The 44068-nt window shown below is 73.9% G+C and carries 40 protein-coding genes; 10 read left to right on the forward strand and 30 right to left on the reverse strand.

Annotated elements, in window-relative coordinates:
• Positions 1-87: 87 nt before the first annotated feature.
• The 3 genes from ACFVS0_RS15945 to ACFVS0_RS15955 all read left to right on the forward strand — a co-directional run bounded on the left by ACFVS0_RS15945 (position 88) and on the right by ACFVS0_RS15955 (position 4228).
• A complete protein-coding gene (locus tag ACFVS0_RS15945; protein WP_430588503.1) occupies positions 88-831 on the forward strand; it encodes a lytic polysaccharide monooxygenase in 744 nt (247 codons plus the stop codon).
• Between the two features lie 104 nt (positions 832-935).
• Entirely contained in the window at positions 936-3671 is a 2736-nt protein-coding gene (locus ACFVS0_RS15950) for a DEAD/DEAH box helicase (protein ID WP_430586322.1), read from the forward strand.
• Positions 3672-3760: 89 nt separating this feature from the next.
• Positions 3761-4228, forward strand: a complete 468-nt coding sequence (locus ACFVS0_RS15955) for a hypothetical protein (protein WP_430564129.1) — start codon at positions 3761-3763, stop codon at positions 4226-4228.
• A 10-nt stretch (positions 4229-4238) separates the two neighbouring features.
• On the opposite strand, the gene ACFVS0_RS15960 is transcribed toward ACFVS0_RS15955, so the two are convergent.
• The gene (locus ACFVS0_RS15960) at positions 4239-4994 is read right to left on the reverse strand and encodes a sulfite exporter TauE/SafE family protein (protein WP_430564128.1); all 756 of its coding nucleotides are present in this window, start codon (positions 4992-4994) and stop codon (positions 4239-4241) included.
• 41 nt (positions 4995-5035) lie between these two features.
• Here ACFVS0_RS15960 and ybaK point away from each other — a divergent pair, with 41 nt between their 5' ends.
• Positions 5036-5536: a Cys-tRNA(Pro) deacylase gene (gene ybaK / locus ACFVS0_RS15965; protein WP_430550327.1), complete on the forward strand. Its 501-nt coding sequence runs from the start codon at positions 5036-5038 to the stop codon at positions 5534-5536.
• A 21-nt stretch (positions 5537-5557) separates the two neighbouring features.
• Here the strand turns inward: ybaK and ACFVS0_RS15970 are convergent, their stop codons facing one another.
• Entirely contained in the window at positions 5558-5956 is a 399-nt protein-coding gene (locus tag ACFVS0_RS15970) for a YccF domain-containing protein (RefSeq protein WP_430550328.1), read from the reverse strand.
• A 92-nt stretch (positions 5957-6048) separates the two neighbouring features.
• On the opposite strand from ACFVS0_RS15970, the gene ACFVS0_RS15975 reads away from it, so the two are divergent.
• Positions 6049-6822 (forward strand): YggS family pyridoxal phosphate-dependent enzyme, encoded by a 774-nt coding sequence (locus ACFVS0_RS15975; RefSeq protein WP_430550329.1) that lies wholly within the window; start codon positions 6049-6051, stop codon positions 6820-6822.
• Between the two features lie 38 nt (positions 6823-6860).
• Here the strand turns inward: ACFVS0_RS15975 and murQ are convergent, their stop codons facing one another.
• From murQ to ACFVS0_RS16010, 7 genes are all read right to left on the reverse strand, one after another.
• Positions 6861-7835, reverse strand: a complete 975-nt coding sequence (gene murQ, locus ACFVS0_RS15980; protein WP_430588504.1) for an N-acetylmuramic acid 6-phosphate etherase — start codon at positions 7833-7835, stop codon at positions 6861-6863.
• Positions 7832-9130, reverse strand: coding sequence for an anhydro-N-acetylmuramic acid kinase (locus tag ACFVS0_RS15985; protein WP_430588505.1), 1299 nt, complete (start codon positions 9128-9130; stop codon positions 7832-7834). The genes murQ and ACFVS0_RS15985 overlap by 4 nt, the downstream gene beginning before the upstream one ends.
• Positions 9127-10716 (reverse strand): glycoside hydrolase family 3 N-terminal domain-containing protein, encoded by a 1590-nt coding sequence (locus ACFVS0_RS15990; protein WP_430588506.1) that lies wholly within the window; start codon positions 10714-10716, stop codon positions 9127-9129. The genes ACFVS0_RS15985 and ACFVS0_RS15990 overlap by 4 nt, the downstream gene beginning before the upstream one ends.
• Entirely contained in the window at positions 10713-11540 is an 828-nt protein-coding gene (locus tag ACFVS0_RS15995) for a carbohydrate ABC transporter permease (protein WP_430550333.1), read from the reverse strand. The genes ACFVS0_RS15990 and ACFVS0_RS15995 overlap by 4 nt, the downstream gene beginning before the upstream one ends.
• Complete coding sequence (locus tag ACFVS0_RS16000) at positions 11537-12508, reverse strand: carbohydrate ABC transporter permease (RefSeq protein WP_430550334.1); 972 nt, start codon at positions 12506-12508, stop codon at positions 11537-11539. Before ACFVS0_RS16000 ends, ACFVS0_RS15995 begins: the two co-directional genes overlap by 4 nt.
• Before the next feature lie 3 nt (positions 12509-12511).
• Positions 12512-13813: a sugar ABC transporter substrate-binding protein gene (locus ACFVS0_RS16005; protein ID WP_430588507.1), complete on the reverse strand. Its 1302-nt coding sequence runs from the start codon at positions 13811-13813 to the stop codon at positions 12512-12514.
• Positions 13814-14196: 383 nt separating this feature from the next.
• Complete coding sequence (locus tag ACFVS0_RS16010; RefSeq protein ID WP_430550336.1) at positions 14197-15273, reverse strand: lipoate--protein ligase family protein; 1077 nt, start codon at positions 15271-15273, stop codon at positions 14197-14199.
• A gap of 138 nt (positions 15274-15411) precedes the next feature.
• Between ACFVS0_RS16010 and ACFVS0_RS16015 the strand changes: the two genes are divergently transcribed.
• Entirely contained in the window at positions 15412-16452 is a 1041-nt protein-coding gene (locus ACFVS0_RS16015) for an N-acetylglucosamine kinase (RefSeq protein ID WP_430588508.1), read from the forward strand.
• The gene (locus ACFVS0_RS16020) at positions 16449-17336 is read left to right on the forward strand and encodes a MurR/RpiR family transcriptional regulator (RefSeq protein WP_430588509.1); all 888 of its coding nucleotides are present in this window, start codon (positions 16449-16451) and stop codon (positions 17334-17336) included. The genes ACFVS0_RS16015 and ACFVS0_RS16020 overlap by 4 nt, the downstream gene beginning before the upstream one ends.
• Before the next feature lie 12 nt (positions 17337-17348).
• On the opposite strand, the gene cimA is transcribed toward ACFVS0_RS16020, so the two are convergent.
• A complete protein-coding gene (cimA, locus tag ACFVS0_RS16025; RefSeq protein WP_430588510.1) occupies positions 17349-18998 on the reverse strand; it encodes a citramalate synthase in 1650 nt (549 codons plus the stop codon).
• Positions 18999-19284: 286 nt separating this feature from the next.
• On the opposite strand from cimA, the gene ACFVS0_RS16030 reads away from it, so the two are divergent.
• Positions 19285-19869: a DUF6069 family protein gene (locus ACFVS0_RS16030; protein ID WP_430564120.1), complete on the forward strand. Its 585-nt coding sequence runs from the start codon at positions 19285-19287 to the stop codon at positions 19867-19869.
• Here ACFVS0_RS16030 and ACFVS0_RS16035 read toward each other — a convergent pair.
• From ACFVS0_RS16035 to ACFVS0_RS16055, 5 genes are all read right to left on the reverse strand, one after another.
• Positions 19817-20995, reverse strand: a complete 1179-nt coding sequence (locus ACFVS0_RS16035) for a winged helix DNA-binding domain-containing protein (RefSeq protein WP_430588511.1) — start codon at positions 20993-20995, stop codon at positions 19817-19819. The two genes, ACFVS0_RS16030 and ACFVS0_RS16035, sit on opposite strands and share 53 nt — an antisense overlap.
• Before the next feature lie 21 nt (positions 20996-21016).
• Complete coding sequence (locus ACFVS0_RS16040) at positions 21017-22204, reverse strand: branched-chain amino acid aminotransferase (RefSeq protein WP_430588529.1); 1188 nt, start codon at positions 22202-22204, stop codon at positions 21017-21019.
• 216 nt (positions 22205-22420) lie between these two features.
• Positions 22421-23464 (reverse strand): 3-isopropylmalate dehydrogenase, encoded by a 1044-nt coding sequence (locus tag ACFVS0_RS16045; RefSeq protein ID WP_430588512.1) that lies wholly within the window; start codon positions 23462-23464, stop codon positions 22421-22423.
• A 92-nt stretch (positions 23465-23556) separates the two neighbouring features.
• The gene (locus ACFVS0_RS16050) at positions 23557-24456 is read right to left on the reverse strand and encodes a macrolide 2'-phosphotransferase (RefSeq protein WP_430588513.1); all 900 of its coding nucleotides are present in this window, start codon (positions 24454-24456) and stop codon (positions 23557-23559) included.
• A gap of 74 nt (positions 24457-24530) precedes the next feature.
• A complete protein-coding gene (locus ACFVS0_RS16055) occupies positions 24531-25058 on the reverse strand; it encodes an ASCH domain-containing protein (RefSeq protein ID WP_430564117.1) in 528 nt (175 codons plus the stop codon).
• A gap of 26 nt (positions 25059-25084) precedes the next feature.
• On the opposite strand from ACFVS0_RS16055, the gene ACFVS0_RS16060 reads away from it, so the two are divergent.
• Positions 25085-25519 (forward strand): NUDIX hydrolase, encoded by a 435-nt coding sequence (locus tag ACFVS0_RS16060; protein ID WP_430550385.1) that lies wholly within the window; start codon positions 25085-25087, stop codon positions 25517-25519.
• Positions 25520-25689: 170 nt separating this feature from the next.
• Here ACFVS0_RS16060 and ilvC read toward each other — a convergent pair whose 3' ends face one another.
• The 14 genes from ilvC to ilvD (ACFVS0_RS16130) form a co-directional block, all read right to left on the reverse strand.
• Entirely contained in the window at positions 25690-26718 is a 1029-nt protein-coding gene (ilvC, locus tag ACFVS0_RS16065; RefSeq protein WP_429763836.1) for a ketol-acid reductoisomerase, read from the reverse strand.
• Between the two features lie 86 nt (positions 26719-26804).
• The gene (gene ilvN / locus ACFVS0_RS16070) at positions 26805-27326 is read right to left on the reverse strand and encodes an acetolactate synthase small subunit (protein ID WP_430550344.1); all 522 of its coding nucleotides are present in this window, start codon (positions 27324-27326) and stop codon (positions 26805-26807) included.
• 29 nt (positions 27327-27355) lie between these two features.
• The gene (locus ACFVS0_RS16075; protein ID WP_430550345.1) at positions 27356-29194 is read right to left on the reverse strand and encodes an acetolactate synthase large subunit; all 1839 of its coding nucleotides are present in this window, start codon (positions 29192-29194) and stop codon (positions 27356-27358) included.
• A gap of 300 nt (positions 29195-29494) precedes the next feature.
• The gene (locus tag ACFVS0_RS16080) at positions 29495-30583 is read right to left on the reverse strand and encodes an ABC transporter permease subunit (RefSeq protein WP_430564116.1); all 1089 of its coding nucleotides are present in this window, start codon (positions 30581-30583) and stop codon (positions 29495-29497) included.
• The gene (locus ACFVS0_RS16085) at positions 30580-31641 is read right to left on the reverse strand and encodes an ABC transporter ATP-binding protein (RefSeq protein WP_430588514.1); all 1062 of its coding nucleotides are present in this window, start codon (positions 31639-31641) and stop codon (positions 30580-30582) included. The genes ACFVS0_RS16080 and ACFVS0_RS16085 overlap by 4 nt, the downstream gene beginning before the upstream one ends.
• A gap of 132 nt (positions 31642-31773) precedes the next feature.
• Positions 31774-33102 (reverse strand): VOC family protein, encoded by a 1329-nt coding sequence (locus tag ACFVS0_RS16090; RefSeq protein WP_430564115.1) that lies wholly within the window; start codon positions 33100-33102, stop codon positions 31774-31776.
• 45 nt (positions 33103-33147) lie between these two features.
• Positions 33148-33462 carry a 4a-hydroxytetrahydrobiopterin dehydratase gene (locus ACFVS0_RS16095; protein WP_430550349.1) on the reverse strand — a complete coding sequence of 105 codons (315 nt, stop codon included), beginning with the start codon at positions 33460-33462 and terminating at the stop codon, positions 33148-33150.
• 39 nt (positions 33463-33501) lie between these two features.
• Entirely contained in the window at positions 33502-34068 is a 567-nt protein-coding gene (locus ACFVS0_RS16100) for a pyridoxamine 5'-phosphate oxidase family protein (RefSeq protein WP_430550350.1), read from the reverse strand.
• Positions 34069-34126: 58 nt separating this feature from the next.
• Positions 34127-35863: a dihydroxy-acid dehydratase gene (gene ilvD, locus ACFVS0_RS16105; RefSeq protein WP_430588515.1), complete on the reverse strand. Its 1737-nt coding sequence runs from the start codon at positions 35861-35863 to the stop codon at positions 34127-34129.
• Positions 35864-35914: 51 nt separating this feature from the next.
• Positions 35915-36358, reverse strand: a complete 444-nt coding sequence (locus tag ACFVS0_RS16110; protein WP_430564112.1) for a hypothetical protein — start codon at positions 36356-36358, stop codon at positions 35915-35917.
• Between the two features lie 43 nt (positions 36359-36401).
• Positions 36402-37664: a kynureninase gene (locus ACFVS0_RS16115; protein ID WP_430588516.1), complete on the reverse strand. Its 1263-nt coding sequence runs from the start codon at positions 37662-37664 to the stop codon at positions 36402-36404.
• Complete coding sequence (locus ACFVS0_RS16120) at positions 37661-38713, reverse strand: amidohydrolase (RefSeq protein WP_430588517.1); 1053 nt, start codon at positions 38711-38713, stop codon at positions 37661-37663. The genes ACFVS0_RS16115 and ACFVS0_RS16120 overlap by 4 nt, the downstream gene beginning before the upstream one ends.
• Positions 38710-39618, reverse strand: a complete 909-nt coding sequence (locus ACFVS0_RS16125; RefSeq protein ID WP_430550355.1) for a tryptophan 2,3-dioxygenase — start codon at positions 39616-39618, stop codon at positions 38710-38712. The genes ACFVS0_RS16120 and ACFVS0_RS16125 overlap by 4 nt, the downstream gene beginning before the upstream one ends.
• Before the next feature lie 84 nt (positions 39619-39702).
• A complete protein-coding gene (ilvD, locus tag ACFVS0_RS16130) occupies positions 39703-41565 on the reverse strand; it encodes a dihydroxy-acid dehydratase (RefSeq protein WP_430545873.1) in 1863 nt (620 codons plus the stop codon).
• A 258-nt stretch (positions 41566-41823) separates the two neighbouring features.
• Between ilvD (ACFVS0_RS16130) and ACFVS0_RS16135 the strand changes: the two genes are divergently transcribed.
• A complete protein-coding gene (locus ACFVS0_RS16135) occupies positions 41824-42399 on the forward strand; it encodes a DoxX family protein (RefSeq protein WP_430588518.1) in 576 nt (191 codons plus the stop codon).
• 46 nt (positions 42400-42445) lie between these two features.
• Here ACFVS0_RS16135 and ACFVS0_RS16140 read toward each other — a convergent pair whose 3' ends face one another.
• The gene (locus tag ACFVS0_RS16140; protein ID WP_430550358.1) at positions 42446-43966 is read right to left on the reverse strand and encodes a peptide MFS transporter; all 1521 of its coding nucleotides are present in this window, start codon (positions 43964-43966) and stop codon (positions 42446-42448) included.
• Positions 43967-44068: the final 102 nt, after the last annotated feature.

A 44068-nucleotide genomic window follows, 5' to 3' on the forward strand; every position in this document is an offset into this window, starting at 1 on the left:
CGTCCACCGCGCCCGCCACCGCCAGACCCGCACCACCCACGGAGCAACACCTGAGCACCTCCGAGCACCAACGAGGGAGACGAGTCGATGAAGACCACGCGTCGCAAGACCACGCTTCGCTCCGCCCTGCTCGCCGCAGCGGTCGGGATCCTGACCGTCGCGGCGCCGCTCGCCGTCGCGCCCAGCGCGTCGGCACACGGCTGGATCACCAGCCCGCCGAGCCGCCAGGACCACTGCGCCACGCGCACCGTGTCCTTCGACTGCGGCGGCGTCCAGTACGAGCCCCAGAGCGTCGAGGCCCCGAAGGGCTCGATGCAGTGCTCCGGCGGCAGCGGCTTCGCCGTCCTCGACGACAGCTCCAAGCCGTGGCCGCGCACCACGATCGGCAGCAGCGTGTCGATGCAGTGGAAGCTCACCGCCCGCCACGCCACCTCGACGTGGGAGTACTTCGTCGACGGCACGCTGGTCAAGACCGTCGACGACGGCGGCCGGCAGCCCGGGGCGACCGTCACGCACACGCTCGAGAACCTGCCGCAGGGCAACCACACGATCTTCGCCCGCTGGAACATCGCGGACACCGCCAACGCGTTCTACGCGTGCGTCGACGTGAACGTGGGCGGCGCCGGGGGGCCCGGCCCGGACCCCACGGACCCGCCCACCGAGCCCGGCGACTGCGAGGCCCCCGCCTGGAACCCGTCGTCCGCGTACACGGGCGGCACCCAGGTCTCCCACGACGGCCGCACCTACCAGGCCAAGTGGTGGACCCAGGGCGACACCCCGTCCTCCTCGGCCGGCCAGTGGGCGGTCTGGACCGACCTCGGCGCCTGCTGACCCACCCGACGCCTCGAGCGTGCCGGGATGCCCTCGTCCGGTTCGGACGGGGAGCGTCCCGGCACGCTCGTTGCGCACGGCACGGCCTGGAAGAATGGTCGGCGATGACCTCCCCGACCTCGAACGACCCCGCCCCCCGCCCCGCCGGCACGCTGCTGCCGTACCTGCCCGCCCCGACGGGTGGCGCGCCGGACCCCGACGTCCTCTTCGAGGGGTTCGGCGAGTGGGCCGCCGGCACCGGCCGGCCGCTGTACCCGCACCAGGAGGAGGCGCTGCTCGAGCTCATGACGGGCTCGCACGTGGTGCTGGCCACCCCGACCGGCTCCGGCAAGTCGATGGTGGCGATGGGGGCGCAGTTCGCGGCGCTCGCGAACCGTCGGTCGGGCCGCGGCGGGCGCACCTTCTACACGGCGCCGCTCAAGGCGCTCGTGAGCGAGAAGTTCTTCGACCTCGTCGCCGCGTTCGGGTCGCGCAACGTGGGCATGATGACCGGCGACTCCGCCGTCAACGCCGACGCCCCGATCATCTGCTGCACGGCGGAGATCCTCGCGAACCTGGCGCTGCGGCGCGGGGCCGACGACGACGGTGTCGGCGCGGACGGCACGTCCGGCGACGACGCCATCGCCCAGGTCGTCATGGACGAGTTCCACTTCTACGGCGACCGGCAGCGCGGCTGGGCGTGGCAGGTGCCGCTGCTGGAGCTGCCACGCACGCAGTTCCTGCTGATGTCGGCCACCCTCGGCGACACGGCCCGGCTCCGGGAGGACCTCGCCGAGCGCAGCGGCCGCCCCGTCGCGGAGGTCGCGGGCGCCGAACGACCGGTGCCGCTGACGTTCTCCTACGTCGTCGAGCCGCTGACGGACGTCATCGCCGAGCTCGTCACGACGCACCGCGCCCCCGTCTACGTCGTGCACTTCACGCAGAAGGACGCCGTCGAGCGCGCGCAGGCGCTGCTGTCCACGAACCTCGCGTCCAAGGACGAGAAGGCCGCGATCGCGGCCGAGATCGGCGCGTTCCGGTTCGGCACCGGCTTCGGCAAGACGCTGAGCAAGTTCCTGCGCGCCGGCGTCGGCGTGCACCACGCGGGCATGCTGCCGAAGTACCGCCGCCTCGTGGAGCGGCTCACGCAGCGCGGCCTGCTCAAGGTGGTGTGCGGCACCGACACGCTCGGCGTCGGCATCAACGTGCCCATCCGCACGGTCCTCATGACGTCGCTGGTGAAGTACGACGGCGAACGCATGCGCCACCTCACCGCGCGCGAGTTCCACCAGATCGCCGGCCGGGCCGGGCGCGCGGGCTTCGACACCGTGGGCGAGGTGCTCGTCATGGCGCCCGAGCACGTCATCGAGAACCGCAAGCTGCTCGCCAAGGCGGGCGACGACCCGAAGAAGCTCAAGAAGGTGGTGCGCAAGAAGGCCCCCACCGGCGCCGTGAACTGGACGGACTCCACGTTCGAGCGGCTGCGCGACGCCGACCCCGAGCCCCTGACGAGCCAGTTCCACGTCAACCACGCGATGGTGCTCAACGTGCTGGCACGGGACTCCTCGGGCTCGGACGGCGACCCCGTCGAGGCCATGCGCCACCTGCTGGTCGCCAACCACGACACCGAGGCGCAGCAGGCCAAGCACGTGCGCCAGACGTTCCGCATCTACCGGTCCCTGCGCGTCGCGGGCGTCGTGGAGAAGGTCCGCGTGCCCGACCCATCGCGGCCGGCCGGGTACCGGCCCAGCGTGCGGCTCGTCGTCGACCTGCCGCGCGACTTCGCGCTCAACGCGCCGCTGTCGCCGTTCGCCCTCGCGGCGATGGACCTGCTCGACGTCGAGAGCCCCACCCACGTGCTCGACGTCGTCTCGGTCATCGAGGCGACCCTCGACGACCCGCGCCAGATCCTGTACGCCCAGCAGAGCAAGGCGAAGGGCGAGGCCGTCGCGGCGATGAAGGCCGAGGGCATGGAGTACGAGGAGCGCATGGAGGCGCTCGAGGACGTCACGTGGCCGCGGCCGCTCGCCGACCTGCTCGAGCCCGCGTTCGCCACCTACAAGCGGTCGAACCCGTGGGTGGCCGACGCCGAGCTCGCCCCCAAGTCCGTGGTACGCGACATGCTCGAGCAGGCCATGACCTTCGCCGAGCTGGTCAGCGTGTACGGGCTGGAGCGCACCGAGGGCGTCGTGCTGCGCTACCTCGCCGACGCCTACCGCGCGCTGCGCCAGGTGGTGCCCGAGGAGCACCGCACCGAGGAGGTGCAGGAGGTCGTCGAGTGGCTCGGCGAGCTGGTGCGCGGCGTCGACTCGTCGCTGCTGGACGAGTGGGAGCGGCTGCAGAACCCGGTCGACGACGACGCCGACACCGTCGTCGAGGGCGAGCTCGCCGAGGCGGGCGCGGAGGCGCCCGCGCGCCCTGTGACCGGCAACCCGCGCGCCTTCCGCCGCCTGGTGCGCAACGCGACCTTCCGCCGCGTCGAGCTCGCCGCCCGCGAGGACTACGACGCGCTCGGGGCGCTCGACGCCGGGCACGGCTGGGACGGCGACGCGTGGGCGACCGCCCTCGACCCGCTGTTCGACGCGCAGGGCGACGACGCGGTCGGCATCGGCCCCGCCGCCCGCGCGGCGGGCCTGCTGACGATCCTCGAACCGGGCGCCGAGCTGCCCGGCGGCGCGACGACGACCACGCGCGACGGCGTCGAGGTCGCCGAGGTGCCCGCGGGCACGTGGTGGGTGCGGCAGGTGCTCGACGACGCCGACGGCGACCACGACTGGGCGATCACCGCCGTCGTCGACCTGGCCGCCAGCGACGAGGCCGGGGCCGTGTCGCTCACCGTGGTGGACGTCGGGCGGATCTGAGCCGACCGCGTCGGTTGCAAGCAACCGGGGTCGGCCGTGTGATCGACGCAGGGGGCCGACCCCGGCTCCCCCGACGTCAGGAGCCCGCCGTGGACACCACGACCATCGTCTGGATCGTCGTCGCCGTCGTCGTCGTGCTGCTGCTCGTGCTCGTCGCCGTGGCCCTCGCCCGCCGGTCGCGGGCCGCCGAGGCGCGCCGGCGCGAGGAACGGCGCGACGAGGCTGCCGAGCTGCGCCGACAGGCGGAGCACGACCGGATCGCGGTGCAGGAGCGCGAGGCGGCGTCCGCGAAGCTCGACGCCGAGGCCAGGATGTCCCAGGCCGAGGCCGACCAGAAGGCCGCCGAGGCGGCGCGCCTGCAGGAGGAGGCCCGGCGCCGCGACGCGAGCCTCGACGAGCGCCGGGCCGACGTCGACGACCGCCTGCGCCGCGCGGACGAGCTGGACCCCGACCGAGGCGGGGACGACCCCGGTACGCCCGGGCGGCACGCGCCCGAGCACCGCGCGGACGGCCCCGCGGACGCCCCGCACCGGGACGAGGGCGACCGGCCTCTCTGAACCCGCCGCCTCAGCCCAGGTCCGCGAGCCCCTGGGCCAGGGTCGCGGCACCGCCGACGTACGCGAGCACGATCAGCCCGCGCCGGACGGTGGCCGCGGGGAGGCGCGGCGTGAGCCAGTCGCCGACGACGAGCCCCGCCACGATCGCCGCCAGGACGACGAGCCACTGCCACGCCGCGAAGGGCGGGAAGGACGCGTCGGTGAGCGTGAGCTTCGCGATGAGCGCGGCGAGCGCGTTGGTCGCGAAGAAGGGCTGCGCCGTGGCGGCGAACCCGCGCGGGTCCCAGCCGCTGAGCACGGAGTAGATCGCCACCGGTGGACCACCGATGCCGGCGGCCACGCTCCCCACTCCGCTCGCGACGCCGGTGACGACCAGCGGCGTGCGGGACTCGGGCCGCACCGGGTGGCGGCCGCCGCGCCGCAGCCGGGTCGTGACGACGGCCAGCGTCATCGCGACGATCACGAGGGCCCCGACGGCGACCTCGAGCGCCGCGCGGCTCGCGTCGCGCAGCAGCAGGGCCGCGGGCACCATGACGACGACCGACGTGACGGCCAGCCAGGCGTAGCGCCGCCAGTCCACGTCCCGCGCGACGCGCCCCAGGATGAGCGCGGACGCGATCGAGCCGGCCAGGTTGACGAACAGCACGCCCTCGAGCGGGCCCACCAGGAGCACGATGAACGGGCCCGCGACGAGGCCGAAGCCCATCCCCGTGACCCGTTGGAGAGCCCCTCCCACCAGGATCGCGAGGACGAGGAGGAGGAGCACCGCTCCACCGTACCGGGGCTCCTCAGGGCACAATCGGCAGCGTGCCGAAGAAGAAGACCCACGCCTCGCACGGGACGCCCGCCGTCGTCGCGCTCGACCGCGCCGGCGTCGCCTACGGGCTGCACACCTACGACCACGACCCGGCGTCCGACCTGAGCTACGGTCTGGAGGCCGCCGAGGCGCTCGGCGCCGACCCGGCGCAGGTCTTCAAGACGCTCCTGGCGGACGTCGACGGCCGCCTGGTCGTCGGCATCGTGCCGGTGGACGGCAGCCTCGACCTCAAGGCGCTCGCCCGCGCGGTCGGCGGCAAGCGGGCCGCGATGGCGGACCCGGCCGCGGCGCAGCGCGCCACGGGCTACGTGGTGGGCGGCATCTCGCCGATCGGGCAGAAGCAGCGGCACCCGACCGTGCTCGACGGGTCCGCGGCGGGCTTCGACGTCGTCTACGTCTCCGGCGGGCGGCGCGGGCTGGACGTCTCCCTCGCCCCCGACGACCTGCTGCGCCTCACGGGCGGGACGGCGGCGCCGATCGCGCGCCCGTGAGGCCCGTGCCCGTCGGCTCGGTCAGTGCTGGTAGGTCGGGTACCGGGCGTCGCTGGGCACGATGTCCTTGCCGAGCGGCAGCAGCGAGATCGGGATCATCTTGAGGTTGGCGATCGCCAGCGGGATGCCGATGATCGTGATCGCCTGGGCGACCGCCGTCGTGATGTGCCCGATGGTGAGCCAGATGCCGGCGAAGACGATCCAGATGATGTTGCCCAGCACCGACCAGCCGCCGGCGCCCGGCTTGTCGACGACCGTGCGGCCGAACGGCCACAGCGCGTAGCCCGCGATCCGGAACGAGGCGATGCCCCACGGGATCGCGACGACCGTGATGCAGCACAGGATGCCCGCCGCGGCGTAGCCGAGCGCGAGCCAGAAGCCGCCGAAGACGAGCCAGATGATGTTGAGCAGGGCTTTCACCCGTCCATCCTCGCCTGTCGCGCGAGCGCGGCACCACCCGGGAACCCCCTGACGCGACCCTGGTCCGGTGCGACGTTCGTAGACTGGCCACCATGCCCACCGACTGTCCCGGGATCCCCGCACGCCTGGCCGCCGTCCACGACCGCGTCGCGGCCGCCGCCCGCGCGGCGGGGCGCGACCCGCGGGAGGTCCGCGTCCTGCTGGCCACCAAGACCCAGGACGCCGAGACCGTGCTCGCGGGGGTGCGGGCCGCGCTCGACCTCGCCGACGCGGCGGGCGACGACCGGCCGGTGCTGGTCGGCGAGAACCGCGTCCAGGAGCTCGTCGCGAAGGCCCCCGCGCTGGCGGACCTCGTCGCCGCGGGGCGCGTCGAGGCGCACCTCATCGGCCACCTGCAGAAGAACAAGGTCAACCAGGTGCTCGGCGTCGCCACCGCCGTCGACTCGGTGGACTCCCCCGCCCTGGCCCGCGCCCTGTCGACGCGGTGCGCGCGCGACGGCCGCACGCTCGACGTCCTGGTGCAGGTCAACGTCTCCGGCGAGGAGAGCAAGTCCGGCGTCGCGCCGGACGACGCGGCGGCGCTCGCCGTCGACGTCGCCGCGCTGCCGGGACTGCGACTGACGGGGTTCATGACGATCGGCGCGCGCCTGGGCGAGCATCGCGACGAGGCGCTCGTGCGGGCCGGCTTCGCCCGGCTGCGCGCGGTCCGCGACGCCGTCCTCGCGAGCGGCGCGCCGGGGACCGCCGAGGCCCGCGAGCTCTCCATGGGCATGACCGGCGACCTCGAGCTCGCCGTCGCCGAGGGCGCGACCGTGGTGCGCGTCGGGACCGCCGTCTTCGGCGCCCGCCCCACCCCCACGAGGTAGCACCTCGGCCCGTCCCGTCCTCCTCCCGGGCTTCGGTGCTACCTCGGCGGTACGGCCCCGAGACGGGCGAGCGCGCCGCGGACGCCGTCGCCGCCGTCCAGGGCGGCACGGGCGGGCTCGGCGTCGACCCCGGCCAGCAGCATGACCAGGGCGACCTGGACCTCCCCGCCGGCGTCGGCGAGCACCGGCGCACAGACCTCCGGCGCGAGGCCGGTCGCCTGGGTCAGCAGGCGCACGAGCCGGGCGCGGAGCTTGGCGTTGGACGCGCGGACGTCGACCATGAGGTTCGAGTACGTCTTGCCGAGCCGGATCATCGTGGCGGTCGAGAACGTGTTGAGCACGATCTTCTGCGCGGTGGCGGCCTTCATGCGAGTCGAGCCGGTGACGGCCTCGGGTCCCGTGTCGAGCAGGATCGCGACGTCCGCCCGGTCGGCCAGGGGCGCGGCCGGGTTGGCGCTGACGAGCGCGGTGCGCGCCCCGCGCTCGCGGGCCAGGTCGAGCGCACCGCCGACGTAGGGCGTGCGGCCGCTGGCGGCGAGCCCGACGACGAGGTCGTGCGGGCCGACGTGGTCCAGGTCGCGCCGGCCGGCCTCGGCGTCGTCCTCCGCGCCCTCCACCGAGACGGTCATCGCGTCGGGCCCGCCGGCGAGGTGCGCGTCGAACCACTCGGGGCCGACGCCGTACGTCGGCAGCAGCTCCACGGCGTCCAGCACGCCGAGACGTCCCGACGTCCCCGCGCCCGCGTAGTGCACGCGCCCACCCGCCCGGATCGCCTCGACCGCCAGCTCCACGGCCTGCGTGACGCGGAACCGCTCGGCGCGCACGACGCTGGCGACGCCGGCGTCCTCGTCCATGATGAGGCGCACGACGTCGGCGGGCGGGAGCAGGTCGATGTCGGTGGTCCGCGGGTTGCGCTCCTCCGTCGGCGAGACGAGGCGCGCGACGTCGAGCACGTCGTCCGGGGGGCCCGCGTCCGGAGGCGCGGCGGGGTCGGGCACGGTCGCTCCGCTCATCGGGTGCTTCCTCTCGTCAGGTCGCGCGCAGTGGTCGGGACGCCCGGCGCCGGGTCGCGGGGCGCGGCCCCGCTCGGTGCCGTGGTGAGCGCGAGGCGCCGCACCGGGCCGCGGACGACCTCCACGGGCAGCGGGGTCGGCGGGGTGAGCGACCCCAGCACCACCGGTCGGCGGGCGCCGGTGGCCTGCCGCCGGTGCGGGCCGGGTGCGGTGCCCGGCACCCCGTGCACGCCGAGGAAGCCGAGCAGCGCGAAGAGGTACGCCTCCTTGCCGTCCGCCGGCAGCCCGAGGTCGTCCGCCGTCACGAGGCTGGTCCCGGCCGGGAGCAGCGCGCGCAGGCGGTCGCGGAGCACCGGGTTGCGGGCCCCGCCGCCGGAGATCACGACGCGCTCGACTCCCCCGCCCGGTGCGTGGTCGGCGAGGGACCGCGCCACGGTGGCCGCGGTGAGCTCGGTGAGCGTGGCGACCAGGTCGGGGATGCTCAGCCGGTCGGCCCGCACCCCCGCGGCGGCGAGGCGCGTCGCCACGTACTCCCCGTCGTAGAGCTCGCGGCCGGTGGACCGCGGCACGGGCAGGGCGTAGTACGGCTCGTCGAGCAGCGCGTCGAGCGCCTCGGGGTCGACGACGCCCTGGGCGGCGAGCTCCCCGTCGCGGTCGAACGGCTGCCCGGTGAGCCGCTGCACCGCGGCGTCGAGCAGGCAGTTGCCGGGCCCGGTGTCCCAGCCGAGCACGGGCTCGTCGTGCGCGCCGACGACGGTCACGTTGGCGATGCCGCCCACGTTGAGCGCCGCGGTGTACCGCGTGCCGGAGGGCCCGTCGTGCCCGAGCCAGAGCGCGTCGAGCACGCTCACCAGCGGCGCACCCTGCCCGCCGGCGGCGACGTCCGCGACCCGGAAGTCGTTGACCACGGGACGTCGGGTCCGCTCCGCGATCCAGGCCGGGTTGCCGAGCTGCAGCGTGCCGCGCGCGCGGCCCGCCACCACCCAGTGGTGCAGGGTCTGCCCGTGCGACGCCACGAGGTCGGCGTCGCCCCCCGCGAGGTCGTCGACGGCGCGCCGGGCGGCGGCGCCGAGCTCCTGCCCGACGAGCGTGTCGAGCTGGCACACCTCGCCCAGGTCCGCGGTGGCGGGCGGCAGCGCCGCGAGGATGCGCCGGCGCAGGTGGTCGGGCCAGGCGTACTCGGCGTGGCCGAGCGGGCGCAGCGACAGCGTGCCGTCGGGGCGCAGGTCGAGGTCCGCGGCCGCCGCGTCGATCGCGTCGACGCTGGTGCCGGACGAGATGCCGATGACGATCATCGCGCCACCTCCGTGGGTTCGGGCGCGAGCTCTCCGGCGAGGAGAGCCACGGCGGCCTCGGCGTTGGCCCGGCCGGTGCCGCAGGCCAGGACGGTCGCGGGCAGCCCGCCCGGGAGCGCGGCGAGCCACCGCTCCCCCGCGGCCGGCACGCCCGTGTGCACGACGACGAGATCCGGGCGCGCCCGCTGCAGCCGCGCCAGGTGCGCGTGCTCGGCCCCGCCGGGGACCGGTTCGCGGGTCACGACGACGAGCGGCCGGGCGCCGCCCGGCAGCCCGCGCAGCAGCGCGGCGAACCCGTCGCCGTCCAGGGCGGGGTGCACGACGGCGTGGGGCCAGCGGGCGGCGACGGCGCGCTGCACGTGCTGCGCGGTGCGCCCGGCCGCGTGGTCGAGGCGCAGCCGCAGGTCGACGACGTCGGGTGCGCTCCCGAGCGCGGGGTGCGGGCCGACCGCGCGCACCGCGCGCCGGGCTGCCTCGGCGCCCACCTCCGCGAGCGCCTCCTGCGCCCGTGCCGCCTCCGCGGCGCCGACGACGGCACCCGCGGAGGCCTGCCGGGCGCGCAGCCGGCGCACCAGGGCGTCCGTGCGTCGTCCGGAGGCCGCGAGCCGGTCCAGGGTCACCCGGCCGGCGCCGACCGCGGCCACGAGGGCGTCGACCGCGGAGCGAAACAGCGCCTCATCGTCCCGCCCCGTCGTCGTGCCCAGGCACAGCAGGTCCGCGCCGCCCTCGACCGCGCGGACAGCGGTCTCTCCGACCTCCGCGCCGTCGGAGACGGCGCGCATGTCGAGGGCGTCGGTGACGATCGGTCCGGGGTGGCCGAGCTCCCGGGCCAGCGCCGCGACGGCCGGCTCGAGGGAGGCCGGCGCGGGCCCGAGCGCGGGCACCACGACGTGCGCCGTCATGAGCGCGTCGGCAGCGTGCCCGTCGTCGGTGCCACCGTCGGCGAGGGCCGCAGCGAACGGCACGAGGTCGCGCCCGCGCAGGGTGTCGAGGTCGGCCTCGACGACGGGCAGCGCGAGGTGGGAGTCGACGGTCGTGGACCCGTGGCCGGGGAAGTGCTTGGCACAGGTGCCGACGCCGCCGCGCTGCAGGCCGCGGGCGAACGCGACACCGTGCCGCGCGACCGCCTCCGGGTCGGTGCCGAACGCCCGCACCCCGATGACCGGGTTGCCGGGGGTGTCGACGTCGAGCACCGGCGCGAGGTCGAGGTCGACGCCCACGGCCGCGAGCAGGCGGCCCAGCGCCTCGCCCGCGTCCCCGGTGAGCCGCACGTCGTCCACCACGCCGAGCCCCGCGGCGCCGGGCAGCGACGAGCCGGTCGCGGCCTCGAGCCGCGACACGTCGCCGCCCTCCTCGTCCGTCGCGACGACCAGGTCGGGCGCGGCGTCGTGCAGGCGCGCCGTGAGCGCGGCCGTCGTGGCCAGGTCCGGCGTGTTGTGCGCGAACAGCACCACCCCGGCGAGCCCGTCGCGCGCCGCGTCGAAGAGCCAGGCGGGCGGCGTCGTGCCGGTGAAGCCGGGCAGCAGCACGCCGTGCACGGCCCGCCGGACCGCGCCGGCGCCGGCCGCAGCGCCGTGCCCGGTCACCCCTTCACCGCCCCGGAGGTCAGCCCCGACGCGAGCCGGCGCTGGACGAGGATGAAGAAGACCATCACGGGCACGGTGATGATGGTCGAGGCCGCCATGATGGCGCCCCAGTCGTTGGAGTGCTGCCCGAAGAACGAGCGCAGCCCGATGGCCACCGTGTAGTTCTGCGTCTCGCCGCCGAGCAGCGTCATCGCGAAGACGAACTCGTTCCACGCCGTGATGAAGCTGAAGATGCTCGTGGCCACCAGGCCGGGCGCGACCAGCGGCAGCAGGATGGACCGGAACATCCGGCCCCAGGTGGCGCCGTCGAGGTAGGCGGCCTCCTCCAGCTCCACCGGCACGGCGGCGACGAAGCCGCGCAGCATCCAGATGCCGAAGGGCAGCGCGAGGGCGACGTACACCACGACCAGGCCGGTCAGCGTGCCGAGCAGGTCGAGGTTGCGCACCTGCACGAACAACGGGATGACGAGCGCCTCGAGCGGCACCATCTGCACGATCAGCACGAGCATGAGCACCTGGGTGCGGAGCTTGAAGCGGAAGCGCGCCACGGCCACCGACGCCAGCAGGGCAAGCAGCGACGAGATCAGCACCGTCCCGAGCGCCACGAGCAGGGAGTTGCGCAGGAAGACGTCGAAGCCGCCGTCGGTGAGCACGAACTCGAAGTGCTCGAGCGTCGGGTCGGCGGGCACGAAGGACGACCCGCGCCCCGCCTTCCCGTCGAACGCGCTGACGAGCATCCAGTAGGCCGGGAAGAGGGTGAACGCCAGGAGCAGCGCGACGGCCACCCCCTTGCCCACCCGCGTCGCGGTCGTCGGCCGGCTCACAGCTCCTCCTCCTTCAGGATCGTGCGGACGTACACGACGGTGATGGCGAGCAGCAGCAGGGTCAGCAGCACCGCGATCGCGGAGCCGAAGCCGTACCGGTTCTGGCCGAACGACTCGGTGTACGACCACACGCCGAGGTTGAGCACCTCGCGGTTGCTGCCGGCGCCGCCGGGCATGAGGTAGACCTGCGCGAAGACCTTGAAGTCCCAGATGGTCGACAGGATGATCACGACCGCGAAGATCTGCTTGAGCTGCGGCACGATCACCGAGAAGAACCGCCGCCAGGCGCCGGCGCCGTCGATCTCCGCGGCCTCCAGCAGCTCCTTCGGCACGCCGAGCAGGCCCGCGAGCACGGTGATGGCGACGAAGGGGAAGCCGTGGTGCACCACGTTGAGCAGCACGATCGCGTAGAACGACCAGCGGTCGGTGAACCAGTTGACGGGCGCGTCCTGCAGCCCGAGGGACTGCAGCACGTGGTTGAACACGCCGCGGTCGGCGTCGAAGATCCAGACCCACACGTACGTGCCGGTGACGGCGGGCATCGCCCAGGCCGCCATGATCGCGCTGGACACGATGGTCCGCCAGACGCGGCCGAGCGAGGCGAGCAGCACGGCCACGGCGGTTCCGAAGACCACCGTGAACGCCACCGACAGCACGGCGAAGACCACCGTGTTCGGCAGCACCACGGCCCACAGCTGCTCGGAGGTGAACACCTCGACGTAGTTGCCGAGACCGATCCAGTTGGGCTCGCCGGAGACGATCTCGCGCAGCCCGTAGTCCTGCAGGGAGAACAGCCCGACCCGCACCAGCGGCCACAGGAGCAGCACCGCCAGCACGAGCAGCGCGGGCGTCAGCAGCATCCACGGCCGCACCCGCGCGAGGAGCGACTTGCCGAGCGGGCGGCGCCCGCCGGGCCCGGGCTGCTGCCCGGGCCCGGCGGGGACCGCGACGGGGAGGGTGCTCGTCATGCGTCAGCTGCCACCGTTGAGCAGCGACGTCATCTCCTCGGCCGCCTTCTTGCTGGCGGTCGGGACGTCCTCGCTCCCGGAGAGGATCGACTGCATCATCGTGCTCGTCGTGAGCTTGGCCTGCACGGCCCCGAAGTTCGGCGACACCGGCACGGACGCGCCGCCCTCGACGAACTGCTGCGCGAACGGGGCCACGAGCGGGTCGGTGCTCTTCAGCGTCTCGTCCAGGAGCGACTTCTGCCCCGGGAAGTAGCCGGCCTGCTCGCCCCACTTCGTGGCGAACTCACCCGTCGTCATGAGCTCCACGAACGCGAACGCCAGGTCCTTGTCCTCGGCCGTCTCGAACACGGACAGGTGCGAGCCGCCGAGCACCGACGGCGACATCCCGCCGTCCTTGCCGGGGATCGGGACGGCGGCGAACTTGCCGTCCATGTCCTTGTTCGCCTCGACGATGGCGCCGGGCGTCCAGGAGCCCATGATCGCCATGCCGACGTCGCCCTGGGCGAAGGCGTCGAGCACGTCGGTCTCGCGCCAGGTGGTGGCGCCCGCCGACGAGTAGCCGTCCGCGGCGAGCCCGGTCCAGAAGCTCAGGCCCTCCTGCGACTCGGGGCTGTCGAGCCCCGACGTCCAGGTGTCGCCGTCGAGCGTCGCGACGTCGCCGCCGGCGCCCCACACCCACGGGTACACCGTGAACTCGGCGTCGCCCGGCACCGCGATCGCGGTCTTCTTCGGGAACTTCTCCTTGATGGCCTTGGCCGCCGACTCGATCTCCGCCCAGGTCGTGGGCGGCTCGACGCCGGCCTCCTCGAAGATCTCCGTGTTGTACACCAGCGAGCGGACGCCGGCGTACCAGGGCATGCCGTACAGCTGCCCGTCGTACGTGCCCGCCTCGACGAGGCCGTCCACCAGGTCGTCGCCCAGGCCGGCCTCCGCCACGTAGTCGTCCAGCGGCGCGAGCGCGCCGGCGTCGGCGAACTCCGGCGTCCAGGTGGTGCCGGTCTCCGCCACGTCGGGCGTGGTGGCGCCCGCGATCGAGGTGACGAAGCGGTCGTGGGCGTCCGCCCACTCGACGAACTCGACGTTCAGCTCCGCGCCCGTCTCCTCCTTGAACGCGGTGCCGACCTCGTCGAAGAAGGCGTCGGCGCTGGGGTTCGTGCCCTGCATGATCCAGACGTCGAGGGTCTTGCCCTCGCCGTCGACCGTCCCGTCCCCGCCCCCGTCGCCGGAGCCGCCGCCGCACGCGGCGACGCCGAGCGCCACCAGCGCCGCGGTGGCCACGGCCCCCACGTTCCTGCGGGTCCACATGTCTCGACGCATCGTCGTCCTCCCCCGGCGGCCGCTGGGCCGCCCTCCGTGGTGCGCGGCGCCGCCGTTGTCGCGGTCGCGCGCCGTTCTCGCGGTCATGTCCTGCCGACGTCCTCGTCGTCCGGCGTGACGTCGTCGTCTCGCTGCCTTGCTGATCGCTGTGCTGATCCTGAGGTGATCCTGAGGTGATCGCTGAGGTGATCGCTGTCGTGCGGGCGACACCCCGACCCTGAAAGGAAGTTCCCGAGCATCGCGCTGTGAGGGAGATTACTGACCGAACGCGGATAACGAAAGCCCCCGCACCAATTCGTGACGGGACGGTGACCTTGTCGGCGCGTCGCGGTCGGTGCGGGGGCGGTGCGCGGGGGTGCCCGCGGGGTCGCTCAGGGCACTCGGTTGATCCAGGCCGGGTCGGCGAACTTCGTCCGGACCAGCTCCTCGGCCCGCGCCAGCTCGTCGGGTCGCAGCTCGGAGCCCACCGTCCGGTGGTGGGCCCGGAAGTGCGCCTCGAACGCGTCGACGATCTCGTCGCGCGACATCCCGGTCTGCGAGCGCAGGGGGTCCACCCGCTTGTTGGCGCTGGTGGTGCCCTTGTCGGAGAGCTTCTCGCGGCCGATGCGCAGCACCTCGAGCATCTTCGCGTTGTCGATGTCGTACGCCATCGTCATGTGGTGCAGCACCGCGCCGCCCGCCAGCCGCTTCTGCGCCGAGCCCGCGAGCTTGCCCCCGGGCGACGCGACGTCGTTCATGCCGGAGAAGTAGGCCTCGACGCCGACGTCGTGCAGCGCGCCCAGCACCCACGAGTCGAGGAACGCGTACGACTGCTCGAACGACAGGCCGTCGACGAGCGACGCCGGCACGACCAGCGAGAACGTCACGCAGTTGCCGGCCTCCATGAACATGGCGCCGCCGCCGGAGATACGACGCACCACCGTGACGTCGTGCTCGCGCACGCCCGCCGGGTCCACCTCGTTGCGCAGCGACTGGAACGAGCCGATGAAGACGGCGCGCTCGTTCCAGTCCCAGAACCGCAGCGTGGGACCGCGACGCCCCTCGGCCAGCTCCTCGGTGAGCACCTGGTCCAGGGCGGCGAGGGTCGCCGGGGGCAGCGGGCCGGGGCGCAGCACCTCGAACGTGTGGTCGTCCCAGGTGGTGGCCAGGCCGAGCGCGCGGCGGACCGCGACCGCGACCGCCCACGCGTCGAAGCCGATCATCGTCACGGTGCCCGCCACACGGCCGTCCTGCTCGGCGATGCGCAGCCCGTCGTCGACGGCCCGCGCGAGCTCGCTCGTGGACGTCTCGCGCGGCAGCCCGGTGAGGGTGGCGTCGATGACCTCGAGGGCGTCGTCGGGCTCGAGGAAGAAGTCGCCGCTGAGCCTGACGTCGGCGAGCAACCCGTCGCGCACGTCGAGGTCGACCGTCACGAGCTTGCCACCGGGAACCTTGTACTCACCATGCACGTCTCCACGGTAGCCGCGCAGCGGCCGTCGCGGAGGCGGCGTCGGTCACACCCGGGCGCGCAGGGTCCGCCGACGGCTCGGGCGAGATTCTTTTTGTGAGGTGCCCAACCAGAGAAAATCGCTGCCACACTGGGTCCCGTGACCGGCCCCGACGTCCCCCTCGCGCCCGAGCACGTCGTCGCCGTGGACGTCGGCGGCAGCGGCGCCCGCCTCGTCGCCACGCCCGTGCACGGCCCCGGCGGCGCCCGGGGCACCGCGATCACCCTCAGCGGGCGCCCGGTCCGCATCACCACCGCCGGGAGCGACGCCGCCGACGTCGTGGCCGAGCTGGTGGACACCCTCGCCGGTCGCCGGCCCGGGCTGCGCGTCGCCGCGGCCGCCGTGTCGGTCACCGGCCTCCCCTCTCTCGTCCCCGACCCCGGCGCGCTGCACGACGTGCTGCACGCCGCGGGCGCCTCCGTCACGGCGGTCGCCGCGGACGCGCTCGCCGCCCACCTCGGCGCCCTCGGCGGTCGCCCCGGTGCCGTCGCCGCCGTCGGCACGGGCGCCATCGTCCTCGCCACCGACCTGCGGCGCCGGTGGCACCGCGCGGACGGCTGGGGGCACCTGCTCGGCGACCTCGGCTCCGGCTCGTGGATTGGAGCCCACGGCCTGCGGGCCGCCGTCGCCACCCACGACGGGCGCCCCGGGCCGGCCTCCCCCACGCTGCTCGCCGCCGCGCTCGAGCGCTTCGGCCCCGTCGAGGGCTGGCCCGCCGCCCTGTACGGGCGCCCCGACCGCGCGCACGTCCTCGCCTCCTTCACCCCGGCCGTCGCCGACGCCGCCGCGGCGGGCGACCTCGTCGCGAACGGCATCCTGCACGACGCCGGGACCCACCTCGCGGAGAGCGTCGCCGCCGCGCTGCGCCCCGGGATCCCACCGCTCGCGGCCGTCACCGGCGGCGTCCTGCAGATCGGCGCGCCCGTGACCACGCCCCTCAAGGCCCGGCTGTCCGCCCTGCGCCCCGACGTGCGGCTCGTCCCCGCCGACGGGAGCCCGATCGACGGCGCGCTGCGCCTCGCCCGTTCCCTCGTCGACCCTCGCGACGGCGAGCTCGTGAAACCCCACGACACCTGGCTCACGGTCCGAGCCACCACCCACCCGTCTCCGGCGCCTGCCGGGAAGGAGATCCGCGCATGAACGGTGACGTCCTCGTCCGGCTCCGCCAGGCGCTGCCCACGCTGCGCCCCGCGGAGGCGCGGATCGCCGCGGTCGTGCTCGACGACCCGCCCGGCGTCGTCCGCGCCACCATCACCGAGCTCGCCGCCCGCGCCGGGACGTCGCAGGCGACGGTCGTCCGGTTCTGCCGGGCCGTCGGCTACGCCGGGTACCCCGAGTTCCGCATCGACCTCGCGCAGGCCACGAGCCGGCGCGCCGTCGAGCTGGAGCGCTCCGGCATCGCCGAGGGCGAGATCAACCGGACCGACACCGCCACCGACGTCGTGTCGAAGATCGCGTTCCACGAGGCGCGGACGATCGAGGAGACGGCGCGCATGCTCGACCTCGACGCGCTGGAGCACGCCGTCGACGCCGTGGCGTCCGCCCCGCGCGTCGACGTCTACGGCGTGGGGTCCAGCGGCCTCACGGCGCAGGACCTCGGGCAGAAGCTCACCCGCATCGGCATCGCCTGCTTCGCCCCCGTGGACCTGCACGGCCAGCTCCAGTCGGCGGCCCTGCTGGGCGAGGGCTGCGTCGCCGTCGCCGTCTCGCACACGGGCACCACCGTGGAGACCGTGCAGGCGCTCACGCTGGCCCGCGACGCGGGCGCCACCACCGTGGCCGTCACGAACTTCCCGGCGTCCCCCCTGGCGGAGCTCGCCGACGTCGTGCTGGCGACGACGGCGCGCGAGACCCAGTTCCGCTCGGGGGCGATGTCGAGCCGCATCGCCCAGCTCGCCGTCGTCGACTTCCTCTTCGTCCGCGTGGCGCAGCGTCGCTACGACCGCACCACCGCCGCCCTCAAGGCGACGTACGAGGCGGTCCGGCCGCACCGCCTGACCAACGGCAGCCGCGGCGCGCGCTGACGGTGCGGCGCCTCAGCGCGGCTCGACGCCCGCGTGCAGGAGGCCGTAGACGTACGCGTCGATGAGCGACTCCCACGCCGCCTCGATGACGTTCGGGCCCACGCCCACCGTGGACCACGAGTGCTGCCCGTCCGTGGTCTCGACCAGCACCCGCGTGGTGGCGTCGGTGCCCTGCTGGGCATCGAGGATGCGCACCTTGAAGTCGATGAGCTCGAACTTCTCGATCTGCGGGTACACGCGGGTGAGTGCGCTGCGCAGCGCCTGGTCGAGGGCGTTCACGGGCCCGTTGCCCTCGCCCGTCGCGACGACGCGCTCCCCGCCGGCGTGCAGCTTCACCGTCGCCTCCGCGACGGCGTCGGCCTCGCGGCTCGACGCGTCGTGGCCGGGACCGCCGGCGACCGTCTCGACGATGGTCCGCCAGCTCTCGACCCGGAAGTACGTCTGCCGGGTCCCGGTGAGCTCCTCGCGCAGCAACAGCTCGAAGGAGGCGTCGGCGGCGTCGAAGGTGTAGCCCTGCGCCTCGGCGTCCTTGACCCGCGTCGTGACGCGGGTGAGCAGCTCGCCCTGACCGCTGAGGTCGTAGCCCAGCTCGCGGCCCTTGAGCTCGATGGACGCGCGCCCGGCCATGTCCGACACGAGCATGCGCATGTCGTTGCCGACCGCGGTGGGGTCGATGTGCTGGTAGAGGTCCGGGTCCACCTTGATCGCGCTCGCGTGCAGGCCCGCCTTGTGGGCGAACGCGCTGGCCCCGACGTACGGCTGGCGCGCGTACGGGGAGATGTTGGTGATCTCGGCGACGGCGTGCGCGATGCGCGTCGCGTCCTCGAGGCCGCCTCCGACGAGGGTGCGCAGGCCGTGCTTGAGCTCGAGGTTCGCGACGACGGTGACGAGGTCGACGTTGCCGGTGCGCTCGCCGTAGCCGTTCACGGTGCCCTGCACGTGCCAGGCGCCGGCGGCCACGGCGGCGAGCGTGTTCGCGACCGCGCAGCCCGAGTCGTTGTGGGCGTGCATGCCGAGCAGCCGGTCCCCCGCGACGGCGTCGTGCCCGTGCGGCAGCCCCAGGGACTCGCGCACCTCGCTCACGACGTCGGTCACCCAGTGCGGCAGCATGCCGCCGTTGGTGTCGCACAGCGTGACCACCTCGGCGCCCGCCTCGAACGCCGCCTGCGCCGCGGCCAGGGAGTACGCCGGGTCGAACCGGTAGCCGTCGAAGAAGTGCTCGGCGTCCACCACGACGCGGCGCCCCTCGCCCACCAGGAACGCCACGGTGTCGGCGATCATCGCCAGGCCCTCGTCGGGCGTGGTGCGCAGCGCGCGCTCCACGTGCCGCACGTCCGACTTGGCGACCAGCGTGACGACCGGTGCCTCGGAGTCGAGCAGGGCGCGCACCTGCGGGTCGTCCCACGCGCGGGTGCCCGCCTTGCGGGTGGCCCCGAACGCCGCGAGCACCGCGTTCCTCAGGTCGAGCTCCTTGGCCGCGCGCCGGAAGAACTCCGTGTCCTTGGGCACCGCCCCCGGCCAGCCGCCCTCGATGAAGCCGACGCCCAGCTCGTCCAGCAGCGGCGCGATGGCCAGCTTGTCCGCCACGGAGAGGTTCATGCCCTCCTGCTGCGCGCCGTCGCGCAGGGTGGTGTCGTACACGTGGAACGGGGTGGCGGTCATGCGGGACTCCCACATCGAGAAGCATCGAGAAGCTCTGGGCGTTCTGGTCAACAAAAAAGACCCCCCGGGGTACGGAAGGTCTGCGCGTCCGGCGGGTGTGCCGGACGCGCTACCGAATGATGAGCGAGCGACGCAGGTGCGCGAGGCGTGTCATGGGCCACATGGTGCCACACCCGCCCCCCGGCCGGACAGGGCGTCCACGGCTGGCACCGGACGGCCCGCCCGTGCGACCTGACCCGGGGTGTGGTCGGCTGGCACTCGTCACCGAGGTCAGGAGGCAGTACCGATGACCGACACGCGCCCACCAGGCGGCCCGACCGGCCCGACGCCCGGGGTGACTCCGGGCGATGTGAGTCCAGGCGGCATCACCCCGCCCCCGTCCGTGGTGCCGACGGCGGAGCCCGCGGACGCCTGGGACGCCCCGGCCCCGGCGTCGCGCGGGCTGCTGGAGCTGGACCGGGGCCGCTTCTGGTCCGGCGCCGCCGTGACCGTGGTGGTCTGCGCCGTCCTGGGGCTCGCGGCGTCCGTCGTCTTCGACAGCGCGTTCGACGTCGGGCTGCTCGGCCCCTCCCGCCTCGTCCCGGACGCCCCCGGGCTCGCGTGGGCGCTGACCGGCGCCCTGTTCGCCCTGCTCGCGGCCGTGGTGCTCCAGCTGCTCGTGCGGGTCGTGCCGCGACCGCGGATGTTCTTCGGCTGGCTGGTCGCGCTGGTCACCGTGATCCTCGCCGCCCTCGCGTTCACCGGTTCGGGCGACGGCGCCTCGGCGGTCGTGACCGCCCTCGTGTGGATCGTCGTCGGAATCGCCGTCTCGGCGATGCTCAACGGCGTGCTCGGCCGGACTCTCGTGCGGCCGGCTCGGCCGACCAGGTGACCTCGCGCTCGGGCGCGTCGGGTGCGGCGAGGTCGAGCAGCGAGGCGGCCTCTTCCTCCAGCTCGGACCGGTGGTGCGCCCAGGCGTCGCCGGTGAAGGGCTCGAGGTGCACGGTGGCGCGGCGTGCGTCCACGTCCAGGGTCCACGTCCCGGCGACGCGGCCGTCCACCCAGAGGGTGGGGAGCACGTCGGCGTTGCGCCGGTAGACGAGCCCCGCGTGCTCGGGGTCGACGATCCGGGAGCGCTCGTCGAGCGCCACCAGCAGCTGGTCCCAGCGCGGCAGCAGCCGCACCGGCGCCGGCGCGTCCGCCGGGACGAGGTCCGCGTCGGCCAGGTCGACGAGCTCGCGACCGTCGGGTGCGGCGTACGGCCGCAGCTCCAGGAGCGCGAGCGCACGCTTCAGCGCCCCGACGCCGCGGACGCCGACGCCCCGTGCGACGTCCCGCGGCGACGCCGGGCCGAAGGCCCGCAGGTACTTCTCGACGGCGCGGGCCCGCGCCTCGTCCGGAGGGAGCGTGGGCAGCGGGTGCGGCACGCGGTCGGCGAGCCACCGCGACCCGTCCTGGTAGCGCGCCGCGACGTGGGACCCCCACAGGCCGCTCGGCGGCACGTGCACGAGGCCGCCGCCCGCGCTCGCGAGCCGCCACCACGCACGGCTCACACCCCCGGGGATCGCCGCGACGGCGTCGACGCCCGGGTACTGCTCGCCGGCGAACTCCTCCACCTCGTCGAGCGTGCGTGGCTCGGCGCAGAACCCGCGCACGGCGGCGTTGAGGCCCACGAGGTCGACGCCCGCCCGCCGGGCGCTCGCGCGCCACGCCGCCAGCCGCTGCTCCGCGGAGACGGCGTCGAGCAGCGGCCAGTCGACGCTCGGCACCACGTGCAGGGTGGACCGCATGACGGTCGCCTTGACGACCTCGCCGCCGGTGAGGGCCTCCTCGAGAGCGCCGACGGTCTGCCCGGCCCGCCGCGCCCACAGCGCGACGTACGGCATGTCGGCGTGCTGCGCCTGCAGGCCGCCCACCCGCCCGACGACGGCGGGGACGTCGTCGTCGGAGCGGGTGAGCAGCTGCTGGCGCGCGAGCGTGGTCCGGTTGAGCTCGTCGGCCGTGATCGGGGTGACCATCTGGCGACGGGCCTCCCTCCGTCAGGCGAGCCGGCGCATCCAGCCGTGCCGGTCCACGGCCCGGCCGTACTGGATGTCGGTGAGCTCGTCGCGGATCGCCATGGTGAGCTCGCCCGGCTCCCCGCCGGAGACCTGCACGTCGAACTCGTCGCCCGCGAGGCGACCGACGGGCGTGATGACGGCCGCCGTGCCGCAGGCGAAGATCTCGCGCACGGTACCGTCCCGGAGCCCGGCGACGACCTCGGCGAGCGGGAGACGACGCTCGACCGCCTGGTGCCCGCGGTCCGCGGCGAGCTGCAGGATGGAGGAGCGCGTCACGCCCTCGAGGAACGAGCCGGTGAGCTCCGGCGTGTGCACCGAGCCGTCCGCCATGACCACGAAGACGTTCATGCCGCCGAGCTCCTCGAGCGCGGTGTTGGTCGTCGCGTCGAGGTAGCAGACCTGGTCGAAGCCCTTCTCGGCCGCGAGCTGCTGCGGCAGCAGGCTCGCCGCGTAGTTGCCGCCGTACTTCGCGTCGCCCGTCCCCCCGGGCCCGGAGCGGTGATAGTGCTCGTCGATCCAGATCGACACCGGCTTCACGCCGCCCGCGAAGTACGGGCCGACGGGCGAGGCGATGACGAGGTACTCGGCCTCGTTCGTGGGACGCACCCCGAGGAACGCCTCCGACGCGAACGTGAAGGGCCGCAGGTAGAGGCTGAAGTCCTCGCCGGAGGGCACCCAGTCGATGTCGGTGCGCACGAGCGCCGCGATGGAGCCGATGAAGTCGTCCACCGGCAGAGCGGGCAGCGCCAGGCGGTGCGCCGAGCGCGCGAACCGCGCCGCGTTGGCGTCCGGGCGGAAGGTCCAGACGGAGCCGTCCGCGTGCCGGTACGCCTTCATCCCCTCGAAGATCTCCTGCGCGTAGTGCAGGACGGCGGTCGCCGGGTCGAGCTGCAACGGGCCGTACTTCTCGACGCGCCGGTCGAGCCAGCCGTCGCCCCGGCGCCAGCTGATGCGCGCCATGTGGTCGGTGAACACGGTGCCGAACTTCGGGGACCGCAGCGCGGCCTCACGGTCGGCGTCCGGGGTGCGGCTGTCCGTGGCGCGCACGTCGAACAGGGCGACGAGGTCCTCGAGCTCGGCCGGGAGGATGCCCGGCGTGCCGGTGGTCGAGGCGGTGCTCGACGCAGCGCCGGCGGCGGACGGAGAGGTGCTGGATGTGGTCATGATCGGGGGCCTTTCACCGGGTGACCCCTGTAGTTTTCCACGACCGTGCACCTCGTGGGCACCGGCGTCGCTCCGACCACAGCGGCCACCCGGACGGAATGGGACGTCGGGTGATCGACAGGGGGGATGACGGCCGGGGCGGGCGGTGGCTCGGACGACACGTCCGACGGCGCGGCGCGGGTGGCGCCGCGCCGTCCGGCGACGACGGTGAGGCTGTCGTCAGCCGTTGACGCGTGCGGCAAGGTCGCGCCCGACCTCGGCCGTCGTGCGTACTCGGTCGCCGCGCTCGACGAGGTCGGCCGCGACGGCAGCCTCCACCCGCTTGCTCTCCTCGGCGAGTCCGAGGTGGTCGAGCAGCAGGGACACCGACAGCACGGTGGCGGTCGGGTCGGCCTTGCCCTGGCCCGCGAGGTCCGGCGCGGAGCCGTGCACCGGCTCGAACATGGACGGCGCGGTGCGGTCGGGGTTGATGTTCGCCGACGCGGCCAGGCCGATGCCGCCGGTGATGGCGGCGGCCTGGTCCGTGAGGATGTCGCCGAACAGGTTGTCGGTGACGATCACGTCGAACCGCGACGGGTTCGTCGTGAGGAAGATCGTGGCGGCGTCCACGTGCAGGTAGTCCGTGGTGACGTCGGGGAACTCCGCGTTGACCGCCTCGACGGTGCGGCGCCACAGGTGCCCGGCGTGGACCAGCACGTTGTGCTTGTGCACCAGCGTGAGGTGCTTGCGCGGGCGGGCCTGGGCCCGGGCGAAGGCGTCGCGCACGACACGCTCCACGCCGAAGGCCGTGTTGACGGACACCTCGGTCGCGATCTCGTGCGGGGTGCCGACGCGCAGCGCGCCGCCGTTGCCCACGTACGGTCCCTCGGTGCCCTCGCGCACGACGACGAAGTCGACGTCGCCGGGGTTCGCCAGGGGGCTCGTCACGCCGGGGTACAGCTTGCCCGGGCGCAGGTTCACGTAGTGGTCCAGCGAGAAGCGGAGCTTGAGCAGGAGGCCGCGCTCGAGGACGCCCGACGGCACGCTCGGGTCGCCGATGGCGCCGAGCAGGATCGCGTCGTGCTGCTTGATGGCCTCGAGGTCGGCATCGGTGAGCGTCTCGCCCGTCGCGTGCCAGCGGCGCGCGCCCAGGTCGAACTCGGTGGTGGAGATCTTCACGTCCGAGCCGGCCACGGCCGCCTCGAGGACCGCCAGGCCCTGCTCCACGACTTCCGTGCCGATGCCGTCGCCGGCCACCACTGCCAGGTCGATGCTCCGCGTCATGGGCCGAGCCTAAGCCCCCTCGATCATGATGCGGACGGAGATCTCATATGTCAGACACCGTCCGTAGCCACCACCTGGGGCGACGGCATCGGTCAGGCCTCCGGGTTCAGCATCGCGACCGCCGCCGCCCGGTCGCTCTCGGCCCCGGTGGTCAGGGCGTAGAGCGCGTACCCGATCGGCGAGGCGTCCCACAAGTGCTTCGCCTGAGCGGCCAGACCCGGGTGCAGCGGCCCGCCCGCGGCCGCGTAGGCGTCCAGGGCGGCGTGCAGCAGCTCCTCGCCCGCGGCGCCGAACTGCGCCGCCAGGTCCCGGGCCGGGTCGTCCACGCGCGCGGTCGTCCAGTCCAGCACGCCCGTGATCGCGCCGTCGTCGGCGAGCAGGACGTGGGCGGGATAGATCTCCCCGTGCGTCATCACCGTCCGCTCCGGCCAGCAGGAGTCGTCGGCCAGCCACTCGCGCCAGGCCTCGGCGAGCTCAGGGGCGACCGGGAACGCCTCGAGGACCCTCGCGACGTCGTCGGCCCACGCCTGCCGGACCTGCGCCGGCGTGCGGACCTCGACCCCCGCCTCCCCGGCCTGCTCGGGGGCGATGGAGTGCAGGCGCGCCAGGAGGCGGCCCAGCCGGGCCGCGTAGTCGGCGTCCGCGGGGTCCATGTGCCACACCGGCTCGCCGGCGTCCGTCAGGGTCAGGCCCGGAGCCCCCGGAAGCGCCCGGTAGGCGACGAGGTCGGCCGAACGGACCTGCCAGTCGGGGACCGCGACGCCCTCGGCGGCCAGCACCGGGCCGACCAGGTCCAGGATGCGCACCTCCGCGTCCATCCCGTCCGAGACGTCCGCCCGGCGCGGCGCACGCGCCACCCAGCGGCGCCCGTCCGCGTCGTCGGCCATGACGACCCGGTAGTCCAGGCCCGCCTCGGTCACGGTGGCCCCCGCCGGTGACAGGTGCAGCCCGTGTGCGGCGGCCAGGGCGAAGACGTCGTCGATCGTGCTCATCGGGCCACGCTCTCATCTTCGCGCCACCCGGACCCAGCGCTGTCTGGCGGCGCACGGCATCCGCCGGGCGCGGGTCAGGCGCGGTAGAGCACCTTGAACCGCTCGCAGACGACCGGCATCGACGGGTCGAACTCGCGCCCGATCTGCGGCAGCGTGCGGCGCCAGTAGCGCTCGTGGCCCTCGCGCCAGTCGGCCAGCGACCGGTCACCCTCGCCCTCGGCCGCCGCGTGCTCGGCCGTGACCTCGTCGAACGGGACCGTCTCCACCTGCGTGGTCCTGATGAGCAGCCGCGGCGCGCCCTCGCCGTCGAGCACGATCGACAGGTCGCCCTTGCGCGGCAGCGGCTCGTCGGCGGCCTCGTACTCCCAGACCGCGGCGGCGGTGCCGGTCTTCACGCCGTCGAGGACGAGGCCCAGCAGCTCGTCCGCCAGCTCGGACGAGTCCCCGAACGCCCAGGCCGGCGGCGGCACCACGTTCTCGGACCGCTCCCCCACGGCACCGCCGTGGCTGGTGCGGCCGGCGCTCGGGCGCGCGACGTCCCAGAACTGCGTGATGCTGTCGGCCTGCTCGGGATCCAGCCCGGGGTTCGCGTCGTCGCTCATGGGTCCATCCTGCCAGGATGACCAGCATGGACACCCGCGTCGCCGCCTACGCCCTGGTCGTCGAGGGCGACCGCATCCTCCTCCCCCACTGGTCGAGCGACGTCGGGTCGGGCTGGACCATGCCCGGGGGCGGCATCGACCCCGGCGAGCACCCGGAGGACGCAGCCGTCCGCGAGCTGCGGGAGGAGACCGGGTACGACGTCGCGCTCGACGGCCTGCTCGGCGTCGACAGCATCGTGATCCCGCCCGAGGGCCGCGTCGTCGTGGACGGCACCGACCACGCGGTGGCGCTGCAGGGCATCCGCATCGTCTACCGCGCGCACGTCGTCGGCGGCGAGCTCACCAGGGAGTCCGACGGCACCACCGACGACGTCGCGTGGCACCGGTTGTCCGACGTGGACGCGCTCGACCGCGTCGAGCTCGTCGACGTCGTCCGGGGGTGGGCGGGCCTGCTCGGCTGACGGACGGAACACCTCGCCGTTCCTCGTACTACCTCGGCACGACCCGCACTACCTCGGCACGACGGGTGCTACCTCGACGCGACCCGGGCTCGCGGGCGTCCGGACGCACGTGCGGCCGCCGCCCCCGGGTGGGGGACGACGGCCGCGCGCGTCGCTGCTGACGGTGTGGGTCAGCGAGCGGCGCTGCCCTCCGTGTAGTCGGAGTCAGCGGGCTTGATCCACGAGAACATCTTCCGGAGCTCGCGGCCGGTGGTCTCGATCGGGTGCGCCTCGCCCTTCTCGCGCAGCGCGGTGAACTCGGGGGCGCCCGCGTCCTGGTCCGCGATGAAGCGCTCGGCGAAGGCGCCGTTCTGGATGTCCGCGAGGACGGCCTTCATGTTCTCCTTGACGCGCGGGTCGATGACGCGCGGTCCGGAGACGTAGTCGCCGTACTCGGCCGTGTCGGAGACGGACCAGCGCTGCTTGGCGATGCCGCCCTCGACCATGAGGTCGACGATCAGCTTCAGCTCGTGCAGCACCTCGAAGTACGCGACCTCGGGCTGGTAGCCCGCCTCGGTCAGCGTCTCGAAGCCGTACTGGACCAGCTGCGAGGCACCGCCGCACAGCACGGCCTGCTCGCCGAACAGGTCGGTCTCGGTCTCCTCGGTGAAGGTGGTCTTGATGCCGCCGGCACGCAGGCCGCCGATGCCCTTCGCGTAGGACAGGGCCAGCTCCCAGGCGGAGCCCGACGCGTCCTGCTCGACGGCGACGATCACCGGCACGCCGCGGCCGTCGACGTACTCGCGGCGCACGAGGTGGCCCGGGCCCTTGGGGGCGACCATGAGCACGTCGTGGCCGGCCTCGGGCTTGATGTAGCCGAAGCGGATGTTGAAGCCGTGCCCGAAGACGAGCGCCGCGCCCTCGTTGAGGTTCGGGGCGATCTCGTCGCGGTACACGTGCCGCTGCACCTGGTCCGGCGCGAGGATGACGACGACGTCCGCCTCCTTGACGGCGTCGGCGACGGTCAGCACGCGCAGGCCCTCGTCCTCGGCCTTCTTCGCGGAGCCGGAGCCCTCGCGCAGGCCGACGCGGACGTCGACGCCCGAGTCGCGCAGGTTCAGCGCGTGCGCGTGGCCCTGGCTGCCGTAGCCGATGACCGCGACCTTGCGCTGCTGGATGATGGACAGGTCGGCGTCGTCGTCGTAGAACAGCTCAGCCACGGTGATGCTCCTCGGTTCTCGGTACTGCGTTCGTCACTACAGGTCGGTATGTGGTCACCCGCGGGGATGACGGTACGCGAACGGCGTCAGGCCGTGCGCACGCGCTCCAGCGCTCGGTCGGTGATGGACCGCGAGCCGCGGCCCACGGCGAGCGTGCCGGACTTCACGATCTCGCGGACGCCGTACGGCTCAAGCGCCGCGAGCAGCGCGGACAGCTTGGCGGCCGTGCCGGTCGCCTCGATGACGACCGTGTCGGGGACGACGTCCACGACGTGGGCGCGGAAGAGGTCGACGACCTCGAGCACCCCCGCGCGGGTGGCCTGGTCGGCCCGCACCTTGACGAGCAGGAGCTCGCGCTGCACGGACGACTCGGGGTCGAGCTCGACGATCTTGATGACGTTGATCAGCTTGTTCAGCTGCTTCGTCACGTGCTCGAGCGGGTGCTCCTCGACGTCGACCACCACGGTGATGCGCGAGATCTCCTCGTGCTCCGTGGGCCCGACGGCCAGGGAGTGGATGTTGAACGCCCGGCGGGCGAACAGCGCGGTGACGCGGGTGAGGACGCCGGGCTTGTTCTCGACCAGCACGGACAGGGTGTGACGCGACATGGGTGGCTCCGTCTCTGCTCGTCGGCCGGTCAGTCTTCGCGGTCCCACGCGGGCGAGATGCCGCGCGCGTACTGGATGTCGTCGTTCGGCACCCCGGCGGCGACCATCGGCCACACCATGGCGTCGCGCGAGACCTGGAAGTCGATGACCACGGGGCGGTCGTCGATCTCCTGCGCCCGCTTGATCGCGGCGTCGACCTCGTCCTCGCGCTCCACGCGGATGCCCTCGCAGCCGTACGCGTCCGCGAGCTTCACGAAGTCCGGAATACGCCGGGTCCCGTGCCCGGTGTGCAGGTCGGTGTTGGAGTAGCGCTCGTCGTAGAAGAGCGTCTGCCACTGCCGCACCATGCCGAGCGAGCTGTTGTTGATCAGCGCCACCTTGATGGGGATGTCGTTGATCGCGCAGGTCGCGAGCTCCTGGTTGGTCATCTGGAAGCAGCCGTCGCCGTCGATGGCCCACACCTCGCGGTCGGGCTCGCCGACCTTGGCGCCCATCGCGGCGGGGACCGCGAAGCCCATGGTGCCCAGGCCCGCGGAGTTCAGCCAGGTGCGCGGGCGCTCGTAGCGGATGAACTGCGCCGCCCACATCTGGTGCTGCCCCACGCCCGCGGCGTAGATCGCGTCCGGGCCGGCCAGCTCGCCCAGGCGGGAGATCACGTGCTGCGGGGACAGGTGGCCGTCGTCGGTGGGCGAGTAGCCCAGCGGGTACGTCTCGCGCCACGTGTCGAGCTGGTGCCACCAGGCCGCCAGGTCGGGCTTGCCCACCTTGGCGTGCTCGGCCTCGAGGGCGGGCACCAGGTCCGCGATGACCTCGCGCAGGTCGCCGACGATCGGCACGTCCACCGGGCGGTTCTTGCCGATCTCCGCGGGGTCGATGTCGGCGTGCACGACGGCGGCGTGCGGGGCGAAGCTCGACAGGCGGCCGGTCACGCGGTCGTCGAAGCGGGCGCCGAGGGCCACCACGAGGTCGGCCTTCTGCAGCGCGGCGACGGCCGGGACGGTGCCGTGCATGCCCGGCATGCCCAGGTGCTGCGGGTGGCTGTCCGGCACCGCGCCGCGGGCGGTGAGCGTCGTGACGACGGCCGCGCCCGAGGTGTCGACCAGCCGGCGCAGCGCCTCCGACGCGCCGGACCGGACGACGCCGCCGCCCACGTACAGCACCGGGCGGCGGGCGGTGGCGAGGAGCTTGGCGGCCTCGCGGATCTGCTTGGCGTGCGGCTTGGTCACCGGGTGGTAGCCGGGCAGCGACAGCTCCTGCGGCCAGGAGAACTCGGTGGTGGCCTGCATGGCGGACTTCGCGATGTCGACCAGCACCGGGCCGGGCCGGCCCGTCGACGCGATGTGGAACGCCTCCGCGATCGTGCGCGGGATCTCCGCCGGGTCGGTGACCAGGTAGGAGTGCTTGGTGATCGGCATCGTGATGCCGACGATGTCCGCCTCCTGGAACCCGTCGGTACCGATGAGGGACTGCGCCACCTGGCCGGTGATCGCGACCAGCGGGACGGAGTCCATGTGCGCGTCGGCGATGGGCGTCACGAGGTTGGTCGCGCCGGGGCCCGAGGTCGCCATCGTCACGCCGACCTTGCCGGTCGCGTGGGCGTAGCCCTGGGCCGCGTGCCCGCCGCCCTGCTCGTGCCGCACCAGGACGTGGCGGATCTGCTTCGAGTCCATGAGCGGGTCGTAGAGCGGGAGGATCGCGCCACCCGGGATGCCGAAGACGTTCTCGACGCCGACCGACTCGAGCGAGCGGACGATCGACTCGGCGCCGGTGACCTCCTCACCGGACACGGTTCGGCCGGCGGCACCGTCGGCACTGCGCGACGCGGTGCGGGCGGCCACCTGGGCGGGGGTCGGGTTCGGCTGGACCATCGGTCTCTCCTGCCGGTCGGTCTTGCGGGCGAAGGGTCTGGCGAGGGGTGTCGCTGCAATGAAAAACCCCCCGGTCCCGGGATGACGGGACTGACGAGGGGTGAGCGCGCTGACGAAGCCTGGTGCGTGGGCCTAGTCGGCGCGCCCGGGAAGAAGTACTACGAGGATCGTCTGCACGGATCGAACGTTACGCCCGCGGTTCACCGATGTCACGTCGTGAGCCCGGTGTCCCATCATGCGGACAACATGGGGGTCACCGGGCTCACGACCTGCGCCGCGACGGCGACGGTCAGCTCACGGTCAGCTCACGTCGCGACGCCGGAACACGAGCAGCGCGAGCAGAGTGACGACGACGGCGAGCGCCGCGACGGTCAGCCCGCCCTGCGCGGTGGTCACGACGTGGTCCACCGGGACGCACGAAAAGACGCCGTCGGCGTCCGGGGTGCACCGCTCCGTCGTGTACACGTACCCGCCCTGCAACCAGGCCGAGAGCGCCGTCGTCGGCAGCCAGCGCTGCACCTCGCCGAACGAGTAGGCGAAGGCCACGCAGGCCCAGGCGACCACGCCGACCAGACCGACGGCGGCGGCGGCGTGCTTGAACAGCGTGCCGAGCGCCACGCCGAGCGCGGCGAGCACGGCCCCGGCCGCGACGAGGCGCCCGGTGAACGCGGCGACCTCCAGCCAGACGGCGCCCGTGAGGTCGCCAAGGGTGCCGAACGAGGCGTACACCGCGTACGAGGCGCCGACCAGGAGCGCGAACCCGACCAGCACCAGCGGGACCGTGCCGAGCGCGGCAGCCACCGCCTTCGACCAGTACACGCGCTGCCGGCGCGGCTCGAACGTGAGCCACATCCCCAGCGACCCGCTGTTGATCTCGGCGGTCACGAAGCTCACCCCGACCACCAGCGCGACGAGGAGCAGCAGCACCGCGAGGTCGTCGAGCGACGCGAGACCCGACCACCCGTTCCACACCGAGGCCTGGATCTCCGTCACGGCGGCCCGGGTCGCGCCGTCCTGCGCGTTGACCTCGGGCTCCCCGTAGAGCATCTCGACCTGGGCCTCGTCGGGGACGAAGGTCTGCGTGGGCGGCAGGTACCAGTCCAGGCGGGGGGCCAGCTGGTCGCAGCCCCACTCCTGCGGGGTGAGGCCTTCGGCCTCGGCCGCGGCCTCGCAGTCGGCGACCTGCTGCTCCCCGTCCTTCTCCCACTCCTCCTGGTCGGACGCGAACATCTCCTGCGCGTTCGCGACCTCCTGGGCGCTCGGCGGGGGCGCCGACAGGAACGTCGCCGCGCCGCTCAGGGCGACCAGCGCGAGAACTCCGACGCACGCCCAACGCGTGATCTGGCGCGCCCACAACCGGCGCAGCTCGACGCGCAGCAGGCGGCTCATGCGTCCGCCTCCGGGGCCGCCGGGGTGGCCGGCGTCGTCGCGGAGTGCGCCGGCTCGGGCGGCGGGCCACCACGACGCGTGCGGTCGCCCTGGTGCGTGTGACCGCCGGGCGTCTCGTGCGCCGTGAGGCCCAGGAACACCGACTCGAGGTCGGCCTGGAGCGGGGTGAGCTCGCGCACCCACACGCCACGCTCGCCGAGGGCGCGGTTCACGGCCGCGGGGTCGGCGGCGCCGTCGACGAGCAGCGCGTCGTGCTCGCGCCGCACGAGCAGCCCGCTGGTCTCGAGCATGCTGGTCGCGATGGTCAGGTCCGTCGGCGCGACGCGCAGCCGGACCGACCCGGTCGCGGAGCCGGCACCGATGAGGTCGGCCACCCGGCCCGAGGCGACGAGCCGCCCGCGGGCCACGATCGAGACCGTGTCGGCGATCTGCTCGACCTCGGCCAGGATGTGGCTGGACACCAGCACGGTCTTGCCCTGGTCGGCGAGGCCTCGCATGGTCTGCCGGATCTCCCGGATGCCCGCGGGGTCGAGGCCGTTGGTGGGCTCGTCGAAGATGAGCAGGTCGGGGTCCTTGAGCAGGGTCGCCGCGATCGCGAGCCGCTGCTTCATGCCGAGCGAGTAGCCCTTGTACTTGTCGCGTGCCCGCCCGGTGAGCCCGACCTCGTCGATGACGGCGTCCACCCGGCCGGCGGGGGCGTCGATCGCGTCGGCGAGCAGGCGCAGGTTGCGGCGGGCGCTGAACGCGGGGAAGAACTTGGGGCTCTCGACGATGGCGCCGACCCGTCCCACCACCTCGGGCAGCCGCTTCGGCACCTCGTGCCCGAAGATCGTCGCGGTCCCGCGGTCGGGCCGGACCAGGCCCAGGAGCATGCGGATCGTCGTCGTCTTCCCTGACCCGTTGGGGCCGAGGAACCCGTGCACGCCGCCCACGGGCACCTGCAGGTCGAGGCCCTCGACCCCGACCGACCTCCCTCGCACGCTCCGGTACGTCTTGCGGAGCCCTCGCGTCTCGATCGCGAGCTCTCCACCACCCCGGGCACCGTCGAGCACGGCCACCGCCACCTCCTCGTGGCCGCGGCGCGGCCTGTCGGTCGCGCCTGTCGGACGACGGCGCTGCCAGGGAGGATAGAGCAGCCTTGACGTGGGCGAAAGGTCCCCGCTACCCGAGGTTGACCCTGCTGCGACGGTTCACCCGGCCGGCTCGCCCGCCCACGCCTCGGCACGCCCCGGGATCACGGCGATGTCCACCTCGTTGCCCTCGGGGTCCGCGACCGTGCGCCAGAACGGCGCCTCCGCGTCCCGCACGACCGTGCCGCCGGCCGCGACGGCGGCGGCCACGCGTGCGTCGGCGACGTCGGCGGGGACCATGACGTCCACGTGGACCCGGTTGCGCTGCTCGCGCGGTTCGGCCATCGGCTGCAGGAACACCGAGGGACCGCGCAGCAGGGGGTCGTACAGGTCCGTCGTCCCGCGCTCGGTGTAGCCGAGCGCCGCCGCCCAGAACCGGCGCACCGCGTCGACGTCGAGGGCGTCGAACGTGAGCTGGACGTCGCGCAGGACGGCGGGCTCGGCGCGCAGCCCGAGGTCGCGGGCGGCGGCCTGCGCCCGCTGCGCCACCCCGAGCCGGGCGGGGCCGATCCAGCCGTCCTCGGGCGGTCCGACGCGCAGGGTGACGCCGGAGTACCGCAGGTCGGCGAACAGCGGCACGCCGGCCTCCTCGGCCGCGCGGGCCGCCCGGGCGACCAGCTCGACGCCCGCGTCGAAGCCGCCCGTCGCGTAGTACGCGCTGGCCCCCAGGAGCACCCGCCAGTCCTCCACGCCGCCCGCCGCCCGGAACTCCGCGGGCGTGAGCAGGCCGTCGGCCAGGTCCTCCTCGAACCCCTCCCAGGCGATGACGTCCGCCTCGTTCCCCTCCGCGTCCGCCAGCGTCCACCAGTGCGGCACGAACTCCTCGGTCGTGACCCGCCCCCCGGCCGCGAGCGCCGCGTCGACGCGCGCCTGCCGCACGTCGTGGGGCACGAAGACGTCGAGGTGCAGCCGGTTGCGCAAGGGCCGCGGTTCGTCCATGGCCTGGAACCAGACGCCGGGCCACCGCCCGTGCGGGTCGAGGAGGTCCGCCCCGGAGCGGGTGTGCCCGAGGACCACTCCCCAGAAGGGCATGACCTGCTCGCGGTCGGCGGCGTCGACGGTCAGCTCCACGTCCTGCACGGCCGAAGGGTCGGCGTCGAGCCCGAGATCCGCCGCCGCGGCGGAGACCTCCCGGGCCAGCGCGACGTCGCGCTCGCTCAGGCCGCCGACGTCGTGGGACAGCACACGCACGACGACGCCGCCCGCCCGCAGGTCGACGTCCGGGTGGTGGTTCGCGGCGTCCGCGAGCACGCGGACGCGCTCGAGGAGGACGGCGCCCTCGCCGGGCGCACGGGTGCGGAAGAGGGCGCTCGCGCCGCGGGCGAGGGCACGCCAGTCCTCGGTGCCCCCGGCGGCCTCGAACCCGGCCGCGGTGATCTCGTCGGGCATGGCCTCCCCCGTCCGTCGGCGTCCTGGCTGCGGTGACCGACGGCGTCAGTGCCGCGACGTCTCGACCGGCAGCTCCAGCTCGGCCGCGGCGTCGCTGATCCGCCGGGCCAGGTCCACGTCGCGCGTCGTCAGGCCGCCGGCGTCGTGCGACGAGGTGCGGACCAGGACGGTGCCGTAGCGCAGGTCCACGTCGGGGTGGTGGTTCACGGCGTCCGCGATCTCGGCGATCGCGTCCACGAACCGCGCCCCGGCGGCGAAGGACCCGCTGCGGAACACGGCCCACGCGGAGCCCTCGTCCGCGTGCCAGTCGCCGACGCCGTCGGAGTGGGCGAACTGTCGCGGGGTGATCGAGTCGGTCATGCGCCCAGCATGGCCCGACCGAGCACCGTTCGCGCGGTGTCAGCCGGCGGGCAGGGGGTCGTCGTCGAACGCCGGGAGGCCGTCGATGCTCGTGCGGTTCTTCTGCCGGCGGTAGTCGGCCTGCCCGTCGGCGCCCTTGCGGTCCATGAACGGCGGCAGCAGGTCGCGCTCGCCCGCGTAGTCGAGCAGGGGCACGCCGTACCCGCAGGAGTCGGAGACCCGCTCGACGTCGACCACGATCACGGCCCGCGCCCCGCGCCGCTCGGTGAACCGCGGCTCCCACGACGCGTACTCGTCGTCGTACAGCGTCACGACGCGCCCCCGGCCGTGCAGGCGGACGATGTTCGGGGGCCCGTCGAAGGCGCAGAACATGAGGGTGATCCGGCCGTTCTCGCGCAGGTGCGCGATCGTCTCCGCGCCCGACGCCGTGAGGTCGAGGTAGGCCACGGTGTGCTCGTCGACCACGACGAACGACCCGTCGACCCCCTTGGGCGAGACGTTCACGCGCCCGTCCCCGGCGAGCGGGGCGGTGGCGACGAAGAACACGTGCTGCGACTCGACGAAGCCCCGCAACCGGCCGTCGATACGTTCGTGCACCTTTCCCATGGGCGCCATCCTGCCGCGCGGGCCGCGGCCGGTCGACGGCCGACCGGGTGGTGGGCGCTCAGCCCAGCACGGCACCCTTGGACGCGGACTGCACCAGCTTCGTGTACTTGGCGAGCACCCCGCGGGTGTAGCCGTGCGGCACGGGGGTCCAGTCCGCCGTCCGGCGGGCGGCGAGCTCGGCGTCGTCGACCAGCAGGTCGAGCGTCTTGCTCGCGACGTCGAGCCGGATCCGGTCGCCGTCGCGCACGAACGCGATCGGCCCTGCGTCGACGGCCTCGGGCGCGATGTGCCCGACGCACAGCCCGGTGGTGCCGCCGGAGAACCGCCCGTCGGTGATGAGCAGCACGTCCTTGCCGAGGCCGGCGCCCTTGATCGCGCCGGTGATGGCGAGCATCTCGCGCATCCCCGGGCCGCCCTTGGGGCCCTCGTAGCGGATGACGACGACGTCGCCGGCGGTGATGGTGCCGTCCTCCAGCGCGTCCAGGGCGCTCCGCTCGCGCTCGAAGACGCGGGCGGTGCCCTCGAAGACGTCGGAGTCGAACCCCGCCGACTTCACGACCGCGCCCTCGGGGGCCAGCGACCCGTGCAGGATCGTGATGCCGCCCGTGGGGTGGATCGGCCGGTCGAGGGCACGCAGGATCTTGCCGTCCGGGTCGGGCGGGTCGATGTCCGCGAGGTTCTCCGCGACCGTGCGGCCCGTGACCGTGAGGCAGTCGCCGTGCAGCAGCCCGGCGTCGAGCAGCGCCTTCATCACCACGGGCACGCCCCCGATGCGGTCGACGTCGTTCATGACGTACCGGCCGAACGGCTTGAGGTCGCCGAGGTGCGGCACGCGGTCGGCGACGCGGGAGAAGTCGTCGAGGGTGAGCTCCACCTCGGCCTCGTGCGCGATGGCGAGCAGGTGCAGCACCGCGTTCGTCGAGCCGCCGAACGCCATCACCACGGCGATGGCGTTCTCGAAGGCCTCCTTGGTGAGGATCTGCCGCGCGGTGATGCCGCGCCGCAGCAGCTCCACGACCGCCTCGCCGGACGCCTGCGCGAACGCGTCGCGGCGGCGGTCGGCGGACGGCGGCGCGGCCGACCCGGGCAGCGACATGCCGAGCGCCTCGGCGGCCGACGCCATCGTGTTCGCCGTGTACATGCCGCCGCACGCACCCTCGCCGGGACAGATCGCGCGCTCGATCCGGCCGACGTCCTCCTCGCTCATCAGCCCGCGCGCGCAGGCCCCCACGGCCTCGAACGCGTCGATGATCGTCACGTCCTTCTCGGTGCCGTCGGACAGCTTCACCCAGCCGGGCATGATCGAGCCGGCGTAGAGGAACACGCTCGCGAGGTCGAGGCGCGCGGCCGCCATGAGCATCCCCGGGAGCGACTTGTCGCAGCCTGCGAGGAGGACCGAGCCGTCCAGCCGCTCCGCCTGCATCACCGTCTCCACGGAGTCGGCGATGATGTCGCGCGACACGAGCGAGAAGTGCATGCCCTCGTGCCCCATGGAGATGCCGTCGGAGACGGAGATGGTGCCGAACTCGAGCGGGTAGCCGCCGCCGGCGTGCACGCCGTGCTTCACCGCCTGCGACAGCCGGTCGAGCGACAGGTTGCACGGCGTGATCTCGTTCCACGAGCTCGCGACGCCGATCTGCGGCTTCGCGAAGTCGGCGTCCCCGAGGCCGACGGCGCGCAGCATGCCGCGCGCGGCGGTGGCCTCCAGGCCGTCGGTGACCTGGCGGGAGCGGGGCTTGAGATCCGGTGCGCGATCGGTCGTGAGGTCCGGGGTGGCTGGGGCGTCGGCGCTCATGGACTCACTGTAGGAGCGGCGCCGCCCGTGGTCGCGGCGGGCGACGATCCCTCAGCCGGCGGCGCCGTCCGGGCGCTCGCCCACGCGGGCCCACTCCTGCAGGCGGGCGATCACGAGGCCCGGCGCGAGGTCGTACCGCGGCAGCCGCGTCTCGCCCCCGGCGTGCTCGACGATGACCTGGTCGGACCAGGTGGGCCGGTCCCGGAGGTTGCCGCGCACCGCGCGGACGTCGGCGCGGGGGATCGCCAGAGGGCGACGACGCCGCTCCACCCGGAGCTCGTCGTCGGTCAGGACGAGCTGCCCGCTCCTGGACGCCACGAGCTGCGCCAGCGCGGCCACCATCCCGAGCGCGGCCACGACGGCCAGGACGACGGTCGACCGGTCCGCGCCGCCGGCCAGCCGCGCGGTGTTCACCGCGAGCACGCAGGTCCAGGTGACCAGCAGCCCCCAGAACAGCCGGGTCTGACGAGGCGTCCGGGCGACGACCTCGTGCATGCGTGCGCTCCCTCGGTCCGGGCGGCGCGGCGCCGCCTCGCCCTCATGCTGGTCGGGAGGGCTCCTGCTCGCGCGCCCTGGTGACCTCGACCAGCGCGTCGCGTACCGCCTCGACGCCGACGCGCAGCTCGTCGAACGACGTCGACAGCGGCGAGAGTCCGAGGCGCAGCCCGTTCGGCCGGCGGAAGTCGGGGATGACGCCCCGCTCCCACAGCAGCGGCAGGGTGTCGGCGAACGCGTCGTGGTCGACGGTCACGTGGCTCCCCCGCCGGTCGTCGTCGCGCGGCGACGCGACCCGGACGCCGAGCGGAACGAGCAGGTCGTCCACCAGCTCCAGGGCGAACCGGGTGAGCGCCACCGACTTCGCGCGGACGGCGTCCAGCCCGGCGTCGGCGAGGAGGTCGAGCATGTCCTGCATCGCGAGCATCCCGACGATCGCGGGGGTGCCCGACAGGAATCGTCGCACCCCGGCGTGCGGCGCGTAGGCGGGGCCCATCTCGAACGGCTGGTCGCTGCCCATCCAGCCCTGGATCGGCTGGGTGAGCTCCTCCTGGAGGTCGGCGCGGACGTAGCCGAACGCGGGCGACCCGGGCCCGCCGTTGAGGTACTTGTACGTGCACCCGGCGGCGAGGTCGGCACCCCACGCGTCCAGCGCGACGGGCACCGCGCCGGCGGAGTGGCACAGGTCCCACAGCACGAGCGCCCCGGCGCCGTGCGCACGCCGCGTGATCTCCGCGGCGTCGCTCACGTACCCGGAGCGGTAGGCGACGTGGCTGAGCACCACGAGCGCCGTCCGGTCGGACAGGACGGCGGACACCTGCTCGGGCGTGACGCCGCCGTCGTGGTCCGGGGCGATCCAGCGCAGCGTGGCGCCGTGCTCGCGCGCGACACCCTCCAGGACGAAGCGGTCGGTCGGGAAGTTGCCGGAGTCGAGCACGATCTCGTCGCGCCCGGCGACGCGCGGGGACGCCAGCGCGGCCCGCACCAGCTTGTAGAGGATCACCGTCGTCGAGTCGCCGACGAACGTCTGGCCCCGCGCCGCGCCGAGCGCGACCGTGCCGATGCGGTCACCGACGCGCAGGGGCAGGTCGTACCACTCCTCGTCCCAGCCGCGGATGAGGCGCGCGCCCCACCCGTCGGGCGCGAAGCGGGCGAGCCGCTCGGCCGACGCCTTCGTGGGGCGGCCGAGCGAGTTGCCGTCGAGGTAGGCGGTCACCTCCGTGGAGTCGACGAACGCGGCCTTGAACCGCGCCAGCGGGTCGGCGGCGTCCAGCGTGGCGGCGCGGGCGGTGGCGTTCTCGGTCATGCGGCTCCTCCGTCGGCGGGCGGGTGGGTGTCGGCAGGCGGGACGAAGTCCGGGTCCCGCAGGTCGGCGACGTCGAGGACGGTCGCGCGGGCGAACCAGGCGGCGTGGACGGCGCCCGGGTCGGCCGGGGCGGGCGCCGGGCCGGGCACGAACGACACCAGGCCGGCGGGCGGCTCGTCGCCGACCAGCGCGACGAGCAGCGACCGCCGGCCGAGTCCGGCCGCCGCGAGCGCGGCGAGCTCGCGGGCGTTCAGCCCCACGGGCAGCGGACCGTTGCCGAGGTCGGTGCCGTACCGGACCCGTCCGCCGGCCGCGACGAAGCGGCGCACGTTGTCCAGCGCCACCTCGTGCTCGCGCGTCGGGTCGCCCCAGCCGTGGATGTCGAGCGTGCTGAGCCAGGTCATCGACCGTCGCCCTGTCGGCCCACCCGTCGCCCTGCCGGCGGCCATCGCGACGAGCAGCTCGTCGGGCAGGCGCTCGCTGAAGGGCGCGTGCGCGAGCCGGTCGACGCCCGCCTCGAACGCTCGCACCGCCTGGCCCGGCCCCTCGGCGTGCGCGACGACGTCGGTCCCGCGCTCGTGCGCCCGTCCGACGACGGCGGCCAGGGTGGCGTCGTCGGCCACCGGGCCGGCGTCGCCGTGCAGGGCGACCTTGACGAACGACGCGCCCGCCGCGACCTGCCGGTCCACGGCCGCGACGGCGGCGGCCGGGTCGGCGACCTCCTCGACCGCTCCCGGGGGCGCCCACGACCGGTCGCTCGGATACCCGCCCGGCGCGGTGAGGAACGCGCCCGCGTACGCGACGCGCGGCAGCGCCGGGTCGGCGGCCAGGGCCGCGACGTCGTCGGGGATCCAGCCCAGGTCGTGCACCGCGGCGACGCCGCGGGAACGCAGCGGCGCCGGGTCCACCAGCCCCAGGTGCACGTGCGCGTCCGTGAACGGCGGCAGCAGCGTGCCGCCCTCCCCCAGCCGGCGCCGCACCTCGGGCGGGACGTCGGCAGGGAGGCCGACCGGGGCGACACCCGGGGGCACGACCAGCGCTCCGGTCACGACCGGGCGCCCGGTCCGGCCGTCGGGCCGAGCTCGGTGCGCACGGCGAAGAGCTCGGGGAAGAAGGTGAGGTCGAGCGCCCGCTGGAGGAAGCCGACGCCGCTGGAGCCCCCGGTGCCCCGCTTGGTGCCGATGATGCGCAGCACGGTCTTCATGTGGCGGAAGCGCCAGAGCTGGAAGTTGTCCTCGAGGTCGACGAGCTCCTCGCACGTCTCGTACGCCGACCAGTCCGACTCGGGGTCGGCGTAGATCCGGCGGAACACCTCGACCAGGTCGTCGTCGAGCGTGTGCGCTGTCGTGACGTCGCGCTCGAGCACGCGTCGCGGCACGTCGTGGCCGTGGCGGGAGAGGTAGCGCAGGAACTCGTCGTACACGCTGGGCTCGCCGAGCAGCCGCGCGAGCTCTGCCTGCGCCTCGGGCTCGGCGTCGAACACCGCGAGCATGCGGGCGTTCTTGTTGCCCAGCAGGAACTCGACGGCCCGGTACTGCCACGACTGGAAGCCGGACGCGTTCCCGAGGAAGCCACGGAACTGGGCGTACTCGCTGGGCGTGAGCGTCGCGAGCACCGACCACTGCTCGGTGAGCGTGCGCTGCACGTGCTTGACGCGGGCGATGCGCTTGAGCGCCGCGCCGAGCTCGTCCGCGGCGAGCAGGTCGCGCGCGGAGACCAGCTCGTGCAGCACGAGCTTGAGCCACAGCTCCGTGGTCTGGTGCTGCACGATGAACAGCATCTCGTCGTGGTGCGCGGGGCTACTGATCGGCTCCTGCGCGGCCAGGAGCGTGTCCAGGTGCAGGTACGAGCCGTAGGTCATGCGCTCGCGCAGGTCCGTGACGATCCCCGGTTCCAGCTCGCGCTCGTTGGACGGGGCAGGGGGCGCGGCGGGGGGCTCGGGCTGGTCGACCATGCCCCGGAGCCTAAGGCAGCGCGCGCGGCGCCCGCCCACACCCGGGCGCGGGGTCGGGGCGGGCGCCGTCGAGGGTCCGCGGTGTCAGCGGCGCGCGATGAGGGACACGTCGCGCACCGCGCCGCGGTCGGCCGACGTCGCCATCGCGGCGTACGCCTGCAGCGCCGGGGAGACGTAGCGGTCGCGGTTCAGCGGCTGCCACGGGTTCTCGCGGGCCTCCATCTTGGCGCGACGCTCGGCGAGCACCTCGTCCGGCACGTTGACGCGGATCAGTCGGGTGTCGACGTCGATCTCGATCTCGTCCCCGTCCTCGATCAGCCCGATCGTGCCGCCGGCCGCCGCCTCGGGCGACACGTGCCCCACGGAGATGCCGCTCGACCCGCCGGAGAACCGACCATCGGTGATAAGGGCGCAGACCTTGCCCAGGCCGCGGCCCTTGATGAACGACGTCGGGTAGAGCATCTCCTGCATGCCGGGGCCGCCGGCGGGGCCCTCGTAGCGCACGACGACGACGTGGCCCGGCTGGACCTGCTTGGTGAGGATCTTCTCGACCGCGTCGTCCTGCGACTCGCAGACGAGGGCCTTCCCCACGAAGTGGAAGACGTCGGGGTCGACGCCCGCGGTCTTGAAGACCGCGCCGTCCTCGGCGAGGTTGCCGCGCAGCACGGCCAGGCCGCCCTCCACGGTGTACGCGTGCTCGAGGTCGCGGATGCAGCCGTTCGCGGCGTCGGTGTCGAGGCTCTCCCAGACGTTGGACGTCGAGAAGGCCTGGGTGGTGCGGACCCCGCCGGGGGCGGCGTGGAAGAGCTCCTGCGCCCGCTCGGTGGCCTTGCCGCCCCGCACGTCCCAGTCGTCGAGCCACGCGCGCAGCGTGGGCGTGTGCACGGAGGTGACGTCGTGGTCGAGCAGGCCCGCACGGTCCAGCTCCCCCAGCAGCGCGGGGATGCCGCCGGCGCGGTGCACGTCCTCCATGTGGAAGTCCGGGTGGTTCGGCGCCACCTTGCTCAGGCACGGCACGCGGCGGCTGATCGCCTCGATGTCCGTGAGGTCGAAGTCGACCTCGCCCTCCTGGGCCGCGGCCAGGATGTGCAGCACCGTGTTGGTGGAGCCGCCCATCGCGACGTCGAGCGCCATGGCGTTCGAGAACGCCGCCTTCGTGGCGATCGAGCGCGGGGCGGCGGAGTCGTCCTCGTCCTCGTAGTAGCGCTTCGCGAGGTCGACGATGGTGCGACCCGCCTCGAGGAAGAGCTCCTTGCGGGCGGCGTGCGTGGCCAGCGTGGAGCCGTTGCCCGGCAGCGACAGCCCGAGCGCCTCCGTGAGGCAGTTCATCGAGTTCGCCGTGAACATGCCGGAGCACGAGCCGCACGTCGGGCAGGCGTTCTCCTCGACCTGGGCCAGCGCGGCGTCGGACACGTTGTCGTCGGCCGAGTAGTTGATCGCGTTGATGAGGTTCAGGGGCGTCTTCGCGACGCCGTCGGCGACGACGGCCTTGCCGGCCTCCATCGGCCCGCCCGACACGAAGATCACCGGGATGTTGAGCCGCAGCGCCGCGTTGAGCATGCCCGGCGTGATCTTGTCGCAGTTGGAGATGCACACGAGGGCGTCGGCGCAGTGCGCGTTGACCATGTACTCGACCGAGTCCGCGATGAGGTCGCGGCTGGGCAGCGAGTAGAGCATCCCGGCGTGGCCCATCGCGATGCCGTCGTCCACGGCGATGGTGTTGAACTCCTTGGACACGCCGCCCGCCTCGCGGATCGCCGAGGCGACCAGGTCGCCCATGTCCTTGAGGTGGACGTGACCGGGGACGAACTGCGTGTACGAGTTCGCGATCGCGACGATCGGCTTGCCGAAGTCCTCCGAGCCCATGCCGGTGGCGCGCCAGAGCGCGCGGGCACCGGACATGTTGCGGCCGTGGGTGGACGTCCGAGAGCGCAGGGGACGGCTCATGTCAGCTCCTTCGACGAGTTCTGCCGCGCCGTCGCGGACGACGCGCACGAGCACGCTACGCCCGCTGTCCCGCATCGCGGGCATCCGTCCGCCCAGTGGTCGGTTCACCTGCTGAAACGATCCGAAGGTCACGAAATGGTTGCGACGCGCCGGAGACCTTGGCAAGTTGTCCCAGGTTCATCAGTAATCCATCCAAATCGGACGCACACGTCCATCTCGCAGGCACCACGCAGCGCACCACGATCAGGGAGCTCACTCATGACCGCGACCGCCGCAGGCAGCACGACCGGCACGACCGTCACCGACCACGCCCGCAACGGGGAGGACGCCGACCGCGTCGTCACCCGGCCCGGCGCGCGACGCGCCCTCGCGCTGTGTCGCATCCTCCTGGCCGTGGTGTTCCTGTGGCCCGTGGCCGACAAGACCTTCGGCCTCGGGTACGCCACGCCGGACGAGCGGGCCTGGGTGGCGGGCAGCTCGCCGACCGAGGGCTACCTGAGCTCGATCGAGAGCCCGCTGGCCGCCGGTTTCGCCGCGCTGAGCGGCCCCGCCGTCGACTGGCTGTTCATGCTCGGGATGCTCGGCACGGGGATCGCGCTCCTGCTCGGCATCGGGCTGCGCGTGGGCGCCGTGGCGGGCGGGCTGCTCATGCTCACGCTGTGGCTCTCGACGTGGCCCTTCGCCGCCGGCTCGCAGAACCCGCTGGTCGACCAGCACCTCGTCTTCACGGCGCTGCTGGCCGCTCTCGCGCTCACCCGCGCCGGCGACACCTGGGGCCTCGGCCGCGCGTGGGCCGCCTCGCCGGTGCCCGGCAGCGCGAGCTGGCTGCGCTGACGCGGAGCCGCCCGAGGCACCCGGCGCCCCCACGGCGCCGGCGCGGTCAGGACGCGCCGGCGCTGTGGGTGTGCTCCAGCTCGTCCGCGTGGCGGATGTGCCGCGTCACCCACGGGGCCAGCAGCAGGAGGACCCCCGCGAACGCCAGCGCCACCACGCCGATGCCGCCGAAGTAGGCGGTGTCGGAGACCCCCTCGGTCGCCTCGATGGTCTGCGCGGTGATCGCCTGGCCGGCGGCCGACGACAGGAACCACAGGGCCATCGCCTGGCCGCGGAACGCTCGCGGCGCCAGCAGCGTCGTCGCCGCGATCCCTACCGGCGACAGGCACAGCTCGCCGAGCGTCTGGATCACGTAGACCCCGATGAGCACCCACGGCGGGGCGAGCTCGTCGGCGAAGACGGCCGACATCCCCGCGAGGAACAGGAACGACAGGGCCGCCAGCGTCAGGCCGATGACGAACTTGTACGCCGTGGGCGGCCGGTCCCCCGTCTTCGTCCAGATCCACGCGAACACCGGCGCCAGGATGATGATCGACGCCGGGTTGACCGACTGGAAGAAGGCGGGCGACAGGCTGATGCCGAACAGCTCGAGCTGGGTGCGGTCGGCGGCGAACGCCGCGAGCGTCGTCGCCGCCTGCTCGAAGATCATCCAGAACAGCATCGCGGCGACGAAGAGCGGCACGTACGCGACGACGCGCGGACGCTCGGCCGCCGTCACGCGCTTCGAGCGGTACATCACGACGAGCAGCACGACCGGCGTCACGAGGGCGAGGTACGACACGGCGTCGATGAACGTCTCGACGGCCCAGCCCCCGGCGACGACCGCGGCCAGGGCGGCGGCCACGACGATGGCGCCGACCACGTAGAGCCCGAGCCGCACCACGGCGGGGCGGTCCTCGGGCGTGATCGGGTTCGGCACGTCCGTCCCCGCGGCACCGAGGTACCGGTAGCCGCCGACGAAGAAGACGAGCGCGAACGCCATCCCGATCGCCGCCACCGCGAAGCCCGCGTGGTAGCCCCACGCCTGCTCGACGACGCCCACGATCAGCGGGGAGAAGAACGACCCGATGTTGATCCCCATGTAGAAGATCGAGAACGCCGGGTCGCGACGCTCGTCGTCGCGCGAGTACAGCTCGCCCACCATCGACGACACGTTGGGCTTGAGCAGGCCGGTGCCGAACGCGACCAGGCCGATCCCCAGCATGGAGAAGCCGTACGTGGGCAGGGTGAGCGACACGTGGCCGGCGGCGATGACGATCCCGCCGTACAGCACCGCGCGCCGGGCCCCGATCATCCGGTCGGCGAGCCAGCCGCCGACCACCGACAGCAGGTACACCGACGTGCCGTAGATCGAGACGAACGCGGCGCCGGTGGTGGCGTCCATCCCGAGGCCGCCGTTGGCCACCGTGTCGGTCAGGTAGTACAGGAGGATGGCGCGCATCCCGTAGTAGCTGAACCGCTCCCACAGCTCCGTGCCGGCCAGGGTCATGAGGCCGCGCGGGTGCCCGAAGAACGCGCGGTCGCCCTCGTGCTCCGGGTGCGACGGCGCCGCTGCCTGATCGGTCATGAAAAAACTCTCGCACCGGCGGGAGACGACGGCGACCGGGCGCCCCGGCCGGGGAGCCCGGGTGGCCCGTCGGCGGGGGGTTCCACAGTCCACGGCTGTCAG

Source organism: Isoptericola sp. NPDC058082 (genome assembly GCF_042885055.1).
In the GTDB taxonomy this organism is placed as follows: Bacteria; Actinomycetota; Actinomycetes; order Actinomycetales; family Cellulomonadaceae; genus Isoptericola.

Coding starts and splice junctions, on each gene's coding strand:
- ACFVS0_RS16090 (WP_430564115.1), bottom strand. CDS start 33,102: ATGCCCGACGAGATCACCGCGGCCGGGTTCGAGGCCGCCGGGGGCACC.
- ACFVS0_RS16115 (WP_430588516.1), bottom strand. CDS start 37,664: ATGACCGAGAACGCCACCGCCCGCGCCGCCACGCTGGACGCCGCCGAC.
- ACFVS0_RS16030 (WP_430564120.1), top strand. CDS start 19,285: ATGACCGACACGCGCCCACCAGGCGGCCCGACCGGCCCGACGCCCGGG.
- murQ (WP_430588504.1), bottom strand. CDS start 7,835: ATGAGCGGAGCGACCGTGCCCGACCCCGCCGCGCCTCCGGACGCGGGC.
- cimA (WP_430588510.1), bottom strand. CDS start 18,998: ATGACCGCCACCCCGTTCCACGTGTACGACACCACCCTGCGCGACGGC.
- ACFVS0_RS16000 (WP_430550334.1), bottom strand. CDS start 12,508: ATGACGAGCACCCTCCCCGTCGCGGTCCCCGCCGGGCCCGGGCAGCAG.
- ilvD (WP_430545873.1), bottom strand. CDS start 41,565: ATGAGCCGTCCCCTGCGCTCTCGGACGTCCACCCACGGCCGCAACATG.
- ACFVS0_RS15945 (WP_430588503.1), top strand. CDS start 88: ATGAAGACCACGCGTCGCAAGACCACGCTTCGCTCCGCCCTGCTCGCC.
- ACFVS0_RS16140 (WP_430550358.1), bottom strand. CDS start 43,966: ATGACCGATCAGGCAGCGGCGCCGTCGCACCCGGAGCACGAGGGCGAC.
- ACFVS0_RS16125 (WP_430550355.1), bottom strand. CDS start 39,618: ATGGTCGACCAGCCCGAGCCCCCCGCCGCGCCCCCTGCCCCGTCCAAC.
- ACFVS0_RS16100 (WP_430550350.1), bottom strand. CDS start 34,068: ATGGGAAAGGTGCACGAACGTATCGACGGCCGGTTGCGGGGCTTCGTC.
- ACFVS0_RS16080 (WP_430564116.1), bottom strand. CDS start 30,583: ATGAGCCGCCTGCTGCGCGTCGAGCTGCGCCGGTTGTGGGCGCGCCAG.
- ACFVS0_RS16135 (WP_430588518.1), top strand. CDS start 41,824: ATGACCGCGACCGCCGCAGGCAGCACGACCGGCACGACCGTCACCGAC.
- ACFVS0_RS16020 (WP_430588509.1), top strand. CDS start 16,449: ATGAACGGTGACGTCCTCGTCCGGCTCCGCCAGGCGCTGCCCACGCTG.
- ACFVS0_RS16095 (WP_430550349.1), bottom strand. CDS start 33,462: ATGACCGACTCGATCACCCCGCGACAGTTCGCCCACTCCGACGGCGTC.
- ACFVS0_RS16110 (WP_430564112.1), bottom strand. CDS start 36,358: ATGCACGAGGTCGTCGCCCGGACGCCTCGTCAGACCCGGCTGTTCTGG.
- ACFVS0_RS16075 (WP_430550345.1), bottom strand. CDS start 29,194: ATGGTCCAGCCGAACCCGACCCCCGCCCAGGTGGCCGCCCGCACCGCG.
- ACFVS0_RS16050 (WP_430588513.1), bottom strand. CDS start 24,456: ATGAGCACGATCGACGACGTCTTCGCCCTGGCCGCCGCACACGGGCTG.
- ACFVS0_RS16060 (WP_430550385.1), top strand. CDS start 25,085: ATGGACACCCGCGTCGCCGCCTACGCCCTGGTCGTCGAGGGCGACCGC.
- ACFVS0_RS16035 (WP_430588511.1), bottom strand. CDS start 20,995: ATGGTCACCCCGATCACGGCCGACGAGCTCAACCGGACCACGCTCGCG.
- ACFVS0_RS16005 (WP_430588507.1), bottom strand. CDS start 13,813: ATGTGGACCCGCAGGAACGTGGGGGCCGTGGCCACCGCGGCGCTGGTG.
- ACFVS0_RS16055 (WP_430564117.1), bottom strand. CDS start 25,058: ATGAGCGACGACGCGAACCCCGGGCTGGATCCCGAGCAGGCCGACAGC.
- ilvD (WP_430588515.1), bottom strand. CDS start 35,863: ATGAGCGCCGACGCCCCAGCCACCCCGGACCTCACGACCGATCGCGCA.
- ACFVS0_RS15985 (WP_430588505.1), bottom strand. CDS start 9,130: ATGATCGTCATCGGCATCTCGTCCGGCACCAGCGTCGACGCGATCGAC.
- ACFVS0_RS16045 (WP_430588512.1), bottom strand. CDS start 23,464: ATGACGCGGAGCATCGACCTGGCAGTGGTGGCCGGCGACGGCATCGGC.
- ACFVS0_RS15950 (WP_430586322.1), top strand. CDS start 936: ATGACCTCCCCGACCTCGAACGACCCCGCCCCCCGCCCCGCCGGCACG.
- ACFVS0_RS15975 (WP_430550329.1), top strand. CDS start 6,049: ATGCCCACCGACTGTCCCGGGATCCCCGCACGCCTGGCCGCCGTCCAC.
- ilvN (WP_430550344.1), bottom strand. CDS start 27,326: ATGTCGCGTCACACCCTGTCCGTGCTGGTCGAGAACAAGCCCGGCGTC.